The 53,194-nt window shown below is 36.8% G+C and carries 63 protein-coding genes and 3 pseudogenes; 57 read left to right on the top strand and 9 right to left on the bottom strand.

All coding sequences use genetic code 11. The annotated features are described in order from the left end of the window. The first annotated feature begins 329 nt into the window (after positions 1–329). The 11 genes and pseudogenes from G577_RS12400 to G577_RS0102470 all read left to right on the top strand — a co-directional run bounded on the left by G577_RS12400 (position 330) and on the right by G577_RS0102470 (position 10,053). Positions 330–797 carry a nucleoside hydrolase gene (locus tag G577_RS12400; RefSeq protein ID WP_244869434.1) on the top strand — a complete coding sequence of 156 codons (468 nt, stop codon included), beginning with the start codon at positions 330–332 and terminating at the stop codon, positions 795–797. Positions 798–813: 16 nt separating this feature from the next. After that, entirely contained in the window at positions 814–1,278 is a 465-nt protein-coding gene (locus G577_RS12395; protein WP_244869435.1) for a nucleoside hydrolase, read from the top strand. A gap of 284 nt (positions 1,279–1,562) precedes the next feature. Continuing rightward, complete coding sequence (locus tag G577_RS0102510) at positions 1,563–2,768, top strand: NupC/NupG family nucleoside CNT transporter (protein WP_038024117.1); 1,206 nt, start codon at positions 1,563–1,565, stop codon at positions 2,766–2,768. A gap of 346 nt (positions 2,769–3,114) precedes the next feature. Continuing rightward, positions 3,115–4,026, top strand: coding sequence for a ribokinase (gene rbsK, locus G577_RS0102505; protein WP_028789815.1), 912 nt, complete (start codon positions 3,115–3,117; stop codon positions 4,024–4,026). Positions 4,027–4,075: 49 nt separating this feature from the next. Continuing rightward, positions 4,076–4,996: a ribonucleoside hydrolase RihC gene (gene rihC, locus G577_RS0102500; protein WP_028789814.1), complete on the top strand. Its 921-nt coding sequence runs from the start codon at positions 4,076–4,078 to the stop codon at positions 4,994–4,996. 124 nt (positions 4,997–5,120) lie between these two features. Further along, on the top strand, positions 5,121–6,155 hold the full coding sequence (locus tag G577_RS0102495) for a linear amide C-N hydrolase (protein WP_028789813.1): 1,035 nt from the start codon (positions 5,121–5,123) through the stop codon (positions 6,153–6,155). A 126-nt stretch (positions 6,156–6,281) separates the two neighbouring features. Next, positions 6,282–7,019, top strand: coding sequence for a glutamine amidotransferase (locus tag G577_RS0102490; RefSeq protein WP_028789812.1), 738 nt, complete (start codon positions 6,282–6,284; stop codon positions 7,017–7,019). A 93-nt stretch (positions 7,020–7,112) separates the two neighbouring features. After that, entirely contained in the window at positions 7,113–7,799 is a 687-nt protein-coding gene (rpiA, locus tag G577_RS0102485) for a ribose-5-phosphate isomerase RpiA (RefSeq protein ID WP_028789811.1), read from the top strand. A gap of 192 nt (positions 7,800–7,991) precedes the next feature. After that, positions 7,992–8,150: pseudogene (locus G577_RS11725) on the top strand (purine-nucleoside phosphorylase); the annotation flags it as partial. Positions 8,151–8,372: 222 nt separating this feature from the next. Then, complete coding sequence (locus G577_RS0102475; RefSeq protein ID WP_028789810.1) at positions 8,373–8,738, top strand: hypothetical protein; 366 nt, start codon at positions 8,373–8,375, stop codon at positions 8,736–8,738. 124 nt (positions 8,739–8,862) lie between these two features. Then, complete coding sequence (locus G577_RS0102470; protein ID WP_028789809.1) at positions 8,863–10,053, top strand: iron-containing alcohol dehydrogenase; 1,191 nt, start codon at positions 8,863–8,865, stop codon at positions 10,051–10,053. A gap of 78 nt (positions 10,054–10,131) precedes the next feature. Here G577_RS0102470 and gpmA read toward each other — a convergent pair. Both gpmA and rpiA (G577_RS0102460) read right to left on the bottom strand, forming a co-directional pair. Beyond that, positions 10,132–10,801: pseudogene (gene gpmA, locus G577_RS10905) on the bottom strand (2,3-diphosphoglycerate-dependent phosphoglycerate mutase). A 131-nt stretch (positions 10,802–10,932) separates the two neighbouring features. Beyond that, positions 10,933–11,607, bottom strand: a complete 675-nt coding sequence (gene rpiA / locus G577_RS0102460; protein WP_028789808.1) for a ribose-5-phosphate isomerase RpiA — start codon at positions 11,605–11,607, stop codon at positions 10,933–10,935. Positions 11,608–11,900: 293 nt separating this feature from the next. Between rpiA (G577_RS0102460) and rpsL the strand changes: the two genes are divergently transcribed. The 4 genes from rpsL (at position 11,901) to tuf (ending at position 16,324) form a co-directional block, all read left to right on the top strand. After that, a complete protein-coding gene (rpsL, locus tag G577_RS0102455; RefSeq protein ID WP_028789807.1) occupies positions 11,901–12,314 on the top strand; it encodes a 30S ribosomal protein S12 in 414 nt (137 codons plus the stop codon). 43 nt (positions 12,315–12,357) lie between these two features. Beyond that, positions 12,358–12,828, top strand: a complete 471-nt coding sequence (rpsG, locus tag G577_RS0102450; RefSeq protein ID WP_028789806.1) for a 30S ribosomal protein S7 — start codon at positions 12,358–12,360, stop codon at positions 12,826–12,828. Positions 12,829–12,900: 72 nt separating this feature from the next. Continuing rightward, a complete protein-coding gene (gene fusA / locus G577_RS0102445; RefSeq protein WP_028789805.1) occupies positions 12,901–14,985 on the top strand; it encodes an elongation factor G in 2,085 nt (694 codons plus the stop codon). Positions 14,986–15,133: 148 nt separating this feature from the next. Further along, on the top strand, positions 15,134–16,324 hold the full coding sequence (tuf, locus tag G577_RS0102440) for an elongation factor Tu (protein WP_028789804.1): 1,191 nt from the start codon (positions 15,134–15,136) through the stop codon (positions 16,322–16,324). A 234-nt stretch (positions 16,325–16,558) separates the two neighbouring features. On the opposite strand, the gene G577_RS0102435 is transcribed toward tuf, so the two are convergent. Continuing rightward, complete coding sequence (locus G577_RS0102435; RefSeq protein WP_244869433.1) at positions 16,559–17,932, bottom strand: aminotransferase-like domain-containing protein; 1,374 nt, start codon at positions 17,930–17,932, stop codon at positions 16,559–16,561. Positions 17,933–18,087: 155 nt separating this feature from the next. Here G577_RS0102435 and thiD point away from each other — a divergent pair, with 155 nt between their 5' ends. The 35 genes and pseudogenes from thiD to truA all read left to right on the top strand — a co-directional run bounded on the left by thiD (position 18,088) and on the right by truA (position 37,581). Then, positions 18,088–18,924 (top strand): bifunctional hydroxymethylpyrimidine kinase/phosphomethylpyrimidine kinase, encoded by an 837-nt coding sequence (gene thiD / locus G577_RS0102430; RefSeq protein WP_028789802.1) that lies wholly within the window; start codon positions 18,088–18,090, stop codon positions 18,922–18,924. Next, a pseudogene (locus G577_RS10900) lies at positions 18,908–19,435 on the top strand (ECF transporter S component). Before thiD ends, G577_RS10900 begins: the two are co-directional and overlap by 17 nt. Positions 19,436–19,829: 394 nt before the next feature. Continuing rightward, positions 19,830–20,138 (top strand): 30S ribosomal protein S10, encoded by a 309-nt coding sequence (gene rpsJ, locus G577_RS0102420; protein WP_028789801.1) that lies wholly within the window; start codon positions 19,830–19,832, stop codon positions 20,136–20,138. A gap of 21 nt (positions 20,139–20,159) precedes the next feature. Then, positions 20,160–20,789: a 50S ribosomal protein L3 gene (rplC, locus tag G577_RS0102415; protein ID WP_028789800.1), complete on the top strand. Its 630-nt coding sequence runs from the start codon at positions 20,160–20,162 to the stop codon at positions 20,787–20,789. 30 nt (positions 20,790–20,819) lie between these two features. Beyond that, on the top strand, positions 20,820–21,443 hold the full coding sequence (rplD, locus tag G577_RS0102410; RefSeq protein ID WP_028789799.1) for a 50S ribosomal protein L4: 624 nt from the start codon (positions 20,820–20,822) through the stop codon (positions 21,441–21,443). Then, a complete protein-coding gene (gene rplW, locus G577_RS0102405; protein WP_028789798.1) occupies positions 21,443–21,730 on the top strand; it encodes a 50S ribosomal protein L23 in 288 nt (95 codons plus the stop codon). Before rplD ends, rplW begins: the two co-directional genes overlap by 1 nt. A gap of 41 nt (positions 21,731–21,771) precedes the next feature. Then, positions 21,772–22,605 (top strand): 50S ribosomal protein L2, encoded by an 834-nt coding sequence (rplB, locus tag G577_RS0102400; protein WP_028789797.1) that lies wholly within the window; start codon positions 21,772–21,774, stop codon positions 22,603–22,605. Positions 22,606–22,647: 42 nt separating this feature from the next. Continuing rightward, on the top strand, positions 22,648–22,929 hold the full coding sequence (rpsS, locus tag G577_RS0102395) for a 30S ribosomal protein S19 (RefSeq protein WP_028789796.1): 282 nt from the start codon (positions 22,648–22,650) through the stop codon (positions 22,927–22,929). Positions 22,930–22,949: 20 nt separating this feature from the next. Beyond that, entirely contained in the window at positions 22,950–23,297 is a 348-nt protein-coding gene (gene rplV / locus G577_RS0102390; RefSeq protein ID WP_028789795.1) for a 50S ribosomal protein L22, read from the top strand. A gap of 13 nt (positions 23,298–23,310) precedes the next feature. After that, positions 23,311–23,967, top strand: coding sequence for a 30S ribosomal protein S3 (gene rpsC / locus G577_RS0102385; RefSeq protein WP_028789794.1), 657 nt, complete (start codon positions 23,311–23,313; stop codon positions 23,965–23,967). Between the two features lie 2 nt (positions 23,968–23,969). After that, positions 23,970–24,404: a 50S ribosomal protein L16 gene (gene rplP, locus G577_RS0102380; protein WP_028789793.1), complete on the top strand. Its 435-nt coding sequence runs from the start codon at positions 23,970–23,972 to the stop codon at positions 24,402–24,404. Beyond that, positions 24,394–24,588 (top strand): 50S ribosomal protein L29, encoded by a 195-nt coding sequence (gene rpmC / locus G577_RS0102375; RefSeq protein ID WP_028789792.1) that lies wholly within the window; start codon positions 24,394–24,396, stop codon positions 24,586–24,588. Before rplP ends, rpmC begins: the two co-directional genes overlap by 11 nt. 21 nt (positions 24,589–24,609) lie before the next feature. After that, entirely contained in the window at positions 24,610–24,876 is a 267-nt protein-coding gene (gene rpsQ, locus G577_RS0102370) for a 30S ribosomal protein S17 (RefSeq protein ID WP_028789791.1), read from the top strand. Between the two features lie 57 nt (positions 24,877–24,933). Next, positions 24,934–25,302: a 50S ribosomal protein L14 gene (gene rplN / locus G577_RS0102365; RefSeq protein WP_028789790.1), complete on the top strand. Its 369-nt coding sequence runs from the start codon at positions 24,934–24,936 to the stop codon at positions 25,300–25,302. 35 nt (positions 25,303–25,337) lie between these two features. Continuing rightward, the gene (rplX, locus tag G577_RS0102360; protein WP_028789789.1) at positions 25,338–25,649 is read left to right on the top strand and encodes a 50S ribosomal protein L24; all 312 of its coding nucleotides are present in this window, start codon (positions 25,338–25,340) and stop codon (positions 25,647–25,649) included. A gap of 27 nt (positions 25,650–25,676) precedes the next feature. After that, a complete protein-coding gene (rplE, locus tag G577_RS0102355; RefSeq protein ID WP_028789788.1) occupies positions 25,677–26,216 on the top strand; it encodes a 50S ribosomal protein L5 in 540 nt (179 codons plus the stop codon). A 15-nt stretch (positions 26,217–26,231) separates the two neighbouring features. Beyond that, positions 26,232–26,417, top strand: coding sequence for a type Z 30S ribosomal protein S14 (locus G577_RS0102350; RefSeq protein ID WP_028789787.1), 186 nt, complete (start codon positions 26,232–26,234; stop codon positions 26,415–26,417). 35 nt (positions 26,418–26,452) lie between these two features. Continuing rightward, on the top strand, positions 26,453–26,851 hold the full coding sequence (rpsH, locus tag G577_RS0102345; protein ID WP_028789786.1) for a 30S ribosomal protein S8: 399 nt from the start codon (positions 26,453–26,455) through the stop codon (positions 26,849–26,851). 30 nt (positions 26,852–26,881) lie between these two features. Next, positions 26,882–27,418, top strand: a complete 537-nt coding sequence (gene rplF, locus G577_RS0102340; protein WP_028789785.1) for a 50S ribosomal protein L6 — start codon at positions 26,882–26,884, stop codon at positions 27,416–27,418. Between the two features lie 63 nt (positions 27,419–27,481). After that, positions 27,482–27,847 carry a 50S ribosomal protein L18 gene (rplR, locus tag G577_RS0102335; protein ID WP_028789784.1) on the top strand — a complete coding sequence of 122 codons (366 nt, stop codon included), beginning with the start codon at positions 27,482–27,484 and terminating at the stop codon, positions 27,845–27,847. A gap of 20 nt (positions 27,848–27,867) precedes the next feature. Further along, positions 27,868–28,368 (top strand): 30S ribosomal protein S5, encoded by a 501-nt coding sequence (gene rpsE / locus G577_RS0102330; RefSeq protein ID WP_028789783.1) that lies wholly within the window; start codon positions 27,868–27,870, stop codon positions 28,366–28,368. 13 nt (positions 28,369–28,381) lie between these two features. Then, positions 28,382–28,564, top strand: a complete 183-nt coding sequence (gene rpmD / locus G577_RS0102325) for a 50S ribosomal protein L30 (protein ID WP_028789782.1) — start codon at positions 28,382–28,384, stop codon at positions 28,562–28,564. Between the two features lie 40 nt (positions 28,565–28,604). Then, positions 28,605–29,045 (top strand): 50S ribosomal protein L15, encoded by a 441-nt coding sequence (gene rplO / locus G577_RS0102320; protein WP_028789781.1) that lies wholly within the window; start codon positions 28,605–28,607, stop codon positions 29,043–29,045. Further along, positions 29,045–30,337: a preprotein translocase subunit SecY gene (gene secY / locus G577_RS0102315; RefSeq protein WP_028789780.1), complete on the top strand. Its 1,293-nt coding sequence runs from the start codon at positions 29,045–29,047 to the stop codon at positions 30,335–30,337. The genes rplO and secY overlap by 1 nt, the downstream gene beginning before the upstream one ends. 58 nt (positions 30,338–30,395) lie before the next feature. Next, positions 30,396–31,043 carry an adenylate kinase gene (locus G577_RS0102310; RefSeq protein WP_028789779.1) on the top strand — a complete coding sequence of 216 codons (648 nt, stop codon included), beginning with the start codon at positions 30,396–30,398 and terminating at the stop codon, positions 31,041–31,043. A 185-nt stretch (positions 31,044–31,228) separates the two neighbouring features. Next, entirely contained in the window at positions 31,229–31,447 is a 219-nt protein-coding gene (gene infA, locus G577_RS0102305) for a translation initiation factor IF-1 (RefSeq protein ID WP_014125620.1), read from the top strand. 35 nt (positions 31,448–31,482) lie between these two features. After that, positions 31,483–31,599 carry a 50S ribosomal protein L36 gene (gene rpmJ / locus G577_RS0102300; protein WP_028789778.1) on the top strand — a complete coding sequence of 39 codons (117 nt, stop codon included), beginning with the start codon at positions 31,483–31,485 and terminating at the stop codon, positions 31,597–31,599. A gap of 18 nt (positions 31,600–31,617) precedes the next feature. After that, a complete protein-coding gene (gene rpsM, locus G577_RS0102295; RefSeq protein ID WP_028789777.1) occupies positions 31,618–31,983 on the top strand; it encodes a 30S ribosomal protein S13 in 366 nt (121 codons plus the stop codon). 26 nt (positions 31,984–32,009) lie between these two features. After that, positions 32,010–32,399 carry a 30S ribosomal protein S11 gene (gene rpsK / locus G577_RS0102290; RefSeq protein ID WP_028789776.1) on the top strand — a complete coding sequence of 130 codons (390 nt, stop codon included), beginning with the start codon at positions 32,010–32,012 and terminating at the stop codon, positions 32,397–32,399. A gap of 80 nt (positions 32,400–32,479) precedes the next feature. Then, positions 32,480–33,418 carry a DNA-directed RNA polymerase subunit alpha gene (locus G577_RS0102285; RefSeq protein WP_028789775.1) on the top strand — a complete coding sequence of 313 codons (939 nt, stop codon included), beginning with the start codon at positions 32,480–32,482 and terminating at the stop codon, positions 33,416–33,418. Between the two features lie 24 nt (positions 33,419–33,442). Continuing rightward, entirely contained in the window at positions 33,443–33,823 is a 381-nt protein-coding gene (rplQ, locus tag G577_RS0102280) for a 50S ribosomal protein L17 (RefSeq protein WP_028789774.1), read from the top strand. A gap of 361 nt (positions 33,824–34,184) precedes the next feature. Next, on the top strand, positions 34,185–35,024 hold the full coding sequence (locus G577_RS0102275; protein ID WP_028789773.1) for an energy-coupling factor ABC transporter ATP-binding protein: 840 nt from the start codon (positions 34,185–34,187) through the stop codon (positions 35,022–35,024). Next, on the top strand, positions 35,000–35,860 hold the full coding sequence (locus G577_RS0102270; protein WP_028789772.1) for an energy-coupling factor ABC transporter ATP-binding protein: 861 nt from the start codon (positions 35,000–35,002) through the stop codon (positions 35,858–35,860). The genes G577_RS0102275 and G577_RS0102270 overlap by 25 nt, the downstream gene beginning before the upstream one ends. Beyond that, a complete protein-coding gene (locus tag G577_RS0102265) occupies positions 35,857–36,654 on the top strand; it encodes an energy-coupling factor transporter transmembrane component T family protein (protein ID WP_028789771.1) in 798 nt (265 codons plus the stop codon). Before G577_RS0102270 ends, G577_RS0102265 begins: the two co-directional genes overlap by 4 nt. A gap of 186 nt (positions 36,655–36,840) precedes the next feature. Then, complete coding sequence (gene truA, locus G577_RS0102260; protein WP_028789770.1) at positions 36,841–37,581, top strand: tRNA pseudouridine(38-40) synthase TruA; 741 nt, start codon at positions 36,841–36,843, stop codon at positions 37,579–37,581. 112 nt (positions 37,582–37,693) lie between these two features. On the opposite strand, the gene G577_RS0102255 is transcribed toward truA, so the two are convergent. Beyond that, positions 37,694–40,282 carry a YfhO family protein gene (locus G577_RS0102255; RefSeq protein WP_038027579.1) on the bottom strand — a complete coding sequence of 863 codons (2,589 nt, stop codon included), beginning with the start codon at positions 40,280–40,282 and terminating at the stop codon, positions 37,694–37,696. Positions 40,283–40,463: 181 nt separating this feature from the next. On the opposite strand from G577_RS0102255, the gene G577_RS0102250 reads away from it, so the two are divergent. Beyond that, positions 40,464–40,850 carry a GIY-YIG nuclease family protein gene (locus G577_RS0102250; RefSeq protein WP_028789768.1) on the top strand — a complete coding sequence of 129 codons (387 nt, stop codon included), beginning with the start codon at positions 40,464–40,466 and terminating at the stop codon, positions 40,848–40,850. A 13-nt stretch (positions 40,851–40,863) separates the two neighbouring features. On the opposite strand, the gene G577_RS0102245 is transcribed toward G577_RS0102250, so the two are convergent. The 3 genes from G577_RS0102245 to G577_RS0102235 form a co-directional block, all read right to left on the bottom strand. Then, positions 40,864–41,394 (bottom strand): hypothetical protein, encoded by a 531-nt coding sequence (locus G577_RS0102245; RefSeq protein WP_028789767.1) that lies wholly within the window; start codon positions 41,392–41,394, stop codon positions 40,864–40,866. Positions 41,395–41,643: 249 nt separating this feature from the next. Beyond that, entirely contained in the window at positions 41,644–42,549 is a 906-nt protein-coding gene (locus tag G577_RS0102240; RefSeq protein WP_028789766.1) for a DUF368 domain-containing protein, read from the bottom strand. Positions 42,550–42,716: 167 nt separating this feature from the next. Continuing rightward, positions 42,717–44,252 (bottom strand): AbgT family transporter, encoded by a 1,536-nt coding sequence (locus tag G577_RS0102235; protein ID WP_028789765.1) that lies wholly within the window; start codon positions 44,250–44,252, stop codon positions 42,717–42,719. A 328-nt stretch (positions 44,253–44,580) separates the two neighbouring features. Between G577_RS0102235 and G577_RS0102230 the strand changes: the two genes are divergently transcribed. After that, complete coding sequence (locus G577_RS0102230; protein WP_028789764.1) at positions 44,581–45,009, top strand: pyridoxamine 5'-phosphate oxidase family protein; 429 nt, start codon at positions 44,581–44,583, stop codon at positions 45,007–45,009. Positions 45,010–45,169: 160 nt separating this feature from the next. On the opposite strand, the gene G577_RS0102225 is transcribed toward G577_RS0102230, so the two are convergent. Next, complete coding sequence (locus G577_RS0102225; protein WP_028789763.1) at positions 45,170–46,432, bottom strand: SLC13 family permease; 1,263 nt, start codon at positions 46,430–46,432, stop codon at positions 45,170–45,172. A 212-nt stretch (positions 46,433–46,644) separates the two neighbouring features. Next, on the bottom strand, positions 46,645–46,833 hold the full coding sequence (rpmB, locus tag G577_RS0102220) for a 50S ribosomal protein L28 (RefSeq protein WP_028789762.1): 189 nt from the start codon (positions 46,831–46,833) through the stop codon (positions 46,645–46,647). Between the two features lie 373 nt (positions 46,834–47,206). Between rpmB and G577_RS0102215 the strand changes: the two genes are divergently transcribed. The 5 genes from G577_RS0102215 (at position 47,207) to acpP (ending at position 52,821) form a co-directional block, all read left to right on the top strand. Further along, positions 47,207–47,569: an Asp23/Gls24 family envelope stress response protein gene (locus tag G577_RS0102215; RefSeq protein ID WP_028789761.1), complete on the top strand. Its 363-nt coding sequence runs from the start codon at positions 47,207–47,209 to the stop codon at positions 47,567–47,569. 52 nt (positions 47,570–47,621) lie between these two features. Beyond that, on the top strand, positions 47,622–49,298 hold the full coding sequence (locus G577_RS0102210) for a DAK2 domain-containing protein (RefSeq protein WP_028789760.1): 1,677 nt from the start codon (positions 47,622–47,624) through the stop codon (positions 49,296–49,298). Between the two features lie 89 nt (positions 49,299–49,387). Continuing rightward, positions 49,388–51,418, top strand: a complete 2,031-nt coding sequence (gene recG / locus G577_RS0102205) for an ATP-dependent DNA helicase RecG (protein ID WP_028789759.1) — start codon at positions 49,388–49,390, stop codon at positions 51,416–51,418. Positions 51,419–51,464: 46 nt separating this feature from the next. Then, complete coding sequence (gene plsX, locus G577_RS0102200; protein WP_028789758.1) at positions 51,465–52,469, top strand: phosphate acyltransferase PlsX; 1,005 nt, start codon at positions 51,465–51,467, stop codon at positions 52,467–52,469. A 109-nt stretch (positions 52,470–52,578) separates the two neighbouring features. After that, entirely contained in the window at positions 52,579–52,821 is a 243-nt protein-coding gene (gene acpP, locus G577_RS0102195) for an acyl carrier protein (protein WP_028789757.1), read from the top strand. Positions 52,822–53,194 lie beyond the last annotated feature (373 nt).

The raw sequence follows: 53,194 nt of genomic DNA, 5'->3' as shown, positions 1-53,194 counted from the left end.
AACGGTCTGGGTTGCATGCTTAAACGCGTAGACAGAACTACAGGAGGAAATAGCACAATCCCATGTGGATCCTTTCCACTGACTATTATATCTCAGGAACCACACAATATCGAAACAAGATCCCAAACGCCCTCCGCTCGTTCAAGAATCACGAGCTGCGCGGAGCTCCGCTCCTTGCCTTGGCGAGCAAAGCTCGCTTTAACAAAAGGGAAACATTGTGTTGCTTAAAGCTTTTATTGATGAATGTTATTTATTTTATTTTCAAAGAACCAGAATGTTTGTATCAGAGATGATGCTTATAAATATATTTTACGAGGAGGAGAAAAGGTATGAGAAAAGTTATTATTGATACGGACACGGCTGGTGATGATGCAATTGCTGTGTTGACTGCTCTTCATAATTTTAAAGTTGAAGGAGTTACTATTGCAGGGGGAAACGTTGCTTTTGAGCAGGAAGTGGAGAATGCTTTATATACAATTCAGCTAACTAATCCAAAAGAAAAGGTCCCCGTATATAAAGGATATGAAGAGCCTGTGTTAACTTATACAAAAAAAAGTCATGAAACTGTAGAAAATATTCATGGTGATTATGGTATGGGTGATGCTAAGTTTGAAAAAGTTGAGCAACGACCAGAAGAACAACATGCTATCGACTTTATTATTGAAAAAGTTAAAGCCAATCCTGGAGAAATTTCATTATTAGCTATTGCACCTTTAACAAATATCGCTATGGCTTTGAAAAAAGACCCTTCAATAATAAAAGATATTCCTCACTTGTATATAATGGGGGGGAACTAATAATTCATTAGGTAATATAACACCTTCGGCAGAATATAACTTTTATGTAGACCCAGAAGCTGCTCGTATAGTGTTGCATTCAGGTATCCCGATAACAATGGTAGGATGGGACATGTGTATAGAATATTCACTTATGTATAATGAAGATTTTAATAAGATTGCTGATATTAATACAAAAGGTTCCGAATTCTTTTTAGCTATTAATAGTTTTGTAAAAAATGCTAATAAAGATGTACACAAAGTAGACGGATCAACGCATCCTGATACGTTATTAGTAGCTATCGCTGCTGATGAAAAACTTATGACGAGTTCTTCTTATTATTATGTTGACATTGAAACGAAAGGGGAGCTAACTAGAGGAGAAAATATTGTCGATTTACACAATATTACTGGTAAGGAACCTAATGTACAAGTGTGTGAAGCTGTAGATAGAGAAAAATTTAAAACAGCTTTGATTGATGTATTAAAAACAATTAATTAGTTTAACTAATAGTAGGGTCGGTTATTAGTGAATAAATAATTTTAAGCGGATAAGTATCTATTAATTTGGTTGATTTAACTATTTAATTTAATGATTGTTTAAGTATAGGGCTCGTTTGGTTTTAACGGGCCAATATACGTAAAAATTATATATTCATTAGTGCAAGATAGACGGATTAATAGCCAGATATTTTTACTCAACTTTTTTAGGAAAGATTATATGATTGGTTGGTTTTTAATTCGTGAGTTTTAGCTAGATGGTATATGAAAGGGGACAAAGTAAGAATGATAAGCATAGCAAGAGGTTTAATCGCCTTAGTTGTTATTTTACTAGCAGGAATCGCGATGAGTTCTGACAGAAAAAAAATTGATTATAAGCATATTCTTTTGATGCTTGGCATCCAAATTATTTTAACTTTCTTTTTACTAGGAACTAGTGTTGGAATTAGTATAATAACGGGCGTTTCTGGTTTTTTTGGATGGTTATTGGAACAAGCTGGCGCTGGAACGGACTTTGTATTTGGGGGGGTCGTCTTAGAAGAAGGGGTAACGGTCTTCTTTTTCCACGTATTACTCCCTATTATTCTGATAAATGCGTTAATTGGCATTTTGAACTACACTAATATTTTGCCTTTTATCACGAAATGGTTGGGTAAAGGACTTAATAAAATAACAGGTTCCGGTGAGCTTGAAAGCTTTAATGCAATTAGTAGTTCAATATTAGCTAATAATGCTTTGTTAACAATTAAAGAAGTAATTCCTAAATTGTCTAGAAAACAATTATTTACTGTTTGTTTATCTGCCACTTCTGCTGCCGCTGCTACTTCATTTGGGGCTTATATGGAATTGATTGAAGGTAATTTGGTAGTTGTAGCTGTCATTTTAAATATTTTTTCTGCTTTAATTTTGAATAAATTAGTTAACCCTTATGACCCTGATGAAGGGAGTTTAGAAGAGTCTGTCGATGACTTATCTGAAGAAGACAGTCCCAAAGATAAGGAACCCTTTTTTTCCATGTTGAGTGATCATTTACAAGAAGGGTTTCAAATCGTCGTTTCTGTAATGGTGATTGTATTTGGCTTTATTAGTTTACTTTCCATGTTAGATAGTATCTTCGAACTAGCACTTAACATTTCGTTCACAGAGATTTTGGGCTATATTTTTGCCCCGATAGCCTATATCATGGGGATACCTAGTGGGGATGTTGTTGATGCTGGTAGCGTGATGGCTACAAAACTTATTACCAATGAATTTGCAGCAATTGGTTACCTTGTAGAAGTTGAGACTGTTTTGAGCGCAAAGACTTACGCGATGTTGTCTACTTATGTGATTAGCTTTGCTAATTTTGGCACTATGGGGATTTTAACAGGAGTTCTTGGTGGTATTGATAAAAACCAGAAGAATGTTTTGAGTAAAGATTTGATGAAACTTCTCACAGTAGCGACACTTGCATCTATGTTAACGGCAGCAGTTACTGGATTCTTCTATTAACTTTAGTTCAGTGTTCTTTTTAGTAGGGGACCATGAAATAAGAAATAGTTATTTCAGGTTAAATAATGGGGGTCAGTTACTTTGCCAAAAACTTAAAGTTACCCCGTACCCTTACTTGATAATTATAACCTTTACTTTTATAATTTTTGTAAACGGTTAATGATTAAAGAAAGTGAGGTGAAATTCTTTTAGGTTTAGAGTTAAATTGCCGAGATACCTTCGGTAAACTAAGGAGGGAATTCAGTATTATTTTATAATTTTTTATAACGATTTTGTACATGCTTTTTTAATGGCGATTCTTAGATTTATTTTAACCGGAAAAGTCGGAGAAGTTAGGAGGAGCGTTTTGCCAAAAGTTACAGTAGTAGGGAGTATTAATATTGATTTTTTAATTCAAACGAACCGCATTGCAAAAAAAGGAGAAACAGTTGAAGGTGAAAGTTTTTCTACCAATTTTGGTGGGAAAGGAGCAAACCAAGCAGTTTCAGCTGCTAAATTGGGTGCACAAGTGCATATGATTGGTGCAGTAGGAGAGGATGAATTTGGACAAGCTTTAATAGATAACTTAAAGAAATACAATATTAATACAGATTATATAAAGGTTAAGCCTGGGGAACCTTCAGGAGCTGCTTTCATTAGATTGTATAAGGGCGATAATTCAATTATTTATGTACCTGGAGCGAACAGCGCAGTATCGTATCAGGACGTCCGTGAGGCCGAAAATGTCCTTTTAACGAGTGACATAGTTATTGTCCAAAATGAGCTTCCCAGAGAAACTGTAGAGTATCTTGTCGATTTTTGTTACAAAAGGGATATTACCATTTTATTAAATCCTGCTCCAGCGCGTCCTATTTCAAAAGAATATATTGATAAATTAAACTTTTTTACGCCAAATGAAACAGAGTTTAGTGTTATTTTTGGAGATAAAAAGGTAGAAGATGTGTTATCCATGTATCCGAATAAAATAATTATAACACTTGGTTCTGAGGGAGCAATGTTTCATGATGGAGAAAAGATGGTGCATATACCGGCATTAGAAGTAGACGAGATAGTTGATACGACGGGAGCTGGAGATACTTTCAATGGTGCTTTTGCTTATGCTCAACAATCTAGTTTAACTATTGAAGAGGCAGTTACATTTGCGAATTTGACTTCTTCTGTGTCGATCCAAAAATTTGGAGCACAGACAGGGGCGCCAAGTTTTGAAGAAATACAGGCTTTAAAAGAATATGAAAACAGTTGGGGTTTTAAAAACTAATTATGTGTAAAGAATTTATTTTATTAATAATAAAAGGAGAGAATATTTTATGACAAAACGAAAAGTAATTATTGATACTGATCCTGGAATTGATGACGCGGCAGCAATGGCTATTATGCTATTTTCTGAGCAGGTAGAGGTCCCGTTGATTACTACAGTTACTGGGAATGTTAGTTTGGACAAGACCACGTATAATGCATTAAGACTTTTGCCTTTGTTTGGAAAAGAAGTACCTGTAGCCAAAGGAGCGGACCATCCGTTATTGCGAGAGCCTGTTGATGCTAGTGATGTGCACGGCGAGACTGGAATGGATGGATACGACTTCCCTGAGCCTAACGAAGATTTATTGTTAAATGAAACAGCTGTAGAAGCAATGTACCGTGTCATTATGGAATCCGATGAGCCGATCACTTTAATGCCAATTGGTCCGATGACAAATGTTGCCTTATTGTTACGAGAACATCCTGATGTAAAAGAAAATATTCAAGAAATTGTTTCAATGGGGGGAAGTACTAGCCGCGGGAATATAGGTATTTATTCAGAATTCAACTATCATGTAGACCCAGAAGCGGCTAAAATCGTTTACGAAAGCGGACTACCGATCACAATGGCTGGATTAAATATCGGAGACAAAGCGTTATTATATATCGAAGATCTTGAAAAATTACAAAAGGCTAACCCAGTAGGCGATATGTTGTACCATATATTTTTACGTTATCGCAGTGGTGATGGGAAAGTAGGCCTTCGTATCTATGATGCCTATGCAGCAGGTTATATTTTGAATCCTGAGATGTATACTACTCAAAAAACTTTTGTGGGTATCGAAACAAAAGGTGAGTTTACCTCAGGTGCTTCCGCTGCTGATTTGGGGAACAGTTTAGGACGCACACATAATGCTAATGTATTGGTGGATGTAGATGGTGAAGGGTTTAAAGAATGGTTTGTCAACTCAATAAAAAACTTATCCTAAATCATTAATCCCCCTCCCCCCTTGAGGCATTTTGTCTTGTAGAATCTGCTTTAAGGGGGGAGTTTTAATAAAATTGAAGCGGTTTATTTAGAAATAATTGTGTATTTAAATAAGGAGGTTTTTCATGAGTTGTACCGCGATTCAGTTAGTAACAGATAAAAATGAAATATTTTGGGGACGTACTCAAGATTTTGAACGCTATTTTGAATATTCTGGAGTGAAAATTCCTAGAAATTGGAATTATAATTCTCTTTTCACTCCGATTAAAACAAAGTATGCGGTCATGGGAATTGTATGGGCCGAAGAAAACGTCAAGCAGTATCCAGTAGTATTAGACGGTATAAATGAAAAGGGGCTAGTTGGAGGCTCTTTCTATTTTGATTACTTTTATGATTATCGACCTGCAAAAGAAATAAGAAACAGTGGTAAGACTCCATTAAGAGGAGAAGAGTTAGCCACTTGGATATTAATCAATTACAAAGATTGTGAAGACATTGTAAGTAATCTAAACAATGATATTGGGGTAACTTCAGAAAAGGGACCGATGATGGGTATCTCTGTACCTCAACATGTAGTTTTTCAAGATAAAACTGGCAGATCTGTAGTAATCGAGCCCTCTAAACCTAATGGGTTTGACATATATGAAAATAAAGTAGGGGTATTTACAAATCAACCGAAGTTTGATTGGCATGTGTCTAATTTAAAAGCTCATTTGGAAAGAAGTTCTAATAGAAAATTTGATTACTCGATAAATGAAGAGATAGAGCCTTTTAAAATGGAGGAATTTACTACCGGTTTACTAGGGGTGCCTAGCGATTTTAAACCTGAATCTAGGTTTTTAAGAGCAGCATACCACAAATTACATTCAATTGAAGTCACTCGAGAAAACGCATTACATCAACTTATACACTTGTTGGGTACTGTGAATAATCCTAGGGGTTCATTGAGAATTTCTGTTGGAAGAGGAGGAGTTGACCTACCGTGGACTCAATACTCTTCTTTTTATGATGTAACCAATAAATATTTGTATGTATATTTTTATGGAAATAGAACACTGCAAAGGTTAAGTTTCAAAGAAAGTGACTATAGTAAAAGTGACATTGAATATTTTGCCTTTCGTGAAAATGAAGTGGTTATTGATATAGATAGTGAAAAATAAGTATAATAATTTTACTGATTCTAGAACGGGGTAATCAATTAAATTAATATTATTTTCAACAGTTAAGTAAGCGCTTTATAAAATGGCTGGAATAAGAGTAAATATTAAAGATAGCGAGGGACTAATATGAGAAAAGTTTTACTTGCAGGAGAGAGCTGGACGATACATTCAATACACCAAAAAGGCTTTGATTCATTTACTACTACAACATACGAAACAGGTATCAAATGGTTTAAAAAAGCAATAGAAAGTCAAGGGTATGAATTAACTCATATTCCTAATCATTTAATCCAATATAATTTTCCTGAGACAGTAGAAGAATTAAACCAATTTGATATAGTTGTTTTATCCGATATTGGCTCAAATACGTTTTTATTGCCAGATTTATCTTTTTCTGAGGGACAACAATCAATAAATAAGCTGGAAGTCATAAAGCGATATGTTTCAAATGGAGGAAAATTATTAATGGCAGGAGGCTATATCTCTTTTTCTGGAATTGACGGGAAAAGTAGGTACGAAAATTCTCCTTTAAGGGAAGTATTACCGGTTAATTGTTTAGGGAAAGATGATAGAGTTGAAGTGCCTGAAGGGGTAGTCCCTTACGTTTCTAATCATGAAGTTTTTGAAAAAATACCTAAAAATTGGCCACATTTTTTAGGATATAACAAAACGAGCGAAAAACAAAATACAGAAGTTCTTGCAACTATAAACGGGGACCCTTTTATAGTAATCGGTGATTTTGGAAAAGGGAAGTCTGTTGCGTTTACTTCTGATATTGCTCCTCATTGGGGAAGTGAGGAATTTGTGAATTGGGAGTATTACCCGGTTTTCTGGAATAATTTATTCCAGTATCTTGATAAATAAAACGTACCTTTTAAGTTATACGGTACCTTTAGTTTTTGTTTTAAATATAGGAAGGGACAAAAACTCGAATAAACATGCAAAGGAGGGATTTTAATGAATATAAAAAAAAATCTAGGAAATAAAGCTGCGGAATTTGTTAAATCTGGGATGGTTATAGGGCTAGGCACTGGCTCAACTGTTTATTACTTTGTTGAAGCGTTAGGGAAAAAAGTTGCTAAAGAAAAGTTGGATATAGTAGGTATAACTACTTCGAATAAAACGAAAGAACATGCTTCATCATTAAATATTCCTCTTAAAAGTTTAGATGAAGTGGATTCTATCGATTTAACTATTGATGGGGCAGATGAAGTCTCAAATGATTTTCATGGCATTAAAGGCGGAGGCGGAGCCCTTCTTTTTGAAAAACTTGTAGCTTCAAATTCAAAAAAAAATGTTTGGATTATTGAGGATAGTAAACGCGTAAAAGCCTTAGGGAAATATCCCTTACCTGTGGAAGTAGTAAAATACGGAAGTGAAAAATTATTTCAAAAACTTGAGAAAAGGGGATATAAACCCACTTGGAGACTCACTGATTCAGGAAATAATTTTTTAACAGATGATGATAATTATATTATAGATTTACATCTTAGGAGAATCAGTTCTCCCCATGAATTTAGTAGAGAATTAATCGGACTGGTTGGAGTTGTTGAACACGGTTTGTTCTTAGACACTGTAGATACTGTTATAGTAGGTAGTAAAGGAGAAATAGAAATTATAGACACTCAGGTTGGAAAAAACTAGAGTTAAGGTAGGAATAGTGTACACTATATTAGGATAAAGGAAGTATGCCTTTATCAGTTTAATATGCTTTTTTGGAGATTGTTAGAGGGATTTCAACTAAAATAACTTTGAAAGTAAGAATATGACAACAGTTAAAGAATTTAGTGTGAAAAATTATTACAATGGGAAAATTGTTTTGTTATTAAAAATTAAGCTTCTTTGTGCTATCTAGGAGCAAAATTTGGTGTTCAGACTCTTGCCATTTGTACTGTTAGTGATCACATGATTACAGGTGAGGAAACGACAGCACTTGAAAGACAAACGACTTTTGATGAGATGATCAAAGTTGGACTAGATACAGCTTTGAGTTAGAAAAATTGAAATAAGTTATCTTTTATAAATAAAGCAGCTGAGGAGATTTCTACCCAAAGTACTTCTCAGCTGTTTTTGTATTTTCAATAATGTAAAAGCTAACTTATTTTTACGTGTTATTTTTATTAGTCAGTAAAGGTCTATATATTAGTCTATATTTGAGCTGTTAAATTCATTTTTCTATTATTTTACTCTATTATTAGTAAAAAGGAGGAATGATTGATGAGGTGGGTAATAAAGCAGGAGGATTTAGATAGAGTAAAAGAAGAACACGGGAATGCTCAAAGCATTGTTGGTTATGCTGATGAGCATAAGTTACTGACAATTCCGATTCCAAAAATGTATGCAGTTTTGCTAGATGATAATGAAATAAAACTTGTTCAATTGAATATGAATATGGAAGTAAAAAATATTGATACTATTCCTATAAGTAGCATTGATGCTATTAAAATTAGTGGAGCGGTAATCAAAAAAGTAGTAGTAACAACCAAAGATACTAAAGTTAAGTTAGCTGTAAAAACCTTAGCTGTGGGTATACAAAAAGCACAAAAAGAAATGATAGAAAAATTGGGAAGTTTAGTTAAATAAGGTGCCATCTATTTTTCAAAAAGTATAATCAAAGGCTATTCATATCTTCTTTTTAGGAGGCTTGGATAGCTTTTTTGACTTTAAATAAAATTCTAGAGATAATGAGGGAAAAGGAGGTTTTTCCATGGAAAATTTTGATTTTCATGTAACGACAGATATCCGTTTTGGTAAAGATCGATTAAGCGAGCTTTCCGATGTTCTAAATAACTTTGGCAAAAACGTATTGTTAGTTTACGGGGGAGGCAGCATTAAAAAGAGCGGTCTTTATGACGAATTATATGATCAGTTGAATCAAAACGGTAATCATGTAGTTGAATTAGCTGGTGTTGACCCCAATCCAAGGATTGAAACTGTACAAAAGGGAGTACAGTTATGTAAAGAAAACGATGTTGACGTGGTCTTGCCTGTAGGTGGCGGCTCTGTTATTGATTGTAGTAAGGCTATTGCAGCAAGTGTGTTTGTTTCAGGTGACTTATGGGAAAATTTTGTTCTAAAACGAAATTATGAAGGGCCTGCATTACCTATTGTAACTGTCCTTACTTTGGCGGCTACAGGAAGTGAAATGAATGGTACTTGTGTTATCTCCAATATGGATGCACAAATAAAACTTGGTGTACATGGAAAGAGTCTGCTGCCTAAAGTTTCCTTTCTTGATCCAACCAATACGTATAGCGTTAATCCCTATCAAACAGCTGCAGGTTCAGCAGATATCCTTAGCCATTTGATTGAAAATTATTTTAATGCCACACCAGGCACAGAGGTGCAAGATGAAATAGCAGAAGGATTAATGAAAACCGTTATTAAGTATTTACCAGTTGCTTTAGATGAACCAGATAATTATACGGCAAGGGCTAATTTAATGTGGGCCAGCACCCTTGCTTTAAATGGTTTAGTTGGTAATGGGAAAAAAGGCTCTTGGTCATGTCATGCAATGGAGCATGAATTAAGTGCATTTTATGATATTACTCATGGTGTTGGTTTGGCTATTATTATACCGCGTTGGATGGGACATATTTTAGATGAGAATACTATTCCTAAATTTCAACGGTTTGCTCAAGAAATTTGGGGTGTAGACGAAGAGGACCCTAAACGAGCAGCAGAGATAGGTATTCAAAGATTTTATGATTTCCTAGCTTCTTGTGGCATCCCGATGACTTTACCGGAAGTAGGAATTCAAACAGAAGAAGATCTTCAAGAAATGGCTCATCGTGCTGTAGAACATAGCTCGATTTCCACTAAAGGATTCGTGCCATTAAATGAAGATGATGTAGAATCTATTTACCGTGCTTGCATGGAAGATGCTTCCTTTGTATAAATTATTTATGATAAGGCTATATAATTTCTTATAAAAAAGATTCGCCGAAGTTTAGTCGGCGAATCTTTTTTAAAATATTTATAAGTAATATTTGTCTTTAACAGTTAAGTCATCGTTTAATTCGTAAACGCTAGGTTTTCCTGTTGGAATTTCAAGATCCATAATATCGTCGTCTGAAATTCCTTCGATGTGTTTTGCTAAAGCACGTAAAGAATTACCGTGTGCTGCGACTAACACCGTTTTTCCATCTCGCAAATCAGGAGCGATATGGTCTTCCCAAAATGGTAGTGCCCGTTCTAAGGTAACTTTTAAGTTTTCTCCGCCAGGAATTGTTCTTGGGTCTAGATCAGAATAACGACGATCAGCTTCAGGATCCTTTAACGGTGGGAGAACATCGTAAGAACGGCGCCAAATATGAACTTGTTCATCTCCATATTTATCGCGTGTATTTTGTTTGTCTAATCCTTGCAAAGCACCGTAGTGACGTTCGTTTAAGCGCCAAGATTTTACTTCAGGTACCCATAATTGGTCCGCTTCTTCTAATATATAATGACAAGTTTTGATTGCGCGTGTTAAAACAGAAGTATAAGCAATATCAAATTCGATGCCCGCTTCTTTTAATTTTTGACCTGCATCTTTTGCTTCTTCTACACCTTCTGGAGCTAAGTCAACATCCACCCAGCCGGTAAATTTGTTTGCTTTGTTCCATTCACTTTTTTCCATGACGTGCAAAAATTAGTTTTGGCATAAAAATTCTCCTTTGTACGTTTAATTACTGAAATTTTCATTTCACATTTATTGTACACTTTTTTACTATTTTTTTCCATTAGTAGTAAGAAGTAAGAAAAAAATCCGTGGTTTTTCCCCACTTCTTTTTGACTATCGTATATTAGAGACTATTTGTGCGCCACTTTGTCTACCAATAATAACAGTGTTAACCATATTTAAGAATAAACCGTGTTCTACAACGCCTACGGTTTCGTCCAATTCTTTGGCAAGTTTTTCTGGGTGATCAATTTGAGTTAAATTTAGATCAATAATGGAATGGCCGCTATCCGTTACTTTCATTTGGTCGTTTTCCATTCGAAAACTTGGGTGGTACCCTTTTTGTGCAAATAAATGAAATAATTGATGCTGGCCATACGGTATGACTTCTACAGGTAAAGGGAACTCTCCTAGCTTATTTACCATTTTGGATTCATCTACGATCCAAATGACTTGGTCAGTGTAAGTAGCGACAATTTTTTCAAAAAGTAAGGCAGCTCCTCCTCCTTTAATTCCTTGATAGTCTGTATTTATTTCATCTGCTCCGTCGATAATGAGATCCACCTTTTTTACTTCATCGATAGACTTAATAGGGATTCCGATTTCTGCAGCTTGTTGTTTTGAAATGGTAGAAGTAGGGGCCCCCACGACATTAAGTTTTTCTTCTTTTATTTTACGCCCGATTTCTTTAATCATATAATAAGCTGTAGACCCAGTCCCAAGACCTACAGTCATACCGTCTTTAACATAACTAGCAGCTTTAATCCCTACATCTTCTTTTAGGTTCAATCTTCTCACTCCTATAATTAGTAAATATTCTTTTCATCCTATTATATTATGTACGAATTGAAAATGATAGCGTTATCCAAAAATAGTTAGAAAAAGCTATTGGAAAATGTTGACAAGCTATTGCATGCATGGTATTCTTTCAAAGGTGCTTTATAAACAGGTCTTTTTAATAAACATGCTGACTGTATAAGGACATCTGATAAAATATGCAGCGTATGCATTCTTTTTTATCGCAAAAAAAGAACCACCTGGATGTGTGGAACTATAAAGCAATTAAGGGAGGAGGAAATAAAATGCCTACAATTAATCAATTAGTACGTAAGCCTCGTAAAACAAAAAGCGAAATATCTGATTCACCAGCATTGAATAAAGGGTATAACAGCTTAAGAAACAAACAGACAACTGTATATTCTCCGCAAAAGCGTGGGGTAGCTATGCGTGTCGGTACAATGACTCCTAAAAAGCCTAACTCTGCTTTACGTAAGTATGCTCGTGTTCGTTTATCAAATTTAATTGAAGTAACAGCTTACATCCCAGGCATCGGTCATAACTTACAAGAGCACAGCGTGGTATTAATCCGCGGCGGACGTGTTAAAGACTTGCCAGGGGTACGTTATCATATTGTACGTGGTGCATTAGATACTGCGGGAGTGAATGATCGCAGAACATCTCGTTCAAAATATGGTACGAAAAAACCTAAATCTTAATTTAATCTATAAATAAACGAATTTTCGAAAGGAGGAGTTACGTATGTCTCGTAAAGGTGCTGTAGCAAAGCGCGATGTTTTACCAGATCCTATTTATAATTCAAAATTAGTGACACGCTTAATTAACCGTGTGATGATCGATGGTAAACGCGGTACTGCTTCAAGTATTATTTATAATGCGTTTGATAATATCAAAGAAACTACAGGAAATGAACCTTTAGATGTTTTCGAACAGGCGATGAAAAACATTATGCCTGTTTTAGAAGTGAAAGCTCGTCGTGTAGGAGGTTCGAACTACCAAGTACCCGTAGAAGTGCGTCCTGAACGTCGTACGACTTTAGGTCTTCGCTGGGTGGTAAATTATGCGCGTTTGCGTGGAGAACATTCTATGGAAGAGCGGTTAGCTAAAGAAATAATGGACGCAGCTAACAATACTGGCGGTTCTGTCAAAAGACGTGAAGATACACATAAAATGGCGGAATCAAACCGAGCATTTGCTCACTATCGCTGGTAAAGCTCTCGCTTCTTTATTGGTAAAAGGTATAACCATAGCAAAAGCTTAAAGTGAGAGGAGAACAAGCTAGAAATGGCAAGAGAATTTTCGTTAGAAAAAACTCGTAATATCGGTATCGTAGCACACGTAGATGCTGGTAAAACGACAACAACTGAACGTGTCTTGTACTATACAGGTCGTATCCATAAAATTGGCGAAACGCACGAAGGTGCTTCACAAATGGACTGGATGAGCCAAGAGCAAGACCGTGGGATCACGATTACCTCTGCTGCTACTACAGCGCACTGGAGAGATCATCGTGTAAACATTATCGATACTCCCGGACACGTGGACTTCACAATTGAAGTGCAACGTTCATTGCGTGTGTTAGACGGTGCAGTTACTGTACTAGATTCACAATCAGGTGTTGAACCACAAACTGAAACGGTTTGGCGTCAAGCAACAGAATACCAAGTACCTCGTATTGTATTCTGTAATAAGATGGACAAGGTGGGGGCAGATTTCTTATATTCTGTTCAATCCTTGCATGATCGTTTAGAAGCTAATGCGCAACCAATCCAGTTGCCAATTGGTGCTGAAGATAACTTTGAAGGTATCATTGATCTTGTGACGATGAAGGCTGAATTTTATAAAGACGATTTAGGTACTACTTTTGAAGAAACTGAAATCCCAGATGAATATAAAGAAATAGCTGAAGAATGGCATGGTAAATTAATAGAAGCTGTTGCTGACTTTGATGAAGATATCATGATGAAATACTTGGAAGGTGAAGAAATTACACCTGAAGAGTTACAAGCAGGTATCCGTCAAGCGACATTGTCTGTAGACTTTTATCCAGTATTATGTGGTTCTGCTTTTAAAAACAAAGGGGTTCAAATGATGTTGGATGCGGTAATTGATTACCTACCTTCTCCAACCGACGTTCCCCCAATTAAAGGGATCGATCCGAAAACAGAAGAAGAAACTGAACATCCTGCTGATGATAATGATTCATTTTCATCACTAGCTTTTAAAGTTATGTCAGATCCTTATGTTGGTCGCTTGACATTCTTCCGTGTTTATTCAGGAGTATTAAATACAGGCTCTTATGTATTGAACGCGACTAAGGACTCACGTGAACGAATTGGTCGTATTTTGCAAATGCACGCTAATTCTCGTTCTGAGATCGATAAGGTTTATTCAGGTGACATTGCAGCTGCTGTGGGTTTAAAAAACACTACAACAGGGGATACCCTTTGTGATGAAAAAAATCCAGTTATTTTGGAAACTATCAACTTCCCTGACCCAGTGATTCAAGTGGCTGTTGAACCTAAGTCAAAAGCTGACCAAGATAAAATGGGTGTTGCATTGCAAAAACTTGCAGAAGAAGATCCATCCTTTAAAGTTGAATCTAATCCAGAGACTGGGGAAACAGTGATTGCTGGTATGGGCGAACTTCAGTTAGATGTTTTGATTGATCGTATGAAGACTGAATTTAAAGTGGACGCTAATATTGGTGCACCACAAGTTTCTTATCGTGAGACTTTCCGTTCATCGACGAATGCTGAAGGGAAATTTATTCGTCAATCTGGTGGTAGAGGTCAATATGGTCACGTATGGGTCGAGTTTACGCCGAACGAAGAAGGCGGAGGCTTCGAATTTGAAAACTCCATCGTCGGTGGGGTTGTACCGCGTGAATATATTCCTGCCGTACAAAAAGGTTTAGAAGATGCGATGGAAAATGGTGTGTTAGCTGGTTATCCGCTAGTTGACGTGAAGGCTAATCTTTTTGATGGTTCTTATCATGATGTCGATTCTAATGAAACGGCCTTTCGAATTGCGGCTTCAATGTCTCTACGTGATGCTGCGAAAAAGGCGGATCCAGTCATTCTTGAACCGATGATGAAAGTAACGATTAGTATTCCTGAAGAATATCTAGGTGATATCATGGGACACGTTACAGCACGTAGAGGACGCGTAGAAGGAATGGATGCTCACGGAAATGCACAAACTGTAAATGCATTTGTTCCGTTAGCTGAAATGTTTGGCTATGCAACAACACTACGTTCAGCTACACAAGGACGGGGAACTTTCATGATGACATTTGATCACTATGAAGCCGTGCCAAAATCGATCCAAGAAGACATTATTAAGAAAAATGGTGGAAGTACTGAATAAACTGAATAAATTTATTCAACGAAATACTTTAAACACTGTATTTTTTGATGAGTTTCGTGTACAATAAATTAAAATAAGATGGGTGGAAAGCCGTCTAGGGTTTTCTGCCTATCAAATATAAAAATGCAATTTAGGAGGAACAATAAAAATGGCGAAAGAAAAATATGATCGCACTAAATCCCATGTTAACATTGGTACTATTGGCCACGTTGACCATGGAAAAACAACATTAACAGCTGCAATTACAACTGTTTTAGCTAAAAGAGGTTTCACAACAGAAGCATCAAGTTTTGACACAATTGATAGAGCTCCTGAAGAAAAAGAACGTGGTATTACGATTAATACATCTCACGTTGAGTATGAAACAGAAAACCGTCACTATGCTCACATTGACGCTCCAGGACACGCAGACTATGTTAAAAACATGATTACTGGGGCAGCACAAATGGACGGAGCTATCTTGGTAGTTTCTGCTGCTGATGGTCCAATGCCACAAACTCGTGAACATATTCTGTTGTCACGTAACGTTGGCGTCCCTTATATCGTTGTTTTCTTAAATAAAGTAGATATGGTTGACGATGAAGAACTACTTGAATTAGTTGAAATGGAAGTACGTGATCTATTAACAGAATACGACTTCCCAGGTGATGACACACCCGTTATTTCTGGTTCAGCTTTGCGCGCTTTAGAAGGCGACGAAGAATACGAAGAAAAAGTTATGGAACTAATGGATGCAGTGGATGACTTTATCCCAACACCTGATCGTGACCATGAAAAACCATTTATGATGCCAATTGAAGACGTGTTCTCAATTACTGGTCGTGGTACAGTTGCTACGGGTCGTGTAGAACGCGGAACTGTTAAAGTTGGCGATGAAGTTGATATTATTGGTATCCACGAAAATGTTAGAAAGACAACAGTTACTGGTGTAGAAATGTTCCGTAAATTGTTGGATTACGCTGAAGCTGGCGATAACATTGGTACTTTGTTACGTGGAATTTCACGTGATGACGTTGAACGTGGTCAAGTATTAGCTAAACCAGGTTCAATTACACCACATACTAAATTCTCAGCAGAAGTTTATGTGTTGACAAAAGAAGAAGGTGGACGTCATACGCCATTCTTCTCAAACTATCGTCCACAATTTTACTTCCGTACGACTGATATCACTGGTGTGATCGAATTACCTGAAGGTACTGAAATGGTTATGCCAGGTGACAACGTAAATATGGAAGTTGAATTAATTCATCCAGTTGCTATTGAAAATGGTACACGTTTCTCCATTCGTGAAGGTGGACGTACCGTTGGTTCAGGTGTTGTTACTAACATCGAAGCATAATTCTATTCAAATTAGTACGATAAATAAAAACTTTCCAAAACTTCTTAGCGTTTTGGAAAGTTTTTTTGTGTTATCTATTTTTTTAACCCTATTAAGAGGTTATTGATATAAACTCCCCTTCATTTTTCTTATTATGAAGGGACAATTCCTGCACTTCCCTTTATTCTTTCATTTTTTATTCAAAAATGAACTTTATTATTTTAGTCTATTTTTCATGGGTTGTATATAAATAACTTAACGACCATTTTTCAATTTCTCGGTAATCGAGGCTAACTTTTGGCTAAAAATCATTCGCTTCTTCTTATCTACAGGGGTATAGTTTATTCTCATAGAAGAAGTGTCGTTGCTAAATAAAAAAGAGGGCGCAATGAACAATCCTTCTTGCAAAAACACTTGCCAATCATTACGTGTTAGTTTTTTTTGTCGCCATGTCAACCAATAATAAAGCCCCCCATCAATTGGAGAAAACTGCCAGTCTTCTTTAAAAGCTTGCAAAGTTTGAGCAAAAGCTTGGCTTCTATCTTGTAGTTTTTTAGCTAATTGTTGCTGTTGTTTTTTATAAGTTTGTTGTGATAAAGCTGCGGTAGCTAAAAGTTGTGGTAATAAATCTGTCTCATTTTCCGTAATTTTTTTTGCGCTGACTAAGCTTTTAATCAGTGGGTTTGGTGCAACAAGCCATCCAACTTTTATAGAAGAACTAAAAATTTTGGATAACGAACCTAAATAAATTACTTGGTCAGGGGCAAGAGACTTCAAAGAAGGAAGAGATTGCCCAAAGCCTAATTCACTAAAAACGTCATCTTCAATGATAGGCAAATGGTGTTTTTGACAAACACGGATGATTTCTTTACGGCGTTTTAAAGACATCGTTTTTCCAGTTGGATTTTGATAGTTTGGATTAAGATATAATAATTTTATTTTCTTTTTTTGGATTAATTCTTCCAAAGCTTGGCAATCAATCCCTGCTTGGTCTTGTTTGATTCCCTTTAAATGAATGCCTCTTGCTGCAAACAAGGGTAGCGAAAATAAAAAAGAAGGGTCTTCTGTAGCAATAGTGTCTCCCGGCTTTAATAAAACTTGAATAAGCCAAAAAATCCCTTGAGTTGAGCCTGCAGTAATTAAAATATCTTGTCCCTTTTGAGGGATGTCTTGAAAAAAATGTTGAAAAATTAGTTTTTTTAACGGCTTATAACCTGTCGGGGTTAATTGTTTTTCTTCGTGCATGATCTTGTCCCAAGTCATAGCTGGAAATTCAAAATCGGGGATTAAATCGCTACTTAAGTCTCCTGTGTAAAGATCCAATCCATTTTTAGCATCGTTTTGATTTTTTAGCTGGGTAATGTAAGGATCTTCTTTTAATAGCGGACTGGAAAATAAAGTACGCCATTGATAAATCGCAGGCTGGCGATTTCCCCACTGTCCTTGAGCGACATGGGTTCCGCTGCCTTGCCGTCGTTCGATCCAACCTAAACTCATCAATTCTTCCAATGCGTGTACGACTGTTGAGCGATTAATTTGCAAAGCTTCCGCTAGTTTTCTTTCAGCGGGTAAACGTTGACCTGGCAACAGCTCTCCTTGTTGAATACTCGAAATAATTTGATGTAACAACTGTTGGTATAGAGGTTCTTTTTTTGTTTTATTAAGTTTCCAGATGATAAGCACCTCCTTAATTGGATGAGTTTAAAATAGTCCAATTGGCTGTTTTCGTCAAGAAAAAAGGTGGTATACTCTAATTTAAATGAATGGAAGGACGTGTATATTATATGAAACAAGTATTAACTATTGCTGGATCGGATTCAACAGGTGGCGCTGGTATTCAAGCAGATTTAAAAACATTTGAAGAATTTGGTGTGTTTGGTTTTTCAAGTTTAACTTCAATTGTAACTATGGATCCGGATAATGGCTGGAGTCATGAGGTTACTTCAATTTCTGAAGAATTATTACAAAAACAACTTCTTTCTGTTTTTGCTGGCAAACCAATGGATGTGGTGAAAACTGGCATGATGGGTAACGAGAAAAACATCCAAATTGCAAGCGAATTTATTGATTATCATCAGATAAAAAATGTCGTTATTGATCCAGTCATTGCTTGTAAAGGGACTGCGCAAGTTCTACAACCTAAAAGCGTAGCAGGCATAAAACAGTATTTGCTTCCACAAGCGTTAATTGCTACTCCTAATCTAAATGAAGCAGGTATCTTATCTGAATTAGGAGATCTAGAAAGTTTGGATGATATGAAAAAAGCTGCAGCAATTATTCATCAAATGGGCGCTGCAAATGTTATTGTCAAGGGTGGTCATCGTTTAGCTACTGATAAGGCTATTGATATTTTTTATGATGGAAAAGACTATCAAGTTCTTGAAGGTCAACTGTTTTCGACGGACTACAACCATGGCGCAGGTTGTACATTTGCTGCTGCAATTGCTGCGGGAATAGCTAAGGGATATTCGGTGTTGGAAGCATGTAAACTAGCTAAAGAGTTTGTCTCAGCTGGCATTGAAAATGGCGTTTCCATTAACCCATATGTCGGTCACATTTGGCATGGTGCTTATAATCAAGCTGAAAAAAGGATGGTTCCTTCTCATGAAAATAACGACTAGGAATGTCGTCATGGTCGCTCTTTTTACAGCATTAACAGTGATTGGTACTATGATCAAAATTCCTCTACCGACAGGTGCCTTTGTTCATTTAGGCAATGCTGTATTACTTTTATCTGTATTGCTTTTAGGCTATGTTAAAGGTTCTCTTGCAGGAGGGCTAGGATTTGCTATTTTTGACATTTTGAATGGTTATGCAGCAGAAGCACCTTATTTTATAGTAGAAAGTTTTATTGTAGGAGCTGTTGCCTATGGTTTGTTTTTAGTTTATCGAAAAAATCCGACACGTATTTGGTAAATTATCGTGATTGCCACTGGTACAGGTGTAGCGAAATTGGTTATGACACAAATTAAAAATACAGTTCGGCAGGTTTACTTAGGAATGGATCTTACTACTGGATTTACAACTGCTGCACTTTCGCTTCCAGCCACTGTTATTAATGTGGTTTTAACAGCAATATTAGTCTCATTTTTATACTTTCCATTAAAAAAAGCGATGTCGTCCGTTTTTTAAAGTTATGACGGGTAGTATTGCTTGCTCATCAATAAAATATTAGCTCAAACTCCAGTTGTTATCTTTTTGAGAGAAAATGACTGGAGTTTTTTGTTCTTAATCAATAGATAGGGAGGCAAAATGACTTTTTTAATTCTTTTATGAAAAATCATTTGAAAACTGTTCTTGAAAGATAAAATTTCTAGTAAAAAAAACTTGCTATTCAAGCTTTAGCATAATATAATGTAAAAGGTGCTTTTTTCTTAGGGAATAAAAGATTCTTCAGTGAAAAAAGGATCTGGTGGCTAGGAAACGAGAGGTTGCGACACGCCAGGCCGCTTTGCCATGGCCGAGCCTGTCGGAAAATTTTCGTGGAGCTATGTCTACTTTTAAAATAGGCGAAGGAGGGAAAATAATGGCAAAACAACAAATTCGTATCCGTTTAAAAGCGTATGAAAATCGCGTTTTAGATCAGTCAGCGGATAAAATCGTAGAAACTGCACAAAGGACGGGAGCGACCATTTCAGGTCCAATTCCATTGCCAACACGTCGTAGTGTATACACTGTTATTCGTTCACCACATAAATTTAAACAATCACGTGAACAATTCGAAATGCGTACGCATAAACGTCTTATCGACATTGTAAATCCAACACCGAAAACTGTTGATGCTTTAATGAAGCTAGACTTACCATCAGGTGTAAATATTGAAATTAAATTATAATTAATCATTGGAGGTGTAATCATGACTAAAGGAATCTTAGGAAGAAAAGTGGGAATGACTCAAATCTTCACTGAATCTGGCGAACTAATTCCGGTAACGGCTGTTGAAGCCGAGCCTAACGTTGTTTTACAACTTAAAACAGTTGAAAATGATGGTTATGAAGCTGTGCAAGTTGGCTATCAAGATAAACGTGAAGTTTTGAGTAACAAACCTGCTAAAGGTCATGTTGCAAAAGCAAACACGGCTCCTAAGCGCTTCATTCGGGAATTCAAGAATGTAGAGCTTGAGGGCTTAGAAGTAGGATCAGAAATCAAAGTTGATACTTTTGAAACTGGCGAAACGGTTGATGTAACCGGAACAAGCAAAGGTAAAGGATATCAAGGCGTTATCAAACGTTATGGCCAAGGTCGCGGTCCAGAAAGACATGGATCTCGTTTCCATCGCAGACCAGGTGGTATGGGTACATTGGAAGCTAAACATGTGTTAAAAGGAAAGCAACTTCCAGGTCGTATGGGTGGCGATCGTGTGACTATCCAAAACTTAGAAATTGTACGTGTAGATCCTGAACGCAATGTTCTTTTAATCCGAGGCAACATTCCTGGAGCGAAGAATTCATTGATCACCGTTAAATCTGCTGTGAAAGCACACTAAATTAGAAGGGAAGAAAGGAGGAACTAAGCAATGCCCAATGTAGTATTATTTAAACAAGATGGTAGCCAAAATGGTGAAGTCACACTAAATGAAGGAATTTTCGGTATTGAGCCGAATGAATCAGTTATTTTTGATGCTGTTAAGATGCAACGCGCTTCATTAAGACAAGGTACACATGCTGTGAAAAACCGTAGTGAAGTCTCTGGCGGCGGTAAAAAACCATGGCGCCAAAAGGGAACTGGCCGTGCTCGTCAAGGTTCTATTCGCGCACCACAATGGCGCGGTGGTGGTACAGTATTTGGACCAACTCCTCGTTCTTATGGCTACAAACTTCCTAAAAAAGTTCGTCGTTTAGCATTAAAATCTGTATTTTCCGAAAAAGTTGCTAATGATAATTTTGTTGTTGTCGACGCATTAAATTTTGATGCACCAAAAACAAAAGAATTCAAAGAAGTATTAGAAAATCTATCGATCGATTCCAAAGTATTGGTCGTAGTTGAACCAGAAAATGAATCTGCGTTATTGTCTGCTCGTAACTTATCTAATGTAGCAGTAGTTACTTCCGACAATGTGAATGTGTTAGACGTTGCAACGAGTGACAAAGTATTGACCACTCAAACTGCTCTTACTCAAATTGAGGAGGTGCTTGTATAATGAATTTACTAGATGTAATTAAACGTCCTGTGATCACTGAAAAGACAATGCTTGATATGGACGAAAAGAAATATACGTTTGAAGTTGACACAAAGGCGAACAAAACGTTGGTAAGACAAGCAGTTGAATCAGCTTTTGACGTAAAAGTAGCAAATGTAAACATCCTTAATGTACACCCTAAACCAAAACGCATGGGACAATATCAAGGATATACGAAAAAACGCCGCAAAGCGGTTGTATCCTTAACAGAGGATTCAAAAGAAATCGAAATTTTCGCAGCTGAGTAAAGAAAATAGCTGTTAAAAAATTTAAAACAGGAGGGAAAGACGTGGCACTTAAAAAGTATAAACCTATTACAAATGGGCGCCGGAACATGACAACTTCTGATTTTGCTGAAATCACTTCAACAAAACCAGAAAAAACGTTGATGGAACCATTAAAAAATAATGCCGGTCGTAATAATAACGGTACTATTACTGTTCGTCGCCAAGGTGGCGGTCATAAACGTCAATATCGTACGATCGATTTTAAACGTAATAAAGATGATGTCGTTGCGACAGTTCAATCAATTGAATATGATCCAAATCGCTCTGCAAATATCGCCTTGCTCCACTATGAAGATGGTGTAAAATCTTATATCCTAGCACCTAAAGGTTTGAAAGTTGGAGCAACTGTACTTTCAGGAAGTCAAGCAGACATTAGAGTTGGAAATGCTATGACTTTAGCTGATATTCCAGTAGGAACTACTGTTCATAATGTTGAACTAAAACCAGGAAAAGGCGGACAATTGATTCGTTCTGCTGGTACAGATGGACAAGTTCTTGGTAGAGAAGGTAAGTATGTATTAGTTCGTTTAAGCTCAGGCGAAGTTCGCATGATTTTAGCAACTTGTCGCGCAACAGTTGGTTCTGTTGGTAACGAACAACATGAATTGATTAATATCGGAAAAGCAGGACGCTCTCGTTGGATGCATCGTCGTCCAGTTGTCCGTGGTAGTGTTATGAACCCTAACGATCACCCACACGGTGGTGGTGAAGGAAGAGCACCTATTGGTCGTGTGGCTCCACTTTCTCCATGGGGACAAAAAACAGTTGGCTTGAAAACACGCAAGAAGAACAAACAGTCTAATAAACATATTGTTCGTCGTCGTAAGTCAAAATAATTTAACGAGTAAACATAACGTATTTTAAAAAGGAGGTTCACCATGAGTCGTAGTGTTAAAAAAGGACCTTTTTGTGATGACCATTTGATGAAAAAAATTGAAGCACAACAAGGTGTTGAAAAGAAAAAAGTAATAAAAACTTGGTCTCGTCGTTCCACGATTTTCCCAAGTTTTATTGGATATACCATCGCTGTATATGATGGACGTAAACATGTACCTGTTTATATCCAAGAAGATATGGTCGGACACAAACTTGGTGAGTTTGCACCAACTCGAAGCTTTCGTGGACATGCTAAAGATGACCGAAGAACGTCAGCTCGCTAATCTGAGAGGAGGAAAGAGAAATGGCAGAACAAATTACATCAGCAAGAGCTACTGCTAAAACCGTTCGTGTTTCTCCTCGCAAATCACGCTTAGTTATTGATTTGATTAGAGGGAAAAGCGTTAGTGAAGCAATTGCTACTTTAAAATTTACGCCAAATAAATCAGCTGAACCTATTGAAAAAGTATTAATGTCAGCTGTAAGTAATGCAGAAAATAACTATGACTTGGAAGCTGAAAATTTAGTTGTTACTGAAGCATATGTAAACGAAGGACCAACCATGAAACGTTTTCGTCCTCGTGCAAAAGGCTCAGCGTCACCTATTAATAAACGTACAAGTCACATCACAGTTGTTGTATCAGAAAAATAAGGAGGGATAGTCAGTGGGCCAAAAAATACATCCAATTGGTATGCGTATTGGTGTTATCCGTGATTGGGAAGCCAAATGGTATGCTGATAAAGAATATGCAGATTTGTTACATGAAGATTTACGAATCCGCAAATTTATCGATGAAAAACTTGCTGAAGCAGCTGTATCAGCCGTTGAAATCGAACGAGCTGCGAAACGTGTGAATATTTCCATTCATACCGCAAGACCAGGTATGGTTATCGGTAAAGGCGGTTCTGAAGTTGAAAACTTAAGAAAGCAATTAAACAAGTTAACCGGCAAACGTGTTCATATTAATATTGTTGAAATAAAACAATCTGATTTGGATGCAGAATTAGTCGGTGAAAACATTGCTCGTCAATTAGAAAACCGGGTTGCTTTCCGCCGTGCACAAAGACAACCAATCCAACGCACGATGCGTGCGGGTGCAAAGGGAATCAAAACGCAAGTTTCTGGTCGTTTGAACGGAGCAGATATCGCTCGCGTGGAAGGTTACTCAGAAGGAACAGTACCATTGCACACACTTCGTGCTGATATCGACTATACATGGAAAGAAGCCATTACAACCTACGGAAAATTAGGAGTAAAAGTGTGGATCTATCGGGGAGAAATTCTCCCAACAAAAAATGACACTGAGAAGGGAGGGGAATAAACATGTTAGTACCTAAACGTGTAAAGTACCGTCGTGAGTTTCGTGGAAGAATGCGAGGAGAAGCCAAGGGTGGCAAGCAAGTAGCTTTTGGTGAGTACGGTTTGCAAGCTTTAGATTCTTCTTGGATTACCAATCGACAAATTGAAGCTTCTCGTATCGCAATGACACGTTATATGAAACGTGGCGGAAAAGTATGGATTAAAATTTTCCCTCATAAATCATATACGGCAAAAGCTATCGGTGTACGTATGGGGTCAGGTAAAGGAGCTCCGGAAGGTTGGGTAGCTCCAGTAAAACGTGGTAAGATCCTTTTTGAAATCGCCGGAGTTTCAGAAGAAGTTGCTAATGAAGCATTACGCCTTGCTTCTCACAAATTGCCAATCAGAACTAAAGTTGTAAAACGTGAAGAAATGGGTGGTGAATCGAATGAAGGTTAGAGAAATCAGAGAGTTAACCACCACCGAAATGCTAGAACAAGAAAAACAATTTAAAGAAGAGTTGTTTAATCTTCGTTTCCAATTAGCTACCGGACAGCTAGAAAATACAGCACGTATTAAAGAAGTGCGCAAATCGATTGCACGCATTAAAACAGTATTGCGTGAAGAACAAGTAAAGCAATAGTGGAAGGAGGCCATGAATCGGATGACTGAAGAAAGAAATAATCGTAAGGTTTATGAAGGACGCGTAGTATCTGACAAAATGGATAAAACAATTACGGTTGTCGTTGAAACCAAGAAAAACCATCCAACTTACGGTAAACGTATTAACTATTCAAAAAAATACAAAGTACACGATGAAAATAATGAAGCCAAAACTGGTGATATCGTGAGCATTATGGAAACTCGTCCATTATCAGCTACAAAACGTTTTCGCTTATTAGAAATCGTTGAAGAAGCGGTAGTTATTTAACTACAGGAGATTTTCCTATATAGATTAAATTGCTATATTGAAAGGAGGATACATGTCGTGATCCAACAAGAAAGTCGTTTAAGAGTTGCTGATAATTCAGGAGCACGTGAAATTTTAACAGTTAAAGTTTTAGGTGGTTCAGGTCGAAAAACTGCGAATATCGGCGATGTAATTGTTGCTACGGTTAAACAAGCAACGCCAGGTGGGGTTGTCAAAAAAGGCGAAATTGTAAGGGCAGTGATTGTTCGTACAAAATCAGGTGCTCATCGCACAGATGGTTCTTATATTAAATTTGACGAAAATGCAGCGGTTATCATTCGTGATGATAAAAGCCCACGCGGAACTCGTATCTTTGGCCCCGTTGCTCGTGAATTGCGCGAAAGCAACTTTATGAAGATCGTTTCGCTAGCCCCAGAAGTACTATAATGGTTATTTAATATCAAAGGAGGTGCGAAACAAGAATGTTTGTTAAAAAAGGCGATAATGTTAAAGTTATTACTGGAAAAGATAAAAATAAAGAAGGCGTCATTTTAGAAGCTCAACCTAAAAAAGATCGAGTAATCGTTGAGGGCGTCAACATGGTGAAAAAACATCAAAAACCTTCACAAGCTGCTCCGCAAGGTGGCATTGTTGAACAAGAAGCACCGATCCATGTGTCTAATGTCATGTTAATCGATCCTTCAAATGGAGAAGCAACTCGTGTTGGTCATAAATTCGTTGACGGAAAGAAAGTCCGTGTTTCTAAAAAAACCGGGGAAGTTATTGATAAATAATCTAATCAAGGAAGGAGGGGCAACTAAATGAACCGCCTTAAAGAAAAATATACACAAGATATCGTTCCATCGTTAGTTGAAAAATTTGACTATAGTTCCGTTATGCAAACACCAAAGGTTGAAAAAATTGTTATCAATATGGGTGTTGGTGACGCAGTTTCTAATGCGAAGAATTTAGATAAAGCAGTAGAAGAACTACAGTTAATTTCAGGACAAAAACCTTTAGTTACAAAAGCTAAAAAATCTGTTGCAGGGTTCCGTCTGCGTGAAGGAATGCCAATCGGCACTAAAGTTACTTTACGTGGAGACAGAATGTATGACTTCTTAGATAAATTAGTTAATGTTTCTTTGCCACGTGTACGTGACTTCCATGGGGTAAGTAAAAGAGCTTTTGATGGTCGTGGAAATTATACATTAGGCATCAAAGAGCAATTAATTTTCCCTGAAGTTGATTATGATTCAGTGGATAAGGTACGTGGAATGGATATCGTTATTGTTACAACAGCTGACACAGACGAGGAATCTCTCGAATTGTTAACACAATTAGGATTACCATTTCAAAAATAAAAGGAGGCGAAGAAATTGGCTAAAAAGTCACAAGTTGTTAAAAACAAAAAACCAGCAAAATATTCAACACAAGAATATACTCGTTGTGAACGTTGTGGTCGCCCGCGTTCAGTTTATCGTAAATTTCATCTTTGCCGTATTTGCTTCCGCGAACTGGCCTACAAAGGTCAAATTCCCGGCGTGAAGAAAGCTAGCTGGTAAAAAAGTAAACTCGCAAAAAGGAGGTAAATCATCTAATGGTCATGACAGATCCAATTGCAGATTTTCTAACTCGTATTCGTAATGCCAATATGGCAAGGCATGAAGTTTTAGAAGTCCCTGCTTCAAAAATAAAACAAGATATTGCGGAAATTCTTAAAAATGAAGGTTTTGTGCGCAATGTTGAATATATCGAAGATGACAAACAAGGCGTTATCCGTGTATTCCTTAAATATGGAAAAGATGGTGAGCGTGTGATCACTAACTTAAAACGTATTTCCAAGCCTGGTTTGCGTGCTTATGTTAAAGCTGACGAAGTTCCTAAAGTGTTGAATGGTTTAGGAATTGCAGTGGTTTCTACTTCAGATGGAGTGATCACCGATAAAGAAGCTAGATCAAAAAACGTTGGCGGCGAAGTTGTCGCTTATGTATGGTAATTTAATAAATACACAAGGAGGTGTCTTTTCATGAGTCGTATTGGGAACGAAGTTGTCGTTTTACCTGAAAGTGTTGAGGTAGAATTTTATGGAAACAATGTAACAGTTAAAGGACCTAACGGGGAATTAACTCGTGCATTTTCACCAGATATTAGATTTCATATGGCGGAAAACGAAGTATCATTTATCCGTCCAAATGAAAGCCAAAAAATGAAGACAGTTCATGGGACTACCCGAGCAAACTTTAATAATATGGTTGTCGGTGTATCTGAAGGTTTCCAAAAATCTTTGGAGCTTGTGGGAGTTGGATATCGGGCCCAAATGCAAGGCACAAAACTTATCCTAAACGTTGGCTATTCACAACCTGTGGAAGTAGAAACTCCAGAAGGTGTTACTATTGAAGCTCCAGCCAATAACCAAGTGATAGTTAAAGGTTCCAGCAAAGAACTTGTTGGGAAAGTAGCTGCTAAAATTCGCAGTGTTCGTATGCCAGAGCCTTATAAAGGAAAAGGTATTCGTTATTCAGGCGAACAAGTACGCAGTAAAGAAGGAAAAACTGGGAAATAAGCAAGCTCGCAAAGAAACAAAATTAAACGCGGCTTAGACGAATAAAGTAAAGAGGTGACGATTGTGATTACAAAACCAGACAAAAACAAAACACGTAAGAAAAGACATTTGCGTGTAAGAAATAAAATATCTGGTACTGCTGAGTGCCCACGCTTGAACGTTTTTCGTTCGAATAAAAACATCTACGCGCAAGTAATTGATGACGTAGCGGGTGTGACGCTAGCAAGTGCCTCTACCTTAGATAATAATATTTCAGGTGGATTAAGTGGAACAAAAACTGAACAAGCACAAGTTATCGGTAAAGCAGTAGCCGAACGTGCAACGCAAAAAGGTATTAAAGAAGTAGTCTTTGACCGTGGTGGATACCTTTACCATGGTCGTGTAGCAGCTTTAGCAGATGCCGCTCGCGAAAATGGACTAGAATTTTAAAAAAAGGAGGAAAACCATTAATGGCTCATATTGATCCAAGTAATTTGGAAATTGAAGATCGCGTTGTTGCGATTAACCGTGTATCAAAAGTCGTAAAAGGTGGACGTCGTTTACGTTTTGCAGCATTGGTTGTTGTCGGTGATAGAAACGGACATGTAGGATTTGGTACTGGTAAAGCTCAAGAAGTTCCAGAAGCTATTCGTAAGGCTGTAGAAGACGGTAAGAAAAACTTAGTTGAAATTCCAATGGTTGGTACAACTATCCCACATAGAGTTATCGGCTCATTTAGTGGTGGCTATATCCTATTGAAACCAGCTGAAGCAGGTGCTGGAGTTGCTGCAGGTGGACCTGTTCGTGCAGTATTAGAGCTAGGTGGGGTAGCCGATGTAACATCTAAATCATTGGGCTCAAATACACCAATTAATGTTGTTCGCGCAACAATCAAAGGATTAACTGAATTAAAACGTGCAGACGAAGTAGCTGAACTACGCGGCAAATCTATAGAAGAAATTACTGGTTAGGAGGACGAAACTAATGGCTGAATTAAAAATTACTTTAAAACGCAGTGTTATTGGACGTCCTCAAAATCAGCGCGATACAGTAAAAGCGCTAGGACTAAACAAAGTAAATAGCACTGCTGTGAGACCAGCTAATGATGCAATTAAAGGCATGGTTGCAACGGTTGCACATTTAGTAGATGTAGAAGAAATCTCGTAACAACTTGCTAAGATGATTTTGATTAAGGAGGTGCCAAACAATGAAACTTCATGAATTAGAACCTACGAATGGATCTCGTCATGCACGTAAACGTGTGGGGCGTGGCTCATCATCCGGCTATGGAAAAACTGCAGGACGTGGACAAAAAGGGCAAAAAGCTCGTTCAGGTGGTGGAACTCGTCTTGGTTTTGAAGGTGGTCAAACAGAATTGTTCCGCCGTTTACCAAAACGTGGATTCACTAATATTAACCGTAAGGAATATGCGGTAGTTAACGTTGATCTTCTGAATAACTTTGAAGACGGAGCTGAAGTTACTCCTACTGTTTTAGCTGAAGCTGGTTTTGTAAAAAAACAAAAAGCTGGTGTTAAGATATTAGGCAACGGTGAATTAAATAAAAAACTAACTGTAAAAGCAGCGAAGTTTTCTAAAGGAGCACAAGAAGCTATTGAAGCTGCTGGTGGTTCAATTGAGGTGATCTGATGTTAAAACTTTTAAAGGACGCTTTTAAAGTCAAGGATATTAGATCAAGGATCTTGTTTACGATATTTATTCTGTTTATATTCCGTATCGGAACGCATATCACTGTACCTGGCGTTGATGCAGGTCAGTTGCAAACTATTGCAGAACTTCCGTTTATGAATATGTTGGATTTAGTCAGTGGTAGTGCGATGCAACGTTTCTCCATCTTTTCGATGGGAGTTTCGCCATACATTACTGCTTCGATTATTGTCCAGCTTATGCAGATGGATATTGTTCCTAAATTCACTGAGTGGTCAAAACAAGGTGAAGTGGGACGTAAAAAGTTGAATCAAGCAACTCGTTATTTTACTTTAGTATTAGGTTTTTTACAATCTATTGCATTAACAGCCGGTTTTCAAGTTTTTACTCAGTTCGGTTTTGTCCCTAATCCTTCCATTTCAACTTATGCGATCATCGGTATCATTTTAACTACAGGAACTATGTTTATTACCTGGCTTGGAGAACTAATTACTGAAAAAGGAATCGGAAATGGCGTGTCCATGATTATTTTTGCAGGCATTATTTCTCGATTGCCAGTGTCAATGAGAGAGATTGTTGATGATTATTTTATTAATATTAATCAAGACGATCTTTGGCAATCTATACTATTTGTCGTTCTGTTAGTTATTGCTGCTTTAATCATTGTAACTATTGTTACTTTTGTTCAACAAGCAGAAAGAAAGATTCCGATTCAGTATACAAAACGTGTGGCAGGGGCGCCAACAAGCAGCTATCTTCCGTTAAAAGTTAACGCTGCTGGTGTTATCCCAGTCATCTTTGCTAGTTCCTTGATTACAACACCAAATGCGATCTTTCAAGCTTTTGGTTCTTCTAGAGGAGAAACTTGGTTTGATGTAATTCAAACACTTTTTGATTACAATACAGTACCTGGTGCTATTTTATATGGTGCATTGATCGTTGGCTTTACTTTCTTTTACGCTTTTGTTCAAGTCAATCCAGAAAAGTTATCTGAGAACTTGCAAAAACAAGGAAGTTACATTCCAAGTGTGCGTCCGGGAAAAGGGACAGAAGAATTTGTCTCAAAACTATTAATGCGTTTGAGTACAGTAGGATCGCTCTTTTTAGGAGCAGTTGCGTTGTTGCCTATTATTGCGTCTATGATATGGGATCTACCAGAATCGATAGGCTTAGGCGGAACAAGCTTACTAATTGTGATCAGTGTAGCTCTTGAAACGGCCAAACAAATTGAAGGTTTGATGCTAAAACGTCAATATACTGGTTTTATAAACTAGTACTTTTTTCAATGTTTATTAATTTTGACATTGGTAAAAATTTGCAGGAGGAATAAAGATGAACCTCATTTTAATGGGACTGCCTGGTGCTGGAAAAGGGACACAAGCAGAAAAGATTGTTTCTGAATATAATATTCCACAAATTTCAACAGGAGATATGTTCAGACAAGCAATCGCTAAACAAACAAGTCTTGGTTTAGAAGCAAAAACTTATATGGACAAAGGTGAACTTGTGCCTGATGAAGTGACAAACGGGATTGTAAAAGAACGCTTAGCTGAATCAGATACAACAAACGGCTTTTTGTTAGATGGTTTTCCTCGTACTTTAGACCAAGCGCAATCCTTAGATGAAATGATGCAAGATTTGGGAAAAAGAGTTGATGCTGTTATTGAGATTCGCGTTCCCGAGGATGTATTAGTTGAACGTTTATCTGGTCGTTACATTTGTCGTAACTGCGGAGCAACGTATCACAAGTTATTTAATCCAACAAAGGTCGAAGGAACTTGCGATCGTTGCGGTGGGCACGATTTTTATCAACGAGAAGATGATAAACCAGAAACTGTGAGAAACCGTATCAGTATCAATATGAAAAATAGTGAACCCATTTTAAGTTACTATGAAAATAAAGGTTTGCTTCACTCTATTGATGGTAATCGTGAAATCAATGAAGTTTTTGCAGAAATTCAACAAATTTTAGATAAGTAGTTCTTGCGCTTTTTCGTGTTCTAGTAACTTTTTCTTGTAAATAATTCGGCATTATGCTAGAATGTATCAGTCTGGAATCTGGGCTAATAAGAAACGGCAGTAAAGTAGTTAAGGTGGGAACAACATAGGTTTCCGCCGTTTTATCGCGTAAAAAGTTGCGAAACAAGTACAAGGAGGTACTGTGCGTGGCAAAAGAAGATATGATTGAAATTGAAGGTACAGTCGTCGAAACTTTGCCCAATGCAATGTTTAAAGTCGAACTTGAAAACGGCCATGAAATTCTTGCGACTGTCTCTGGGAAAATCCGGATGCATTATATTCGTATTTTGCCAGGGGATAAGGTGACTGTTGAACTGTCTCCTTATGATTTAAGTCGAGGTCGTATTACGTATCGTTTTAAATAATTGTACTTACGTAAAGCCATAGGGAGGTAAGTATTATGAAAGTAAGACCATCAGTAAAACCAATGTGTGATAATTGTAAAGTGGTGCGTCGTAATGGACGCGTTATGGTGATTTGTTCAGCAAATCCAAAACATAAACAACGTCAAGGATAATTGGAGGTGTAATAAGATATGGCTCGTATTGCAGGAGTAGATATCCCACGTGACAAACATGTAGTTGTTTCTCTTACTTATATTTTTGGAGTTGGAGATACGACAGCTAAAAGCATTCTAGCAGAAGCTGGAGTTGCTGAAAATATTCGTGTTCGTGATCTGACAAACGAACAAACAGACACAATTCGTGCTGTTGTGGATAATCTAAAAGTAGAAGGCGATCTTCGCCGTGAAATTAACTTAGATGTCCGTCGTTTGATGGAAATTGGTTCATACCGTGGCATGCGTCACCGTCGTAACTTGCCCGTACGTGGACAACATACGAAAAATAATGCACGCACACGTAAAGGACCAGCAACAACTATTGCAGGTAAGAAAAAATAATTTCTAGTGAAGGAGGTTAAAACTTCATGGCACAAAAGAAAGGGAATCGTAGACGCCGTGTAAGAAAAAATGTTGAATCCGGTGTTGCGCATATTCATTCAACGTTTAACAATACAATTGTGATGATCACTGATGTGCATGGTAATGCCTTATCATGGTCTTCAGCAGGTGCTTTAGGCTTTAGAGGCAGCCGGAAATCGACGCCATTTGCTGCTCAATTGGCAGCAGAAACTGCAGCAAAAGCATCAATGGAACACGGATTAAAAAATGTAGAAGTAACCGTAAAAGGCCCAGGTTCAGGACGTGAAGCAGCAATTCGTTCATTACAAGCAGCAGGATTGGAAGTGGCTGCGATTCGTGACGTAACACCAGTTCCTCATAATGGATGCCGCCCTCCAAAACGCCGTCGTGTTTAATGAGTGCTGCTCATTTTGAGTCTTAAAATTTATGTCATTGAACAAGACACTTTTCGTTTTGAAAGGGGTAAAAGATAAGAATGATTGAATTCGAAAAACCAAGAATTGCAAAGATTGATGAAGAGAAAGATTATGGCAAGTTCATCGTAGAACCTTTGGAAAGAGGCTATGGAACTACATTAGGAAATTCCCTGCGTCGTATTTTGCTATCTTCTTTACCAGGGGCAGCAATCACGAATATCCAAATCGATGGTGTATTACATGAATTTTCAACGATTAAAGGCGTTAGAGAAGATGTTGCGCAAATCATTTTGAATATCAAGGGTCTTGCTCTCAAGCTCTACACTGAAGAAGCAAAAAACCTTGAAATTGATATTACGGGTCCAGCTACGATTACAGCTGGTGATATCATCGTTGACAGTGATGTAGAAATACTAAATAAAGAAATGTATATCTGTACTGTATCTGAAGGAACAAGATTTCATGCTCGTTTGTCAGTGCAACCTGGACGTGGTTATGACCAGGCAGATGAGAATAAAAGGGAAGATATGCCAATTGGTGTACTGCCAGTTGATTCTATTTACACTCCTGTCCGCCGTGTGAATTATCAAGTAGAAAATACGCGTGTTGGTCGACGGGATAATTATGATAAATTGACAATGGAAGTTTGGACAGATGGTTCAATTGAACCTCTTGATGCATTGAGTTTATCAGCCAAAATTCTTACTGATCATTTGGAAATTTTTGTGAACATGACCGATGAAGCTCAAAATACTGATATCATGGTTGAAAAAGAAGAAACACAAAAAGAAAAAATGTTAGAAATGACGATCGAAGAATTAGATTTATCTGTTCGCTCTTATAATTGTCTAAAACGTGCTGGTATTAATACAGTACAAGAATTAACAAATAAGTCCGAACCAGAAATGATCAAAGTACGTAACTTAGGACGCAAATCTCTTGAAGAAGTTAAATCAAAATTGAGTGATCTTGGTCTAGGTTTACGTAAAGATGATTAATTTTTTACGAAGGAGGGAACCCACGTGAGTTATCGTAAATTAGGACGCACATCTAGCCAACGTAAAGCGATGTTGCGTGATTTAACTACTGATTTAATTATTAATGAACGGATCGTTACAACACAAACCCGTGCTAAAGAAGTTCGTTCGACAGCAGAAAAAATGATCACTTTAGGAAAACGCGGTGATTTGCATGCACGTCGTCAAGCAGCTGCGTTTGTGCGCAATGAAGTTGCTAGTGTGCGTGAAGAAGATGAAGAAATTGTCATCGATTCAGCTTTACAAAAGCTTTTTAATGATATTGCTCCTCGTTATGAAGAACGTCAAGGCGGTTATACTCGTATTTTAAAAACAGAGCCAAGACGCGGAGATTCTGCACCAATGGCGATCCTAGAACTTGTCTAAAATCTAATGAAGAAGTATTAGTGCTTTTACTAATATCAAGCATCACTTTGTCGATGATTTTAAGAGCGTTATGATGATGGAAGAAAAACTTCTTCCGAGTCTAGCTCAGCGCTGCTCCCTAAATTGTTAGGGAGCAGGCATTCATCATAAAGTGTTTTTTTTAGTTTCGATTGTCTATTTAAATATGGATAATGGAAAGTGAAAAAAGCAACTTTAAAGTTTTCATTTATGAGAATAATTGAAATGTCCTCTTTTTTTTGGTAGTGTTAGTTAGAATCAAATTGTTTATTGTATAAAAGCTAACTATAAGAACTTTTTGCCTCAAATGCTTTTTTATTTTAATTTACATAAAGGAGTAATCATGGAGCCTATTATAAATTTAAAAAATATCACTTTTCGTTATCAAGGAGAGCAAACACGCACCGCTTTGCAAAATGTATCATTGACTGTTAATAAAGGAGAATGGTTGGCTATTATTGGTCATAATGGCTCCGGGAAGTCTACACTAGCTAAAACAATTAATGGATTACTTTTGCCAGAGTCTGGAAGTGTTTCAGTGGGGCAACTGGATTTAAATGAAGAAAACGTGTGGACGATTCGTAAAATGGTTGGAATGGTTTTTCAAAATCCAGATAATCAATTTGTAGGTGCTACAGTTGAAGATGACGTTGCTTTTGGGATGGAAAATCAAGGCGTTCCGCGTGACGAAATGCTCCCTCGAGTAAAGGAAGCTTTGGAACAAGTAAAGTTGACTGATTTTGCTGACAAGGAACCTGCACGTCTATCAGGAGGACAGAAGCAGCGAGTTGCGATAGCAGGGATAGTGGCTTTACGCCCAGATATTATTATCCTTGATGAGGCGACAAGCATGTTAGATCCTGAAGGACGTCAAGAAGTCATCTCCATTCTCAAAGAAATTAAAGAAAAATATCAACTCACAGTTCTATCCATTACACATGATATTGATGAAGCAGCTAATGCCAATCGTATTTTTGTGATGCGTGAAGGCGAATTAGTCGATGAGGGAACGCCGGCAAAGATTTTCTCTGAGGGACCTAGTTTAGTAGAAAAGGGGTTAGATTTGCCTTTTCCTGAGAGATTAAAACAAGCATTGAAAGACCGAGGTGTTACAGTACCTGAAACTTATTTAACGGAAGAAGGGATGGTGGACTGGTTATGGACATCGATTTTGAACAAGTGAATTTCACCTATCAACCTGGTTCACCATTTGAGCAACGCGTTTTATATAATATCGATATGACAGTTAAAGAAGGAACATATAATGCTTTAGTCGGTCACACTGGAAGTGGAAAATCAACAATTTTACAACACTTAAATGCTTTATTAAAACCAACTTCTGGCAATGTAAAAATTGGCGAAAGAACGATCACTTCAGAAACGAATAATAAAAATTTAAAGCCTATTCGAAAAAAAGTTGGAATTGTTTTTCAGTTCCCTGAATCACAGCTGTTTGAAGAAACGGTAGGAAAAGATATTGCTTTTGGTCCTAAGAATTTTGGTGTATCAGAAGAAAATGCATTAGAATTAGCCAAAGAATATTTAACGTTAGTAGGATTGGATGAAAGTTATTTAGAGCGTTCTCCTTTTGATCTGTCAGGTGGTCAAATGCGTCGAGTAGCTATTGCTGGAGTTTTGGCAATGGAACCGGAAGTTTTAGTGTTAGATGAACCAACAGCAGGACTTGACCCTCAAGGACGCAGGGAAATGATGGCTATTTTTGAAAAATTGCATCAGACAAAACACATGACGATTGTGTTGGTTACTCATCTAATGGATGATGTAGCTAATCATGCAGATTATGTTTATGTTTTGGAAAAAGGTAAGCTAGTCAAAGATGGCGTGCCTGAAGAAGTTTTTCAGGATGTTCAATGGTTACAAGAAAAACAATTGGGGGTTCCTACTGCAGCAGCTTTTGCTAAACGTTTAGAAAAAAAGGGGATGACTTTTAAAAAGTTGCCTCTTACAGCAAATGAATTAGCTGATGAATTAGTGGCAAGAGGAGGAAACTTGTTATGATGAATAAGTTGATTCTTGGACGATATATCCCTGGAAATTCCCTAATTCATCGGTTGGATCCGCGAGCAAAATTACTTACTAGTTTTTACTTTATTGGGATTATCTTCTTCGCTAATAATTGGCAAAGTTATCTACTCTTAGGGTTATTTACTCTTTTTTGTGTTTATTTATCAAAAGTCGATTTTGGTTATTTCTTACGTGGTGTTCGCCCTTTACTTTGGCTGATACTGTTTACTGTCGCTTTGCAAGTCTTGTTTACCTCTGGTGGTCAAGTTTACTGGGAGTGGGGCGTTTTTCAGATTACAGAATATGGTGTGCAAAATGGGATCTTTATCTTCTGTCGTTTTGTATTAATTATATTTATGTCTACTTTATTAACGTTAACGACGCCTCCTTTGGAACTATCAGATGCTATTGAGTTTATTTTACGTCCTTTAAATGTGGTCCATTTTCCTGTTCATGAAATTTCTTTAATGTTGTCTATTGCTTTGCGTTTTGTGCCAACATTAATGGATGAAACGGAAAAAATTATGAATGCACAACGAGCACGTGGAGTTGATTTTAGTGAAGGCAACTTAATTCAAAAAATGAAAGCAGTGATACCGTTATTAATTCCTTTGTTTGTTTCTAGTTTTAATCGTGCAGATGACTTAGCAACAGCAATGGAAGCTCGGGGTTATCAAGGTGGCGAAGGACGTACGAAATACCGTGTACTACATTGGCATAAAAAGGATACCGTTTCTATTTGTGCTTACGCCATTTTAACGATCGTATTAATTTATTTAAGAGCTTAAAAAAGAAGGCAAAATAAACCAGTGTGCTAAAATGGAAATAACCTCATAAGAAAGCTAAACTAGTGTGCTTAACCCATGATAAGCACATAAGTTTGCTAATATTACGTGCTTAATTTAAGAAAAAGAGACAACAAAAGTTAATTTCTCCTTTTATTGTCTCTTTTTTTGTGAAAGAGGAGAGAAAAAATGGTTCGATATAAAGCGATTATTGCTTATGATGGTACAAACTTTAGTGGCTTTCAAAGCCAAATAAACGGGCGCACGGTTCAAGATGAGATAGAAAAAACACTTTCTAAAATTGCGAATCAAACGATTAAAATTCATGGTTCAGGAAGAACAGATGCTGGGGTCCATGCTTTAGGGCAGGTGATTGATTTTGTCTGGCCTTTTGAACGTGCATCAGAAAAATTGCGTTTTGCTTTAGATACACAAACTCCTGCAGATATTGCAGTAAGAAAAGTAGAACTTGTCGCGGATAGTTTTCATTCTCGCTATCAGGCCAAAGAAAAAACGTATGAATTTCGGGTGGATATTGGTAAGCCGCGTAGTCCTTTTCGACGTTTTTATAGTAGTTATTATCCTTATGAATTGGATGTAGAGAAAATAAAGAGAGCGCTCCCTGATTTTTTGGGTACGCATGATTTTACTTCGTTTTGTTCAGGGAAAAGTGCAGTTAAAAGTAAAACACGAACCATCTACGAAGCAACTATGGAGATGAATGAAAACAGAGATGAATTGATATTTACTTTCCGTGGCGATGGTTTTTTATATAATATGGTACGTATTATGGTGGGAACTTTATTAAAAATTGGAAATGGCCGAATTTCACAGGATGCGATCTCACAAATTATTGTCGCTCGTGATCGTAATGCGGCTGGACCTACCGCCCATCCGGAAGGGTTGTATTTAAAAGAAGTGAAATATTAAAGCATTCGATAATTAAGGGAGTATTTAAAAACCCAGTGGGCTATCTATATTGATAGCCCACTGGGTTTTTCGAGTTTAATGAGAACGCAGAGAATACATCGCTGAGCTAATCCTATGGCCATCTTTTTTTCTCGTAATACCAATCAAAACCAACAAATAGAGTTATGCAGATAACAAATGCGCCGACTCCTGGAAGAAAACCTTGTGGACGATAACTTAACTCGATTGTATGTTTTCCTTCTGGTACTTCTAAACTAACAAATGCGTCTTGGAAGGAATTGACAGCTACATCATGTCCGTCTATTTTGGCGTGCCACCCTCCATCATAAGGAATAGTGGTTATTAATGTTTGGTCTGTATTTGTTGTCACTTCAGCCTGAGCGCTACGGTTTCCTGTTTGCATTTCGACGCCATTTTCTTGGATTGTATCGACACTTTCTTGTAATGCATCAGTGTCTAAAGTAACTACTTGTGGATTTTGGAAAGAAATATCTTCCGTGCCATAAAAACTTGCAGTAAATTCAATGGTTTGTGCTTGATTATAAAATCCTAAATCGTAATATTGTCCATTCGTATTAATTTGGCTTTCCCGTTGTTGTCCATCCACAGTAATTGTTACTGTGGAGTTTTCTAATTCAGCAAAATTGGTAGGAAATAGACTGAGATAAGCCTGCGAATTTTCAGGTACGGTGACTTCCCAAGTAATCTCTTTGGCGATATTTTCTTCTTCTTCACTGTAATTTGTATGTGCTCCTTGATTTTCGATCGTTACATTATTTAATCCAATTACAGTGATAGGTCGAAATGTGAAGAATGTTTCTTGTGTTCCTGCTAATTGATTCATTAAATTTGTCTGGTTGGATAAATTATCATTAGGGACTTGCGTTACTTGATCAATGGCAGGATCGGTTAAGAAACCTAAAGGTAATGCGTTTTGATTTTCATAAAGTTGATAGTCGTCATTCGTATTTTTTTGGCTGAATCCATATTTGTTTATCGGTTGTTCGGTTAGGTTATATTTGACTGCCATCAAGCTGTCCATCAGTAAAGTATTATTAGGATAACGTACATTTAAACTTGTTCCTCTGGATCGAAAGCCGAGCATGTTCATATAATTAGAAGCATTACGGTTGCGGATAGATGAAAACATGCTAATACCACTATAACCGTAATTAAAACTATCATTAGCAGAAACAGGATCTAAGTTTTCTAAACGATAAAACGTATTATTCTCTTCTTTTGTTTGTTCAACGAGTTCATTAATGGCAGGGTAGGGTTCAGTATACAAACTTCGAGAAGGATAATTCCATTCATCTAAGATTCCTCGTAACATACTATTGGTGTTGACAGCCATCTCTACTGTTATGAACAATAATAAAAATACAACGGTTTGTTTAAGTGTAAATTGTTTTTTGTAAAATGAAAAAAAGATAATGAAATAAACAGCTAAAAAAGCTAAACTTAAAATAAGAGAGATCGGTTCTAAGTAGTCCTTTGTGTTATGAACTAAAAGATAGGTTAGCGAAAAAGTTACAGCTAAAAAAACAAAGGAAAAAAGGAGACGTTTTTCATTGGCTGGATTTAATTTTTCCCAACCAAAACCAGCCAACATTATAATAGTAAAAGAGAGAAAAAAAGCATATCGGAATAAAAACATATTCGGAGCATGCATGCCATGCCAGAATAAGTTTAAAGGAACAAAATAAAAGCTTCCTAGCAACAGAGCGATTAATAAAGCGTACAGAAGTTTTTCTTTCCATGGAATTTCTTTAATAATGAAATAAAAAACAAAAAAAGCAAGGGGCAATAAACCGATATAAATAAAAGGAATGGAACCGTATTTCGTCGTATCATAAACCCCGATCATATTTTTAATGAAAAAATCCAAAGGGCCAGTTGCATCTGTTTTAAGATTGGTAATTTGTGTTAATTCTTCCCCGTTAGAACGTAAATCTAACAGTGCTGGCAAGATGATAATCATTGAAGCACCACCAGCTAAAAAAGAAGTAACAAAATAAGGAAGAATCCGTTTTTTATTTTCTTGCCAATTTCTAAATAATTGGACAAAAAAGTAAAGAACTGAAAAAACGCCGACCATAAAGCCTAGGTAAAAACTAGTGAAAAACAGCATAAAATAACTAATAAATAAAAGCTTCGGTTTCCCTTTTTGTATGATACGGTCGATCCCCCAGATAATTAAAGGTAAGTAGACATAAGCATCTAACCACATAATTAGTTCAGACTGAGCGGTAATAAAAGACATTAGAGCATAACAGATAGCTAAGGTTATATGACTTTTCTTAGAGATATGAAAAATATGTTTAGCATAGAACCAAAAACTTAGCCCTGCACTACCGATCTTTACTAATGTTAAAAAGTACAAGGCATCTGGCATCAATTGATTAGGAAAAAATAGAACAAGGGGGGTAAAAAAACCACCCAAATAATAGGAGATTAAAGAAAGATAGTTTAATCCTAAAGAAGCATTCCAAGTGTAAAGGAAACTTTGTTCGCCAAATAAAGCATTACGAAAGCTTGCATGAAAATTGGAAAATTGTGAGAAAGCATCACTAGCTAGTAGAGTGCGTTCACTTCCTGGATAAATACCGATCGTTAGATAAATAATAGCCATTATGATTGCAGGTATAAAGAAACTGGCAATCATATAATATTTATTTTTTTGAAAAAAATCTTTGATCATTGAAAAAATGGCTCCTTCAAATTGTTTATACTTTCATGCTAGTTTATCATAGAATAAAGGAAGAGTATAAGTTTGTGTGGAGAATATTAATAAAAAATGTAATTTGATCGAAAGATAAATTTTATCAATCATTTCCGTTATTTTAATTCATATTTTAAGACTAAAAAAAGAGATGAAAAAAATGAAAAAAACAATTCAAGGAGAGCATACCCTTTACGCAGTAAAAGGCTTTTTGCAGGAAGAAAAAAATATTCAAATAGGGAAACTAGGAGAGTTTACTTTTGCAAGAGGATACTATGTTTACGTAGGAAGTGCCAAACGAAATATCCAAGCGAGAATAAATAGACATATTCAAGTAGAGAAAAAGAAACGCTGGCATTTAGATTATTTACGTCCTTATTTGCATATAGAAGAAGTCCAAACGTTTTTAGGTGAAGAAGGTGAATGCCAGCTTTTTGCCCGCCTGCAAGAAAAAAATGGTGGAATTATTCCAGCAAAAGGGTTTGGCTCGTCTGATTGTCACTGCCTTTCTCATTTATTTTATTCGTTAAATGAAAGTCAACTTTAAGAGTAAGTTTTGTTTAAGCAATGAAGAGTCTGATAATGTTAAATAAGGCAAAGCATAAAAGTATACTACCGGCTCCTAATCCAGTAATTGCACTTGCTCGGTAAGAAATAACTTTCATACGTTTAATCGTGACAATTGATGTCGCGACAAATAAAAGGGCTAAGAGATGCATCGTAGGTTCTTGGAAGATAAAAGCCAAAGGAGAGAAATGGATTCCTACAATCAGACAAATCCATGGAGAAATGTAACTATCTAATTTCTTGTTGTATAATAGATGAGCACCGATGCCACCAATGAAGAATTCAATAATGACGATAATATAATACCATGTGGATAGACCATTTGCTGTTAATACGCTAGCTTCGTCTTGATAGTTAAAAATGAGATAGATGCCTAATACGCCTAGTAAAAAAGAAGTCGTACAAGCAATAACTAAATACTTCTTCCAACTTCTTTTAGGACCTTCTAATGCCCAACCAAACCACACAAATGCAAAAAAGCTATAAATAACAACTGAGGTAGCGATGTCTCTTAGATAATCCATCCAAGAAGCCCCTTTCTTGTTTTGATATAAAACGAAAATGAAAAAAGAATGACTACGTTTGAATAAAGCTGGAAAGGTTATAAGCATTAAATTGTTTTTATTTAACTTAAGTATAATAGAACGCTTTCAATAATCCAAATGATCTTGTTTAAAGAAAAGTTCGTTCATAAAAGTTTGAAATCAGCTTAAACAATAAGCCGCCAATTGTTGTTCTACTTGGCGGCTTATTGAGGCAGTTGACCTTCATTTTTATTTTGAATCTGGTTGTTTAACTTTGCCTAAACGATATGTTAAATAAAAAGCGATAAGCAATAATATTATTCCAATACTTGTAAAAGAGATGGCATTAGAACTGGATAGATCAGCCAGAGCATTTGTATTATAAATAATGGCAAATGGAGAAGCGATAATCAAACCGAAGATTCCACTATAAGTTAAACTTGGATAATGAATGAATAAGTATTCGATGATTTTACTAATCAAAAAAACACCTAATAAAATACCTACTCCGAAAGGGAATAAAAGGCTGGCGTTATAAATTAGACTTTCCCAATTGAGTATACGGAGAGCATCAAAGAAACTTGTCACGGTGTTAATAATACTGTAATAGTAACCAAAAACCATTAAAATAAGAGACCCACTGATTCCAGGCACAACCATAGTCGCAGAAGTAACAATACCAATAAAGAATAATAGAACGATATTTGACAAGTTAACTTCAAGCCCTGCTGAATGAGCTTGAGTTTCTTGCATTAAAGACATTCCTATAACTAATATAAAAAAAATAAGAAAAACGACAATATGAGTAATGTTTAGATTTACACGTTTTTGTTTCATTGCAGCACGAAATTCTTGGAATAAGATAGGAAGACCACCAAGAATAAGGCCTATAAATGCAAGAGCTGTAGGTAACGTATATTGGCTTAATAAAAACTCAATGGCATAGGAAAAAAAGACAACACCAATAGCTAAACCAATGCCTAGTGGAAGTAGGATTTTTAAGCTGTTTTTCCATTTTTTGATTAAATGGGAAATGGCATAAATCATATCATCGTAAATCCCCAATGAAATAGCCATCGTTCCTCCGCTGACTCCGGGCACGATATTTGCAATGCCCATCATAACTCCCTTAATGATCATCCAAAAATAATTCAAGTTTTGTGACCTCCATAAATTTTTATTTCTTATATATTTTACTTGAAAGCTGAATATGTAGCAATCAAATATCTGGGAAAATAAGAAAAAGGTGCTTCTACTTTCCTTGTTTTTAGGTACAGAAAGCAAAAGCACTTTTTATTAAGATTTTTTAGGTTATCAATAGATTATAGCGTTAGACCTGCTCCAGGGCCTAATGGAATACTAAATAAGAACCAGATGATAAGAAGGATTGTCCAAGTCAGTAAGAATGCCATAGAGTAAGCTAACATTGTAGATATGATTGTTCCAATACCAGCCTTTTTATCATAACGTTGCGCAAAGATTAAAATCATAGGGAAGTAATTCAACAAGGGGGATATAACGTTTGTTGAAGAATCAGCAACCCTATAAGCAATTAATGTCAATTCAGGGGCAATATTTAAATTATAAAGCATAGGTGTAAAGATTGGAGCTAAGATTGCCCATTTTGCAGAAGCAGAGCCAATAAACAGATTGATAAAACCAGATACGACAATAAATCCTAAGATTAATGGTAAACCTGTTAAATGAATAGATTCTAATAAGTCAGCACCTGAAACTGCTAAAATTGTCCCTAAGTTAGTGTATTCGAAATAATTAATTAGCTGTCCCGCAAAGAAAGCTAACACGATATAATTCCCCATCGAGCTCATCGATTCGGACATACCTTTGACAAAATCAGAAGAATTTTTAATTTTGCCAACAGTTATACCGTAAGCCAAACCAGGCAAAACGAATAACAAGAAAATACCTAAGAGTAAGCCACTTGATAAGAAGTTATTGATGGATTCTGTACCAAGGGCTTCATCGTAACTTCTGAATAAAGCTCCTTGCGGAAACATCAAGATCCCCATGATAACTGCATAAACAACTAGGACGATCAAAGCATTGCGTAGCCCTTTTAGTTCAACTTTTGATAAGGATTCAAAGTCAGGGCGATAGTCTCCTTTGTATTCGCCTAGCCTAGGCTCGACAAATTTGTCAGTGACTAAAGCACCTACAATGGTTAATAAGATTGTAGAAGCAACCATGAAGTACCAATTGGCTGTAATCGACATTTCATAGTTAATTCCAGCAGAACTTAATGCTTCATTTGCGATTTCTACAACGATAGCATCCAAAGGACCTACTAGTAAGTTAGCAGAAAAACCACCAGATACCCCGGCAAAAGCAGCTGCTAAACCAGCAAGCGGATGGCGACCTGCACCAGCAAAGATAAGTGCGCCTAAAGGAATAATTACAATATAGCCGACATCTGAAGCGATATTTGATATGATTCCTGCAAATACAACAGAGGCTGAAAGAAGAAAAGCTGGGACATTAGATAATAGACGCTTTAATGTCGAGGCAATAAGGCCTGTCCACTCTGCAACACCAACCCCAAGCATAGTAACAAGTACTGTACCTAAAGGCGCAAATCCAGTGAAGTTGTCTACAGCCGAATTGAACATATGATTTAGTCCTTCAGCTGATAGTAAGGAGACAGCTTCTACTGTGGTATTTTCTCCTTCCGCGGCGTCAAAATATTCAACGCTTAAATCCGTTGCACCGGCAATTCCCGATATTACAACGACAATTGCCGCTAAGATAATAAATAAAACAACGGGATCAGGTAATTTGTTACCTACCCGTTCAATCCAACCAAAAAAACCTTTATTCTTCTGGTTTTCTAACTCATTCATTTTGTTTCCCTCCTCATATAAGTACTTTGTAAAAAATATAAAAAATAAGTATACCAATGAGTGTATCAGGTGCCTATGATGAAAACAATTCGTTGATAAATAAAAAAATTGTTTTCTAATGATTTTTTAATTTAAACACCATATTTTCGTTATTTTAGAAGGTCGTAATCACCCACTCCTGTTAAAATTCAAGGTAATTTTTTCATCTAGTTAAATTATTAATGAAAATCTGTTATACTATATACGAATTATGAAATTAATCACAAGGATGTTTTTGCTCTTCGTTTAGTAGTGAAAGAACTTACAATGGAAGTGGAGGAGAAAACCAATGAAAACCCAAGATATCATGAAGATTTTAGAAAAAGATATGAAAGTGGCTATATTTGCAACTGTTGATGAGAATAACCATCCTCACGCTCGCCCTATTAATATCGGAGTGGCTAATGAAGAGGGAGTTTTTTTCATGACCAGCCCCAAAACGAATTTCTACCAACAGATGCAAAGTAACTCGAAGATTGCTATTACGGGATTTTTAGAAGAAGAATATTTAATTCAAGTGATACGAATTGAAGGGAAGGTTAGAAAATTAGGGAAGGAAAAACTTCAAGAAGTATTACAGGATAATTCTTATATTGATCAAGTTTATCCTGATAAACAAGAGCAACAAAGTGTCCAAGTCTTTCAACTTTATGAAGGAGAGGGCTTCTACCATAGTTTGACACAAGGTCACAAATATACCTTTAGTATTAATGGATAGATCTTTAAGCTTGTTCGTCAATAACTATAAGTTTCTATATCAATTTTCTGACCACTTTTACTCTCTTTTGGAACGTTAAAAACCAGAGAAAATAGCTCTTTTCTTTAAGTGTTATTCTCTCTGGTTTTTTACTAGCTTTGGTCGAGCTGACAAGACTTTTTTAATTAAATAAAGCAAAAATGCCAGTGGTGGCCAAAATAGAACTTATCAAGACCATGCCAATTGAGAAAATAAAAAGGGAGACAAATAATTTATTGGAATTAAACTCTTTTTTATATTGATAATCGCCAATTATTGTTGATAAGATCAATCCTCCTGCACTTGAAACAGGACTGAACGCTGCCGAGCTGGCACCGACAATCATGGTACTCAACAGACCAGTTTCACTTGTACTATGGCCAATAACATCTGCTAGTTCACCGACTGTCGGTGCAAGTGTCGGAATCACTACACCTAAAGTAGATGAGAACCAAGACATGAAACCACCAACAAAAGAAGTCACTCCCATAATTGTGGCATAATTAGAGAAGTCTCCGATCACCCCGACAAGCATATCTATCCCTCCGGTTTCGTTGATAATATTCATCAGCACACCTACACCGGTTACCATCAAAATAGTATTCCACGGTATGTTTTGAAAGGCTTTCTTTTCGTTAGAAATTCCTAATATAAGTAAAAGCATTGCCACCGATATTGCGGTAAGCCCTGCATCTAGCCCGAGACCAATCACGCAAAAGATAAAAAGGAAGATGCCTGCTAGTGCAATCCATTGCTTTTTCGTCAAATGTTTTGTTTCAACCCGTTTATCGGAAGACTGGTTTTTTTGTATTTTATAGCCTTTGAAATAAATAAACGCAGCAATAGATAATAGAATCATGCCGATAGTGACGTTGAAAGTCAGTGGGGTTAGAACCCCTTCTATACCTTGTTCAGTCATAATAGTCACTATCACATTGCCATCTGGTGTGATGGTTGTAAAACGACCTGATTGTCCTCCGGCAACACCAATAATCATCAAAAGTGCAGGGTTATATCCTGAAGTGCGTGCAAGAGGGATAGACATCGATACAACAAAAACAAGGGCGGCTACAGCTCCAGCTAATGCAGCAATTAAAAAGCCGACCATGAATACAAGAATCGGGACAAACCAAATTTTTCTGCCAAGTTTACTGATAATATGATTAATCAATGTATCTAGACAACCATTATCACTGATAATTCCAAATAAAAATGTCACACCAAGTAATGTAATAAATAAGGAAGCGTCGAATCCTTCTAGAATTTGTTCCGTAGAAAAATCATTTGATGCATAGCCAATGACAACTGCTACAGCTATGGCTAGAAGACCAATATTGAGTTTTTTGATAAACCCAATGATAATCACCAAAACGAGGGCAAGTAATGTAATAATCTCCATGCTCATAAAAAACGACGCTCCCTTCACTTTTCTAGAATGTTAAGAGTTTAAGCTTAACACTACCACATATGGGTTGCTCTTACAACGCTTTTTTGCGAGCAATTGAATGCTTATAAAGATAGTTATAGAAAATAAGAAAGTAGAAGTGACCTATATTTAAATAAAGAGGAGGTAAATACTGCTAATGCAGCATCTACCTCCTCTAGGAACTTTAAATTTTATATGCGCTCAACTTTACCAGACTTCAAAGCACGAGCAGATACCCAAACATTTTTTGGTTTGCCATTTTCTAATATGCGAACTTTTTGTAGGTTAGGTTTTACAGTACGTTTAGTAGCGTTCATCGCATGAGAACGGTTATTGCCGGTTCTAGTTTTACGACCTGTGAAATAACATTCTTTTGACATGTGTAGTTTCCTCCTTTGCCTTGATCTAGGAGCGCTTGTTTTTCGCTCATACTAGACAAAATTAGCATAAAATAGTTAGAAATGCAAGTAAAATTTTCTTCTTACATTGACTTTTTCACTGCATCATTGTAAATTAGTTAAGGTTATGAAAATTTTTTGTGAAAATAAACGAATGAAGGGCCTTCTCGGATAAAAGACACATTAAGTTTCCTTAGAGTGTTTTGTTGAAAAAATAATCATTGAAACTTTTGGAAGACACTACATTTTGGGAATGTCAAGAGGGAAGCTAGTGTCATCTTCTTTTATTTAAAGAAGGGCTATGTTAAAATACTATAGTATAAAATGGACGGTTTGTCGGCTAAGGAGGCTTATCATGGCTGTAAAAATAAATACCTCAATTGGAACAATTGAAATTACAAATGATGTAATTGCAACAGTTGTCGGTGGTGCGGCAACTGATGTTTTTGGTATTGTTGGGATGGCTAGCAAAAACCAACTAAAAGATAATATCAACGAAATTTTACGAAAAGAAAATTATGCACGCGGTATCGTAGTACGGCAAGAAGAAAACGGAATTGCCGTAGATGTTTATACAATTGTAAGTTATGGGACGAAAATTTCGGAAGTTTCCCGTAATGTACAAGAAAAAGTAAAATATAACCTTGAAACAATGCTTGGCGTTGTTGCTAATTCAGTAAATGTGTTTGTTCAGGGTGTGCGAGTATTACCAGATTAATAACAAACAACAAGCTGAATATTCAGCGATTGGAACTTAAGGAGGATTACCAGTGAAAGTAACGGATATTAGCGCAAGCCAATTTCAAGAAATGGTCCGAGCGGGCGCGAATCGTCTTCAAGCAAATGCAGAGTTTGTTAATTCGCTAAATGTGTTTCCAGTACCAGATGGAGACACTGGGACGAATATGAATTTATCAATGGCTAGTGGTGCTAAAGAAGTGTCTGATTCTTCTTCAGAAAAGGTTGGAGAATTAGCTGATCGTCTATCAAAAGGGCTGTTAATGGGCGCTAGAGGAAACTCAGGCGTTATTTTGTCACAATTATTTCGTGGATTTAGTAAGAATGTGGAAGAACTGGAAACTTTATCAGCCAACGATTTAGCTCAAGCGTTTAAACATGGAGTTAATACAGCTTATAATGCGGTAATGAAGCCAGTAGAAGGTACCATTTTGACAGTTGCACGTGTAGCAGCTGAATATGGAGAAAAAAAGGCAGCAGACACCGATGACTGTATTGAAGTGATGTCAGCTATTGTAAAAGGCGGAAAGCGGGCTTTAGATAAAACACCAGATTTATTACCAATTTTAAAGGAAGTAGGCGTTGTAGATAGTGGTGGACAGGGCCTATTATTTGTTTATGAAGGGTTTTTAAATGCTCTGAATGGAGAATCTGAAAATGAAGATTATTCTGTTTCACCAGCTGCTATGGATGAATTAGTAAATGCAGAACATCATCGTAGTGTACAAGGTCAGATGTCTACAGATGAGATTACTTATGGCTATTGTACTGAAATTATGGTGCAAATTGGGGAAGGTCCAACAGTAGAAAGTGAATTTGATTATGAGACTTTTCGTAACTATTTAAATGAACTAGGAGATTCCTTGCTTGTTGTTAATGATGATGAGATTATCAAGGTCCATGTACATACGGAATACCCGGGAGAGGTCATGAATTATGGCCAAAAATTTGGTTCATTAACGAAAGTCAAAGTCGATAACATGCGTTTACAACATGAGACCATTTTAAGTAGTGAGGAAAGTCAAACTGAGTCCCCACAAAAGCAACCACGGTGTGCTTATGCCGTTATTACAGTAGCTGCTGGTCAAGGGGTAAAACAACTTTTTGAAAGTTTAGGAGCTAAGTATGTAATTCCTGGCGGACAAACGATGAATCCGAGTACTGAAGATATTACTAAAGCGATCGACGAAGTAAATGCTGACCAAGTCATTATTTTACCTAATAACAAGAATATCTTTATGTCTGCCAATCAAGCGGCTGAATTAGCTGAGGTTCCTGTTGAAGTGGTTCCTTCCAAAACGATCTCTCAAGGTATGACAGCTATGCTAGGTTTTAATGAACGTCAATCTTTAACTGATAATAAAGAGGCAATGAATCAAATGCTAGATACGGTGGTCTCTGGTTCAATTACTCATGCGATTCGCGATTCAAGTATTGAAGGAATTAATATAAAAAAAGATGACTTTTTAGGTATGGTTGACGAGAAAATTGTCGTTTCAAATGCTGATATCTTAGCGTCTTCTAAAGAAACATTAAAACAAATGATTACAAATGAGACAGAAATTATTACCATTATTATCGGAGAAGATGGTACGAAAAAAGATGCGGAGAAATTAGAAGAGGCAGTTTTGGCAATTGATGACGAATTAGAAGTTGAAATTCATGAAGGGGATCAACCTGTTTATCCGTATATTTTTTCAGCTGAATAGCAAATTTTTTTACAAAATACGTTGAAAGTTAGAAAGGGGCTGGGATTTTAGTGATTTTCCAGCTTCTTTTTTTGAAAGTTGGTGAGAAAATGCTAGAAGAATCCATTACAAAACTTGCCGGAGTTGGAGAAAAACGTGCGCAAGCCTTAGCTGACTTAGGAATAGAAACTATAGAAGATCTATTGCGTTATTATCCTTTTCGCTATGATGATATTAAAGAAAGAGACTTAATCGAAATCAACGATCAGGAAAAAGTAACTATTAAAGGAGTTGTAGTTTCTCCGCCGGTTATTAATCGTTTTGGTTATAAGAAGTCGCGATTGCAATTTCGCATGATGCAAGATCATGATGTTTTTAGTGTGTCTTTTTTTAACCAACCTTACTTAAAAGATAAAATCATCGTCTCTGAAGATATCGCTGTTTATGGAAAATGGGATGCTAAGCGGAAGTCATTAACAGGAATGAAAATATTAGGAGCTAATCAAGAAGGCGAGTTTGCACCGATTTACCATGTAAGTAAGGCTATCCGGCAACAAACATTAGTTGATTTGATAAAAAAAGCATTTGCTCGTTTTGGGGAGCAATTAGAAGAAAACTTGCCGCTATCTTTAATGGAAAAATATCGTTTATTAAGTAGAAAAGAAGCAATGTATGCGATGCATTTTCCTAAAGACCTCAATGAATATCATCAAGCAAAACGACGTATTGTGTTTGAAGAATTTTTCTTATTTCAAATGAAAATCCAAGGGTTAAAAAAAGAAGAAAAGTCAGAAAAACACGGAATTATTATTCATTACGATGTTGAGCGTGTAAAAAAATTTACGAAAAATCTTCCTTTTACTTTAACAAATGCACAAAAACGTGTAACGAATGAAATTTGTCGTGACTTTTTACAGCCTAGACACATGCAACGTTTGTTACAAGGCGATGTAGGTAGTGGCAAGACGGTCGTAGCTGCAATTGCTCTGTATGCGGTAGTGACCGCAGGCTTTCAAGGAGCTTTAATGGTGCCTACAGAGATCTTGGCACAACAACATTTGGCTAGTTTAAATCAATTATTTGACCCCTTAGAAATACATACGGCGCTTTTGACGAGTTCGACAAAGCCAAAAGAAAGAGAAAAAATTATCGAACAATTACAAAACGGAGAAATCGATATTCTTGTGGGAACTCATGCGTTAATTCAAGAAGGCGTAGATTTTTCCAATTTGGGACTAGTTATTACAGATGAGCAGCATCGTTTTGGTGTAAGTCAGCGACAGATTTTACGAGAAAAAGGATTTCAACCAGATGTATTATTTATGACAGCTACGCCAATTCCACGAACCTTAGCAATTACGACTTACGGAGAGATGGATGTTTCAATTATTGATGAAATGCCTGCAGGCAGGCTTCCGGTGGAAACACGCTGGATCAAACATGGCCAATTGTCAGGTGCTTTAAAAAACGCCCAACTAGAATTACAAAAGGGATCTCAGATGTATGTCATCTGTCCATTAATCGAAGAATCTGAGATGTTAGACGTACAAAATGCTGTGGAATTATATGAACAATTAAAAGAGTTTTTTGAGCCAGAATATACTGTAGGTTTACTCCATGGTAAAATGAAAAATGAAGAAAAAGAAGCAGTTATGCAAGCTTTTAATGAAAATGAATTCCAAGTGTTAGTTTCTACTACTGTGATTGAGGTAGGAGTAGACGTCCCCAATGCCACGACTATGCTTATTATAGATGCCGACCGTTTTGGATTAGCCCAATTGCATCAATTACGTGGTCGAGTAGGCCGAGGGCAAGAAGCTTCTACGTGTATTTTGGTCGCTAATCCACAAAATGAGTTGGGTAAAGAACGAATGAAAATTATGACAGAAACCAATAATGGATTTGTTGTTAGCCAAAAAGATTTGGAACTTCGAGGGCCTGGTGAAGTATTTGGTTCTAAACAATCAGGGTTGCCAGAATTTGTGGCGGCTGATATTGTAGCAGATGCTAATGTTTTAGAGGTAGCCAAAGATGAAGCACAGCAATTATGGCAAAAAGAAAATTGGCAATTATTACCTGAGTACGCTGGTTTACTGTCTTATTTAAAAGAAAACGCGCAAGAAAATCAGTTTTTTGATTGAGCGATTACACGAAAAAGGAACTTTTTAGAAGGGTGTGCAAAGTAAAATGAAAATTGCAGTAGATGCTATGGGTGGCGATAACGCACCAGAAGCAATTGTTACAGGAGTAATGACAGCAAAAAATGATTTTCCTGAGATTGAATTTCAATTATATGGCAAAGAAGATGAAATAAAAAAATATGTAACTGACCAGAATAATATAACAATTATTCATACAGATGAAAAAGTAACGAGTGAAGATGAACCTGTGCGAGCGATTCGACGCAAAAAACAAGCTTCGATGGTTTTAGCGGCGCAAGCTGTTAAAAAGGGAGAAGCAGATGCTTGTTTTTCTGCAGGAAATACAGGCGCGCTTTTGGCTGCAGGATTATTTATTGTTGGTCGTATTAAAGGTATCGAGCGCCCAGGATTAATGTCAACCTTACCTATTATTGGAGAAAATCGAGGATTTGATATGCTAGATTTAGGAGCTAATGCGGAAAATAAAGCGGAGCATTTACTGAAATACGGCATTTTAGGCTCTTTTTATGCTAGAAATGTTCGAAATGTAGAAAATCCTACGGTTGGTTTATTAAATAACGGAACTGAAGCCTCAAAAGGGAGTGAAGTGACGAAAAAAGCTTTTGAGCTTCTGTCTGAAGAGTCTAACATAAACTTTGTAGGAAATATCGAATCTCGTGATATTTTAAATGGTGCGGCAGATGTTGTGGTAACAGATGGTTTTACAGGTAACGCTGTTTTAAAATCGATTGAAGGAACGGCGTTAAACATTACACAATTACTGAAAGAGTCTATCCTTGATGAAGGAATAAAAGGAAAGATGGGTGCTTTATTATTAAAAAATGCGTTAAGTGGTTTAAAAAATGAGATGGATTATGCTAAGTACGGCGGAGCAGTCTTATTCGGCTTGAAATCTCCTGTTGTCAAAACTCATGGAGCAACAAAACCCGAAGCAGTAGCAGCCACAATAAAGCAAATTCATACGATGCTTGATACAGATGTTGTGGGTAAACTCACGAAACAATTTGAAGTAGAAGATACACAGAATTAATGTAATAAAAATGTAACCTTTGTTACAAAGTTGAAAAAACGCTAGACAAATTCAATAAAAAATCGTACAATACTTGAGAGCTATTCTAAGTGCGTGGAGGTGAATATATTTGACACGTGAAGAAATATTTAATAAGGTAGCTGGCGTGATCGCGAATCACTTTGAAGTGGCAGCTGACCAAGTAAAAGAATCAATGAGTATAAAAGATGATTTAAATGCTGATTCAATTAGTGTGATGGAATTTGTGTTAGAATTAGAAGAAACTTTTGGCACAGAAATTTCTGATGAAGATGCAGAAAAGATCCAAACTGTAGGTGCCGCTGTTGATTATATCAATTCTTATTTAAACTAGGTAAGTATTCGACCCTTTTAAAAAGGGTCGTTTTTTTGTGCGCTCGGCATGGTCGATAACTTGGTAGTGAAAGTCCACTACGGACTTGGCAGTAGGAACTGTTAGCTAAAAGCAAAGGTGTCCGCCGTGAGGCGGAATCTGAAGGAAGCTAGAGGCAAACACTTGCACTGACGAACAGGAATCTCATAAGAAGGCTGGTTTGGGATGGACGAGCTTGCAAAACAAAGTAAAGTCCGATACTGCCCGAATCCCATACAGTAAATGAGGCAGTGACATGAGTGGAAGGTTATCGCGCCTTACCCGGGGAGGTCTGTCTAGCGACAGGAGTCGTAGTAATAACGAATAGACAGAAGTCAGCCGAGGTCATAGTAGG

This window comes from Tetragenococcus muriaticus DSM 15685 (assembly GCF_000423785.1).
GTDB classification, from domain to species: Bacteria; Bacillota; Bacilli; order Lactobacillales; family Enterococcaceae; genus Tetragenococcus; species Tetragenococcus muriaticus.
Note: the sequence above shows the minus strand (reverse complement) of the source record. Positions and strands in the feature narration are given on the sequence as shown.

Excerpts from the sequence above, each read along its gene's own strand:
- G577_RS12400 (WP_244869434.1), top strand. The coding sequence starts at position 330 with ATGAGAAAAGTTATTATTGATACGGACACGGCTGGTGATGATGCAATT.
- G577_RS0102510 (WP_038024117.1), top strand. The coding sequence starts at position 1,563 with ATGATAAGCATAGCAAGAGGTTTAATCGCCTTAGTTGTTATTTTACTA.
- rihC (WP_028789814.1), top strand. The coding sequence starts at position 4,076 with ATGACAAAACGAAAAGTAATTATTGATACTGATCCTGGAATTGATGAC.
- G577_RS0102495 (WP_028789813.1), top strand. The coding sequence starts at position 5,121 with ATGAGTTGTACCGCGATTCAGTTAGTAACAGATAAAAATGAAATATTT.
- G577_RS0102490 (WP_028789812.1), top strand. The coding sequence starts at position 6,282 with ATGAGAAAAGTTTTACTTGCAGGAGAGAGCTGGACGATACATTCAATA.
- rpiA (WP_028789811.1), top strand. The coding sequence starts at position 7,113 with ATGAATATAAAAAAAAATCTAGGAAATAAAGCTGCGGAATTTGTTAAA.
- G577_RS0102475 (WP_028789810.1), top strand. The coding sequence starts at position 8,373 with ATGAGGTGGGTAATAAAGCAGGAGGATTTAGATAGAGTAAAAGAAGAA.
- G577_RS0102470 (WP_028789809.1), top strand. The coding sequence starts at position 8,863 with ATGGAAAATTTTGATTTTCATGTAACGACAGATATCCGTTTTGGTAAA.
- rpsL (WP_028789807.1), top strand. The coding sequence starts at position 11,901 with ATGCCTACAATTAATCAATTAGTACGTAAGCCTCGTAAAACAAAAAGC.
- rpsG (WP_028789806.1), top strand. The coding sequence starts at position 12,358 with ATGTCTCGTAAAGGTGCTGTAGCAAAGCGCGATGTTTTACCAGATCCT.
- fusA (WP_028789805.1), top strand. The coding sequence starts at position 12,901 with ATGGCAAGAGAATTTTCGTTAGAAAAAACTCGTAATATCGGTATCGTA.
- tuf (WP_028789804.1), top strand. The coding sequence starts at position 15,134 with ATGGCGAAAGAAAAATATGATCGCACTAAATCCCATGTTAACATTGGT.
- thiD (WP_028789802.1), top strand. The coding sequence starts at position 18,088 with ATGAAACAAGTATTAACTATTGCTGGATCGGATTCAACAGGTGGCGCT.
- rpsJ (WP_028789801.1), top strand. The coding sequence starts at position 19,830 with ATGGCAAAACAACAAATTCGTATCCGTTTAAAAGCGTATGAAAATCGC.
- rplC (WP_028789800.1), top strand. The coding sequence starts at position 20,160 with ATGACTAAAGGAATCTTAGGAAGAAAAGTGGGAATGACTCAAATCTTC.
- rplD (WP_028789799.1), top strand. The coding sequence starts at position 20,820 with ATGCCCAATGTAGTATTATTTAAACAAGATGGTAGCCAAAATGGTGAA.
- rplW (WP_028789798.1), top strand. The coding sequence starts at position 21,443 with ATGAATTTACTAGATGTAATTAAACGTCCTGTGATCACTGAAAAGACA.
- rpsS (WP_028789796.1), top strand. The coding sequence starts at position 22,648 with ATGAGTCGTAGTGTTAAAAAAGGACCTTTTTGTGATGACCATTTGATG.
- rplV (WP_028789795.1), top strand. The coding sequence starts at position 22,950 with ATGGCAGAACAAATTACATCAGCAAGAGCTACTGCTAAAACCGTTCGT.
- rplP (WP_028789793.1), top strand. The coding sequence starts at position 23,970 with ATGTTAGTACCTAAACGTGTAAAGTACCGTCGTGAGTTTCGTGGAAGA.
- rpmC (WP_028789792.1), top strand. The coding sequence starts at position 24,394 with ATGAAGGTTAGAGAAATCAGAGAGTTAACCACCACCGAAATGCTAGAA.
- rpsQ (WP_028789791.1), top strand. The coding sequence starts at position 24,610 with ATGACTGAAGAAAGAAATAATCGTAAGGTTTATGAAGGACGCGTAGTA.
- rplX (WP_028789789.1), top strand. The coding sequence starts at position 25,338 with ATGTTTGTTAAAAAAGGCGATAATGTTAAAGTTATTACTGGAAAAGAT.
- rplE (WP_028789788.1), top strand. The coding sequence starts at position 25,677 with ATGAACCGCCTTAAAGAAAAATATACACAAGATATCGTTCCATCGTTA.
- rpsH (WP_028789786.1), top strand. The coding sequence starts at position 26,453 with ATGGTCATGACAGATCCAATTGCAGATTTTCTAACTCGTATTCGTAAT.
- rplF (WP_028789785.1), top strand. The coding sequence starts at position 26,882 with ATGAGTCGTATTGGGAACGAAGTTGTCGTTTTACCTGAAAGTGTTGAG.
- rpsE (WP_028789783.1), top strand. The coding sequence starts at position 27,868 with ATGGCTCATATTGATCCAAGTAATTTGGAAATTGAAGATCGCGTTGTT.
- rpmD (WP_028789782.1), top strand. The coding sequence starts at position 28,382 with ATGGCTGAATTAAAAATTACTTTAAAACGCAGTGTTATTGGACGTCCT.
- rplO (WP_028789781.1), top strand. The coding sequence starts at position 28,605 with ATGAAACTTCATGAATTAGAACCTACGAATGGATCTCGTCATGCACGT.
- secY (WP_028789780.1), top strand. The coding sequence starts at position 29,045 with ATGTTAAAACTTTTAAAGGACGCTTTTAAAGTCAAGGATATTAGATCA.
- G577_RS0102310 (WP_028789779.1), top strand. The coding sequence starts at position 30,396 with ATGAACCTCATTTTAATGGGACTGCCTGGTGCTGGAAAAGGGACACAA.
- rpmJ (WP_028789778.1), top strand. The coding sequence starts at position 31,483 with ATGAAAGTAAGACCATCAGTAAAACCAATGTGTGATAATTGTAAAGTG.
- rpsM (WP_028789777.1), top strand. The coding sequence starts at position 31,618 with ATGGCTCGTATTGCAGGAGTAGATATCCCACGTGACAAACATGTAGTT.
- rpsK (WP_028789776.1), top strand. The coding sequence starts at position 32,010 with ATGGCACAAAAGAAAGGGAATCGTAGACGCCGTGTAAGAAAAAATGTT.
- G577_RS0102285 (WP_028789775.1), top strand. The coding sequence starts at position 32,480 with ATGATTGAATTCGAAAAACCAAGAATTGCAAAGATTGATGAAGAGAAA.
- G577_RS0102275 (WP_028789773.1), top strand. The coding sequence starts at position 34,185 with ATGGAGCCTATTATAAATTTAAAAAATATCACTTTTCGTTATCAAGGA.
- G577_RS0102270 (WP_028789772.1), top strand. The coding sequence starts at position 35,000 with ATGGACATCGATTTTGAACAAGTGAATTTCACCTATCAACCTGGTTCA.
- G577_RS0102265 (WP_028789771.1), top strand. The coding sequence starts at position 35,857 with ATGATGAATAAGTTGATTCTTGGACGATATATCCCTGGAAATTCCCTA.
- truA (WP_028789770.1), top strand. The coding sequence starts at position 36,841 with ATGGTTCGATATAAAGCGATTATTGCTTATGATGGTACAAACTTTAGT.
- G577_RS0102255 (WP_038027579.1), bottom strand. The coding sequence starts at position 40,282 with ATGATCAAAGATTTTTTTCAAAAAAATAAATATTATATGATTGCCAGT.
- G577_RS0102250 (WP_028789768.1), top strand. The coding sequence starts at position 40,464 with ATGAAAAAAACAATTCAAGGAGAGCATACCCTTTACGCAGTAAAAGGC.
- G577_RS0102245 (WP_028789767.1), bottom strand. The coding sequence starts at position 41,394 with ATGGATTATCTAAGAGACATCGCTACCTCAGTTGTTATTTATAGCTTT.
- G577_RS0102235 (WP_028789765.1), bottom strand. The coding sequence starts at position 44,252 with ATGAATGAGTTAGAAAACCAGAAGAATAAAGGTTTTTTTGGTTGGATT.
- G577_RS0102230 (WP_028789764.1), top strand. The coding sequence starts at position 44,581 with ATGAAAACCCAAGATATCATGAAGATTTTAGAAAAAGATATGAAAGTG.
- G577_RS0102225 (WP_028789763.1), bottom strand. The coding sequence starts at position 46,432 with ATGAGCATGGAGATTATTACATTACTTGCCCTCGTTTTGGTGATTATC.
- rpmB (WP_028789762.1), bottom strand. The coding sequence starts at position 46,833 with ATGTCAAAAGAATGTTATTTCACAGGTCGTAAAACTAGAACCGGCAAT.
- G577_RS0102215 (WP_028789761.1), top strand. The coding sequence starts at position 47,207 with ATGGCTGTAAAAATAAATACCTCAATTGGAACAATTGAAATTACAAAT.
- recG (WP_028789759.1), top strand. The coding sequence starts at position 49,388 with ATGCTAGAAGAATCCATTACAAAACTTGCCGGAGTTGGAGAAAAACGT.
- plsX (WP_028789758.1), top strand. The coding sequence starts at position 51,465 with ATGAAAATTGCAGTAGATGCTATGGGTGGCGATAACGCACCAGAAGCA.